We start from the raw sequence: 55,970 nt of genomic DNA, 5'->3' as shown, positions 1-55,970 counted from the left end.
GCGTTCTGGGTACCGAGGAACCAGCCGACCAGGGCGAAGCTGGCCAGCGCCGCCGGCAGCCCGAGCAGGCGGGTCTGGAAGAAGTCGTGGGTCGATTGCTCCAGCGCCGCCGTGGGTTGCATCAACTGCAGGGCCAGGTGGCTGAACGGTAGCGCCAACAAGCCAAGTAGCAGGGCAAGCAGCATCGCCAGCAGCAAGCCTTGCAGCAGCACCTGGCGTAATGCCGCGCCGTCGCCACGGCCCGCAGCCTGGGCGGCGAAACCGGTCGAGCCCATGCGCAGAAAGCCCATGACCCAGGCCAGGAAGGTATACAGGCTGGCGCCCACCGCCACTGCGCCAAGCTGATGAGCATGGGGCAGGTGGCCGATCACGGCGCTGTCGACCAGAGCCACCAGCGGTACGGAAATATTGGAAAGTATCATCGGCGCGGCCAGCGCCCAGACCTTGATATGGGTCGGGCGGTCGCGCCAGTCGGTCAGCAAACGGGACATGGAAGCTCCTGGCGAGCCGGCATTGTAGCCGCTGCGCAGAGCAAATCGTGCGAAGGCGGTCTCACATCCGTTCGCCGCCTCACAGTTGCCGCACGGTTGATATATAGTGCACGCCTAAGATTCCGCTGCCCGAGAGTTACTACTCCCATGCTCAACAAAGGATTGTTGCTGGCCTGCGCGCTGGCTTTGCTCAGTGCCTGCGATTCGTCTGCTCCGGACAAACCGGCTTCGGCGCCGGCCACACCGCCAGCGCAGACGCAGGATCAACCCGCGGCGCCAGCCCCGGCCCCGGCAGCTGCACCCGCAGCGCAGCCGGAAGCGGAAAAAACCGTCCCGGCCAAGGACGATGCCTCAACCCTGGCCAAGCGTTATGCCGGTCGCGAGCTGAGCGTGGTGGATGTCTCGGAAGTGCAGGTCGATGGTGCCAGCGCCCTGGCCTTGACCTTCTCGATACCCCTGGATGACCAGCAGAACTTCGCCGACAAGGTGCACCTGGTCGACACCGTCAAAGGCAAGGTCGACGGTGCCTGGGAGCTCTCCGCCAACAAGATGGAACTGCGCCTGCGTCACCTGGAGCCGCAGCGCAAACTGGTGCTGACCATCGACGCCGGCCTGCTCGCGGTCAACGGCAAGCGCCTGCCTGCCGAGGCGATCAGCCGCCTGGAAACCCGCGACATGCAGTCGACCATCGGCTTCGCCAGTCGTGGCTCGCTGCTGCCGACCCGCCTGGCCGAAGGCCTGCCGGTGATCGCCCTGAACGTCAACAAGGTCGATGTCGAGTTCTTCCGCATCAAGTCGGACAAACTGTCGCCGTTCCTCGCCGCCTGGGGCCGCAACAGCAGCTTGTACTACTACACGTCCAAAGAAACCCTGGACATGGCCGAGCTGGTCTACAGCGGCCGCTTCGACCTCAACCCGGCGAAGAACACCCGTGAAACCGTGCTGCTGCCGATTGCCGGGATCAAGCCGCTGCAAGAGCCAGGCGTGTACCTGGCGGTGATGCGTGCCTCCGGGACCTACGACTATTCGCAACCGGCAACGCTGTTCACCCTGAGTGACATCGGCGTCTCGGCGCACCGTTACCAGAACCGCCTGGACGTCTTCACCCAGGGGCTGGAAGGCGGCAAGGCGCTGAGCGGCGTCGAGCTGGAACTGCTCGACGGCGAAGGCCGCGTGCTGGCCCAGGCCAAGACCGACAGCGACGGCCACGCCCAGTTGCCGACGCCACCCAAGGCCGAAACCCTGCTGGCCCACCAGGGCGTGCACACCACCATGCTGCGCCTGAACAGCGCGGCCCTGGACCTGGCCGAATTCGATATCACCGGCCCTCAGGCCAACCCGCTGCAGTTCTTCGTGTTCGGCCCGCGCGACCTTTATCGCCCGGGTGAGACCGTGCTGCTCAACGGCCTGTTGCGTGACAAGGATGGCCGCCCGCTCAAGCCGCAACCGGTGACCGTGGAAGTACGCCGTCCGGATGAGCAGATCAGCCGCAAGTTTGTCTGGGAAGCCGATGCCAATGGCTTCTATCAGTACCAGTTACAACTGGCCGACGAGGCGCCGACCGGGCGCTGGCAGTTGCTGTTCGACCTCGGTGGCGGCAAGAAGCAGGTGTTCGAGTTCCTTGTCGAAGACTTCCTGCCCGAGCGCCTGGCCCTGGAACTCAAGGGCAGCGACAAGCCGCTGAGCCCCGATCAAACCGCGCAGATCAAGGTCAACGGCCGCTACCTGTACGGTGCCCCGGCCTCGGGCAATCGTCTGAGCGGCCAGGCCTATGTGCGCCCGCTGCGTGAAGCGGTACCGGCACTGCCGGGCTACCAGTTCGGTTCGATCACCGAGGAAGAACTGAGCCAGGACCTGGAGCTGGACGAAGTCACCCTGGACAGCGCCGGCAAAACTACCCTGAACATCGAAAGCAAATGGTCCGAAGCCCGTTCGCCGCTGCAACTGACCGTCCAGGCCAGCCTGCAGGAGTCCGGTGGCCGGCCGATCACCCGCCGCCTGGAACAACCGATCTGGCCGGCCGGGCGTCTGCCTGGCTTGCGCGGCCTGTTCGAAGGTGAAGAGACCGATGGCGAAGGCCCGGTGGAATTCGAAGTGCTGGTGGCCGACCCCCAAGGCAACAAGCTGGCCGTCAACAACCTCAAGGTGCGCCTGGTCCGCGAGCGCCGCGACTACTATTGGAACTATTCGCAGAGCGATGGCTGGAGCTACAACTACAACGAGAAGTACCTGATCCAGAACGAAGAGACAGTCAACGTCAAAGCCGGCTCCACCGCGCGGGTGAACTTCCTGGTTGATTGGGGCCCGTACCGCGTCGAGGTCGAAGACCCGCAAACCGGCTTGGTGTCGAGCGGGCGTTTCTGGGCCGGCTACCGTGCCCAGGATAACGCCGACGGCGGCGCCGTGCGTCCGGACCAGGTCAAACTGGCCCTGGACAAACCGTCGTACGCCGACGGCGCCACAGCCAACATCACCGTTACGCCGCCTGCTGCGGGCACCGGCTACCTGATGGTCGAGTCCAGCGAAGGCCCGCTGTGGTGGGAAGAAATCGACGTACCGGCTGAAGGCAAGAGCTTCGCCGTCAAGCTCGATCCGAAGTGGGCGCGCCACGACCTGTATGTCACGGCCCTGGTGATCCGCCCGGGCGAGCGTAAGGTCAACGCTACGCCGAAACGCGCCGTGGGTGTGCTGCACCTGCCGCTGGATCGCCACGAACGCAAGCTGGCAGTAACCCTCACTGCTCCTGAGAAGATGCGTCCCAAGCAGCCGCTGACCGTCAAGGTACAAGCGCGCAATGCCGACGGCAGTGTGCCTAAAAAGGTGCATGTACTGCTGGCAGCGGTGGACGTGGGAATTCTCAATATCACCGAGTTTGCCACCCCCGACCCGTTCACCGGCATGTTCGGGCGCAAGGCCTATGGCGCCGACCAACTGGACATCTACGGCCAGTTGATCGAAGCCGGACAGGGCCGTTTGGCCAGCCTGGCCTTCGGTGGTGACGCGGCCATGGCCAAGGGCGGCAAGCGCCCGAACACCACGGTGACCATCGTCGCCAAACAAAGCGCCCCGGTGACCCTCAATGACAAGGGCGAAGGTGAAGCGACGGTCGATATTCCCGACTTCAACGGTGAGCTGCGGCTGATGGCCCAGGCCTGGACCGACGAGCGCTACGGCATGGCCGAAGGCAAGACCGTGGTCGCCGCGCCGTTGATTGCCGAGCTATCGGCACCGCGCTTCCTCGCCGGTGGCGACCGCACCACCCTGGCGCTGGATCTCTCCAACCTGTCGGGCAAAGCACAAAACGTTACCGTGCGCCTGAGCACCGAAGGCCAGCTGAACCTGCTCGGCGCCGCCGAACAGACCCTGAACCTCACCGAAGGCAAGCGCGTCACCCTGCTGGTGCCGGTGCAGGCCAGCGGTGGCCTGGGCCAGGGCAAGGTAAAGGTCGACGTGCAGGGCCTGCAGTTGCCAGGCGAATCGGCCACAGCCTTCAGCCGCGACTGGACCCTGGGCGTTCGTCCAGCCTACCCGGCGATGCTGCAGCACTATCGCGTCGCCCTCAAAGACCAACCCTGGACGCTGCCGGATGCCGATCTGGCGCTGTTCGAACCTTCGGGCCTGGAAGCCTCGCTGGCCCTGTCGAGCCGCCCGCCGCTGAACCTGGCCGAGCAGATCCGTGCCCTCGAAGCCTATCCGTACGGCTGCCTGGAGCAGACCACCAGTGGCCTGTATCCATCGCTGTACGCCGATGCCGCAACGCTCAAGCGTCTGGGTATCAAGGGTGAGCCGGCGGACGTACGCAAGCGCAAGATCGAGATGGGCATCGAGCACCTGCTGGGCATGCAGCGCTATAACGGCAGCTTTGGCCTGTGGAGTGCCGATGACCAGGAAGAGTTCTGGCTGACCGCCTACGTCACCGACTTCCTTCTGCGTGCCCGCGAGCAGGGTTATGCGGTACCGCCCGAGGCCCTGAAAAAGGCCAGCGAGCGTCTGCTGCGTTACCTGCAAGAGCGCAACCTGATCGAAGTCAACTACAGCCAGAACTCGGAGCACAGCCGCTTCGCCGTGCAATCGTATGCCGCCCTGGTGCTGGCGCGTACCCAGCAGGCACCGCTGGGCGCCCTGCGCAGCCTGTTCGAGCGGCGCAGCGATTCGCGCTCCGGCCTGCCGCTGGTGCAGTTGGCCATCGCCCTCGACAAGATGGGCGACAAGCCACGCGCGCAGCAGGCGCTGCAGGCCGGCCTGGCCGTCACCCGTAACGAGAACACCTGGCTGGGCGACTACGGTAGCCCGGTGCGTGACCAGGCGCTGATCCTGTCGCTGCTCACCGAGAACAACCTGGCCAGCGACAAGGTCGATGCACGGCTGTTCGAGCTCTCCGATCAGATGGCAGGTAATCGCTGGCTGTCGACTCAGGAGCGTAACGCGCTGTTCCTTGCCGGTCGTGGCCTGCTGGGTAAACCTGAAAGCAACTGGTCGGCACGCCTGGACAGTGCCGGTGAAGTGCGCGAGTTCAACCCCGAGCAATCGGGTATGAAACTCGAGGGCGCTCTGCTGGCATCGCCCCTGACCATCCAGAACCAAGGCAGCGAGACGCTGTTCCAGCAACTGACCCTGTCCGGTTATCCGCGTCAGGCACCGGTTGCCCGTGGCAGCGGCATGACCATTCGCCGTGAATTCCTCGGCATGAATGGCCAGGCGCTGGACATCAAGGCGCTCAAGAGCGGTGATCTGGTGCTGGTGCACCTGGCGGTGACGGCCAACACCCAGGTGCCGGATGCGCTGGTGGTCGACCTGCTGCCGGCAGGCCTGGAGCTGGAAAACCAGAACCTGGCGCAAAGCGCGGCAAGTCTGGAGAACGCCAGCAGTGCGGTGAAGGAATGGCGCGAGTCGATGCAGAACGCCAACGTCGTGCATCAGGAGTTTCGCGATGACCGCTACGTGGCGGCGCTGAACATCGACCAATACTCCACCACCCACCTGCTGTACCTGGCCCGGGCGGTAACCCCGGGGACCTACAAGGTACCGCCACCGCAGGTCGAGTCGATGTACCGGCCGAACTACAACGCGGTGGGCGAGGCGCCTGCCGAGCTGGTAGTCAAAGGCCGCTGACAGAGGGCGTTGTGGGAGCGGATGAATCCGCTCCCACAGGTTCTAATTGCTCAGTGAATGATCCAGCTCAGCACCCACAAACCCAGCACCAGCCAGATGATGCCGAGTATGATCGAAGCGCGCATGAAGGCGCGGATCGCCGAGTACAGCAACATCAGGCCGATGATCAGGGCGAGGATGCTGACCAGCGAAGTGTCCATGCCCAGGGTGCGTGACAGGCCCTCGATGAAATTGCCACCGGCGTTGGCCAGCAGGTTGAACAACCCGCTCAGGCCGTCGACGATAAACCGGATCACCGCCCCCAGCGCCTGGCCGAGCCACTCGAAAAAACCTTCTACATGCATAGTTGCTTCCTGATGATCAATTCGGCGAATGCGCCGTTGCCAAGCCTTTGGCCATGCCGTGGCCAAGTCGGTTCCCTGCGTAGCTGTTACGCCAGGAGAGCCTGATGCACATCTTAGCTCGCCTGCGTGGCGCAATAACAAAGCCCCTGCGCTGGTTGCTCGCCATCCCGTTGCTGTTGATTGCCCTGTTATGGCTCGCCGACCGCATCTGGCCGTTGCCGATGCCGGCCGATGACCTCGCCCGTGTTGTCCTGGCCGAAGACGGCACACCGCTGTGGCGTTTCGCCGATGCCGATGGCGTGTGGCGCTACCCGGTCACGGCCGAGCAGGTTTCGCCTTACTACCTGGAGGCGTTGCTGACCTACGAAGACCGCTGGTTCTACCATCACCCCGGGGTCAACCCGCTGGCCCTGGGCCGCGCGGCCTGGCAGAACCTGCGCGGTGGCCGGGTGTTGTCCGGTGGTAGTACGCTGTCGATGCAGGTGGCGCGCCTGCTCGATCCGCATTCGCGCACGCTGCCCGGCAAGTTGCGCCAGCTGTGGCGTACCGCGCAACTGGAGTGGCACCTGTCGAAGGCGCAGATCCTTGAGATCTACCTCAACCGCGCGCCGTTCGGCGGCACCTTGCAGGGTGTCGCCGCTGCCAGTTGGGCCTATCTGGGCAAGTCGCCGATGCACCTGACGCCCTCGGAAGCGGCCTTGCTTGCCGTGTTGCCCCAGGCACCCAGCCGCCTGCGTCCGGATCGTCACCCGGAGCGGGCCCAGGCTGCGCGCGACAAAGTCCTGCAGCGCCTGGCCGAGTACCAGGTGTGGTCGCAGCAGCGGGTCGCCGAAGCAGCAGAGGAACCGCTGTTGCTGGCACCCCGTCAGGAGCCCGCCCTGGCGCCGCTGCTGGCCCGCCGCCTGAATCGCCCGCACAGCCCGCCATTGATTCGCACCACCCTCGATGCCGCCTTGCAACGACGCCTGGAAGACCTGCTGCTGGGTTGGCGGGCGCGGTTGCCGGAGCGTACCTCGGCGGCGATCCTGGTGGTCGAGACGCAGAACATGGCTGTGCGCGCCTACCTGGGCTCGGTTGATCTGAACGACGAGCGCCGTTTTGGCCATGTCGACATGATCAGCGCCCTGCGTTCACCCGGCTCGACCCTCAAGCCGTTCCTCTTCGGCATGGCCATGGATGAGGGCCTGATCCATTCCGAGTCGTTGCTCCAGGATGTGCCGCGCCGCTACGGTGATTACCGCCCAGGCAACTTCTCCATGGGCTTCAGCGGGCCGGTGGCGGCCAGTTCCGCGCTGGCCTTGTCGTTGAACCTGCCGGCGGTGCAACTGCTGGAAGCCTACGGGCCGAAACGCTTCGCCGCGCAGATGCGCAGTGGCGGCGTGCCGCTGATATTGCCGCCACTGGCCGAGCCGAACCTGTCGCTGATTCTTGGCGGTGCCGGTAGCCGCCTGGAGGATCTGGTTGGCGGTTACGCAGCGTTTTCCCGCAATGGCTTGAGCGCGCCGATCCGCTTGCAACCGGATGATCCCTTGCTTGAACGGCGCCTGCTCTCGCCCGGCAGCGCCTGGATCATCCGGCGGATTCTCAGCGGCCAGGCCCGCCCGGATCGCGACCCGCATGCCGAACTGGTGCAGCGCCCGCAACTGGCCTGGAAGACCGGCACCAGCTATGGCTTTCGTGATGCCTGGTCGATCGGGGTGGGGCCGCGTTACCTGATCGGTATCTGGATCGGTCGCCCGGACGGTACGCCGGTGCCCGGCCAGTTCGGCCTGGCTTCAGCTGCGCCGTTGATGCTGCAGGTGCATGATGTGCTGAGCAACCGCGACAGCCAGCGCGGCATCGCCGTACCGGTGGCGGCGGTGCCCGCCAACGTGGGGGTTGCGGCGATCTGCTGGCCGCTCGGGCAACCCATGGCCCGCCAGGACCCCAACTGCCGGCGCCAGCGTTTTGCCTGGACCCTCGACGGCACCACGCCGCCGACCTTGCTGGCCCAGGACCAACCTTTGAGCGTCGGCTTGCGCGAGACGGTCTGGGTCAACGATCAGGGCTTGCGTGTCGATGCCACCTGCGCCGGTGCCCAGGCCCGGGACATCGCCCTTTGGCCTTCGCCGCTGGAGCCCTGGCTGCCCCGGGTGGAACGCCGCGAGGCGCGCTTGCCCAAGATCGATCCGCAGTGCCCGCCGCAGGTGCCGCCCAGTGCACCGCCGTTGTCGATCGTCGGTGTGCGCCAGGGGGATCAGTTGCGCCGCCCGGCCACCAGCAGCGAGCCATTGCGCTTCAAGGTCTCGGCCCTTGGCGGTAACGGTCGCCACTGGTGGTTCCTCAACGGTGCGCCACTGGGCGAAACCAGCGGCCAGGAAAACCTCACGGCGAGCTTCGAACAGGCCGGGCGTTTCGAGTTGAGCGCCCTGGATGAAAGCGGCGAAACCGCCCGGGTGGAGTTCCAGGTCAATGACTGACGCCGCCGATTAGACGATGCCGGAGCCAGCACCTACGCTTGAATTGACGAGGCCGCCGTTCTGGCGGCTTCGTACTGTTCGGGATCATGGAGTGTCCGATGCGTGCGTTGGCTGTCGCGATTGTTGGGTTGTCCTGGGCGAGCGTTGCCAATAGCGAACCCCTGCCGCGCTTTCTCGACAGCCACGAAATCGAGCGAAACCTGCCGGCCCCCAACTTGCCGGCCGATGCCTATAGGCCGAGCAATCCGGGGGTGCAGGTGCCGATTCCGGTGACCCAGGCCCAGCCGTTGTTGCGCGGCACGCGGATCTTCCTGCGCAAGGTGCGCTTCGAAGGCGGCAGCATCTATCCGTTGAGTGACCTGCGCGACAACTATCAGAGCCTGGTCAACCGCGAAGTCAGCCTGGGCGAGCTGATGGATGCCACCCAGCGCCTGACCCAGCGCTACCAGCAGGACGGCTACCTGCTGTCCCATGCCTATCTGCCTGAGCAGGATTTCGCCGATGGCCGGGTGCGGGTGGTGCTGGTCGAGGGCTACATCGACGATCTGCAATTGCACGGTGAAGTTGGCCCGGCGGCGGCCTATGTGGAAAAGCTGGTGGGCAGGCTCAAGGCCGAGCGGCCACTGACTCGCGCCACCTTCGAGCGTTATGTCGCGCTGATGAGCCGTCTGCCGGGTTTCAGCGTGCAGGCGCGCTTGTCGCCGGCGAACGCCGCCAATGGCGCCAGCCGGCTGATCGTCGAGGCCACGCGTCGGCCTTTCAACGCCACAATGACTGCCACCGACGGCACCCGCGATGACCCCCAGGCATTGCTCACGGTGAACAGCAATGCGCAGACGGCGCTCGCTGAACAGTTCAGTGTCACCGCTTTAGCGCCGCGCGGGGAAGATCACGAAAGCTACTTTCGCCTGGACTACTCCCAGTACCTGGACGATCAGGGCAGCCAGCTGCACCTGTCGGCGTCGCGTTACGAAAGCGACCCCAGTGCCCAGGTGCTGCTCGGCGATGGCACCCAGCTCAAGGCCCATCGCGAGAATGACCGTTTCTCGGCCGGCCTCAGTCAGGTGCTGCTGGCCGCGCCCGGCGAGTCGCTCAACGTTGCCGCGCGCTTCTACATGGTCAATGACGATGTCGTGTATCGCGCGGTCGGTGCACCCCTGCGCCTGAGCAACCGCACTGACGTGCGCGCGTTGGGCTTTGAAGGTGAGTGGCGCAAGGCCGATGCCGAGCAACTGCGGATTGTCAGTGGTGGGGCCTACCAGGGCCTGGATTACCTGGGGGCGAAAACCAACAGCGACTTCGACCTGGATTTTCTGCGCTTGCGCCTGTCCGGGTTGCAGAGCGACCGCCTGTTTGGCAACTGGCAGGGCGTGGCGTCGGCGGCTTTGTACTGGAGTGGCGACAGCCTGCCCGACAGCGAGCGGGTGGTGTTTGGCGGGCAGAGCTTTGCCCGCGGCTATCCCGCCGACCAGGCCCTGGGTGACAAGGGCTGGGGTCTGGCATATGAGGTGAATTACAGTTTCAACGGCGATGGCCGCTGGGTGAAGCTGCTGCAACCCTATGCCGTGCTGGATACTGCGCGCACCTGGTTCAATGAAGTGGACCTGCGCGATGCACACTTGAGTTCAGTGGCGTTGGGGCTGCGTATTGGTGATGGGCGTTTCTATAACCTGGCGCTGGAGCTGGCCAAGCCACTGTCGGATGTCGCCCTCGACAGCTTTGACCGGGAACCGCGGGTGAGTTTGAGTTTCAGTTTGCAGCTGTGAACTTGCGTCGCCTGGATTACGACCCTTTCGGGCTCGATCGCCGGCAACGCCGGCGCCCCACAGGGGCAGCAGCCCCTGCAGGTTCATTGCACCAACTGCATCCGCGGTTTGGGGAACAGGTTGTCCAGGGTTTCCAGCAGGCGAGTGTGGTAGATCGGCTTGCGGAACAGGTCCAGCACCTGCAGGCGCAGCAGGTCGCTGATGTCGTCCATGTCGGCATGCCCGGAGGTGACAATCACCGGCAGGTGCTGGCGTGAGGTGTGCTCGCGCAGGCGCTTGATCAGTGATATGCCGCTTTCCTCCGGCATCCGCAGGTCAGTGATGACCAGGGCCACGTCCGGGTGGCGGGTGAGCTGTTGCAGGGCGAGTTTGACCGAGGTAGCCGTGTGACAGCAAAACCCCTCACCCTCCAGCAATTCGGCAAGTTCCAGCAAGGCGTCCTCTTCGTCATCCACCAGGAGCAACTGTTGACGGGGGGAAGAGGTCGGCATAGGGCAGTCCTGTGATCGGCGGGTTGTTCAGTACATCAGCGTGAATCCATTCGTCAATTGGTACCCGTACCACCGCTCGGCGCTGGCGTGGCTTTTAGCGCGTTTTCAACTTTGGTCATGACGCCAGAGACGTTTGTGGAAATGGGTGTAATGAACGCCGTCAACGCTACCGCGACCATCGCCGCGACAATCGCGTACTCGATGCCTGAGGCACCATCCTTGCGATAGAAGAATTCTTTGCAGCTCTTGAGGATTCGGGAAAGACGCATGGCATTTCTCCTTGCGCGGGGAGGCGCAGATGGCAGGGGTATTTGATGATTCCCCTTTGCCATCACAGCATCGTCAACGGGTCATACTTCGGCAAATGTAAGAAGGCATTAACACTAAAGTTATAACCAGATGCCGACGCCAATAAGTTGTTGTTTTGTGGTGCTGTCGGTTTTGCGACGGAAAAAAATCTGACGGGTAATGGCATTTTGTCCTAGCTGCGCTACCGTCAAATAGCGAAATAGTAGTTTCCGACTGCAGTGCTGTGGGCCATTTCACATAAAGGGCCGCAAGAACGCTGAGGGGAAGGAGGATCGGCATGAGCAGTCGCATTACCATCATCCTCGCAGGCTTCTTTCTGCTCGGTGCGTTACTGGCCGGTTACTGGGGCCTGGTCCTAAGCCGGCCACCCAGTGAACCGCTTGCCGCATCTGTCGCTGCACCTGTACCGATGCCAGTTGAGCAAGTGGCAAAAGATGCCGCTGATGAACTGCGCAAGCCGGTGGTGGTGTTGCGTCGCGACGTTGCCGCGTATGTGCCGCTGACGGCAGACGACCTGGTGGTAGAGCGCTTGCAGGTGGCTGCGCCCGGCAGTTTCCAGACCCTTGAGCAAGTTCTCGGGCGCAGCAGTTGGCGCGCGTTGAGTGCTGGAACCTGGCTGGATCAGGGCAGCTTCGAAGCCGGTGGCCCGCTGGCACGGATGATCCATCCTCATGAGCGAGCGCTGGCGGTAGCGGTGGATGAGGTGGTGGGTGTCGCCGGGCAGTTGAGTCCGGGCGATTATGTCGATGTCTTGCTGTTTCTGCGCGAAGAGACCCGCAACCCGCAAGCATCGGCTCAAGTGGTACTGCCCGCACTACGTCTGCTCAGTGTCGGCGAACAGTTGGGCCTGACCAATGACGGCAAGCCCGCGCAGCCGCCAGTGAATGAAAAGAGTCATCCGCAGCAACCGTCAAATGCTGCGCGCACGGTAGTGCTTGCCGTTCCCGAGGCACTGGCCAGCCGCTTGCTGCTTGCCGCCCAGGCCGGCAGTTTGCGCCTGGCCGTGCGCAGCGCCGAAGAGAAGCGCCTGGCCCGCTACTGGGCGGACCCCAAAGCCAGTGCTAAGGAAGTCGATAGCGCCAATCGCAAACTCTATCGCTTCAGTCAGCTTGCCCAGCTACCCGCCGCCCAGCCGGTGGCCAGCGTCGCGCCGTCGCGCGGCATAGAAATCATCCGCGGAAATCAAGCCAGACAGCCAACTCCCTGACCAAGCAAGGATGCCCTTCAATGAGCAGTCGTTCCGAGCGGGTAATCAAGCAGATGCTCTGTGCCTTGCCGTGCACTGCGCCGCAGTTGCCAACGGCGCTGGCAGCACCCAAGGGTTGCGCCATGACGTCCCGAACCGGGGCTGGTTGTTCCTCGAAAACGGCGACTTCGAACGTCGCAGCGGGTTATCCCAATGAGTGAAAGCCTGAGCCAGACCTTCCTTGCCATCACCCGTAACGATGGCGACTTGCAGTGGTTGCAAGGTGCGCTGGCGCCAATGGGGCAGGTGGTGGGCGCCGGCAGCGGCAGCCTTGACGAGTTGCTGGCGCTGGTCGATGTCACCTTTGCCAGTTTGGTGTTCGTGGGGCTGGATCGTGAGCAGGTGGTCAATCAGTGCGCATTGATCGAGGGGGTGCTGGAAGCCAAGCCGATGCTGGCAATCGTTGCCCTGGGCGATGGCATGGACAACCAGTTGGTGCTCAATGCCATGCGTGCCGGGGCGCGGGACTTCGTCGCCTATGGCTCACGCTCCAGTGAAGTCGCAGGGTTGGTGCGGCGCTTGAGCAAACGCCTGCCGCCAGTAACCAGCAACCCCAGCCTTGGGGGGCTGACGGTACTCTATGGCGCCCAGTGCACCGCTGATGGCGCCTTGCTGACCACCCATATGGCGCGAGTGGTGCAAACCAGCGGCCAGCAAACGTTGCTGCTGGACCTTGGCGTGCCTCGTGGCGACAGCCTGGCGTTGCTCGGCCTGGAAGCCTCGTTTCATTTCGGCGATGCCCTGCGTCACTTGCGCCGGCTCGACAATACCCTGATCGACAGCGCCTTCACGCGTGAAAGCTCGGGCCTGCGCCTGCTGGCCTACGCCGAGACTGACGAGCCGCTGGAGCGCACCAGCGCGGCGGAGCTGTACATGCTGCTCAGCGCCTTGCGCCAGCATTTCCAGCACATCGTCGTGAACCTGGCCGGGCAGGCTGACAGCGAAGCCTTGCGCACCTTCGTCAGCCATTGCGACAAGCTGATCTGGTACACCGACCAGAACGTCCTCGATTGCCGGCGCAACCTGGAGGTACTGACTCAATGGCGCGAGAAGGGCATGAAACTCGAACACGCCAGCCTGCTGGTCGACCGCTACCTGCGCGGCGTCGCACCGGACTCCGAAGCCCTGGGAAAGCGCTATGGCTTGCCGGTTCTACGGGTTTTACCCTACAGCCCAGAGGTGCGCCTGAATGCCAAGAACCAGGGCCTGACCTTGTTCGAACTGGCGCCGCGCGAGCAGCTCACCCAACATTTGAAAGCGCTCGGTGAACGGCTGGCGCGCCGCTCCGAGAGCAACCCTGCGGTCAGCGCCAACTGGCTCAATCGGTTATGGGGGCATAAATGAGCGGTGACGAACTGTTCGGCGGCCCGCGGCACAACCTGGGGGCCGACCCGCAAGGGCTCAAGCGTGCCTTGCATCGTTACATCATCGACGCCATCGAGGATAGCGGGCGCAACCTGCTCGAAGGCTCGCGCCCGGCCTTGGCGCAATTTGTGGTGGAGCAGGTCGGCGACTATATCGCCCGATTGCACCTGGCCCTGTCGCGCTACGAGATGGAACGCCTGGCCGAGGAAATCGTCGACGAACTGACCGGCTTCGGTCCGCTTGAAGTGCTGTTGCGCGATACCAGCGTCACCGAAATCCTGGTCAACGGTCCGCACCGGGTGTTCATCGAACGAGCCGGCGTGCTGCAGCGCACGGATCTGCGCTTTATCGATGCGCACCATGTCGAGCGGGTCATGCAACGGATTCTCGCGCCCTTGGGCAGGCGCCTGGATGAATCGTCACCCATGGTCGATGCGCGTATGCCTGACGGCAGCCGGGTCAACGCGATCATTCCGCCGGTGGCGCTGGACGGCCCGTGCCTGTCGATCCGCAAGTTTCGCAAGGACATGCTCAAGAGCGCCGACCTGCTGGCCACCCGGACCATCGACCAGGGCATTCTCGACTTCATCCAGCTGGCGGTGGCGCGACGCTGCAACATCCTGGTCAGTGGCGGTACCGGCACCGGCAAGACCACCCTGCTGAATATCCTCAGCCAGTTGATCACGCCCCATGAGCGCCTGGTGACCATCGAGGACGTGGCCGAGCTGCAGCTCGATCACCCTCACGTGGTGCGCCTGGAAACCCGTCCGCCGAATGCCGAGGGGCATGGCGAGATCAAGGCCAGCGAGCTGATCCGCAACGCCTTGAGGATGCGCCCCGACCGCATTCTGCTCGGTGAGATCCGTGGCGTCGAAGTGCTCGATGTGCTCACCGCGATGAACACCGGTCACGACGGCTCAATGAGTACCGTACATGCCAACAGCGCCCAGGACGCCTTGCTGCGTCTGGAAACCCTGGTCGGCCTGACCGGCCGCCAGGTGGCCGAGAAAACCCTGCGCCAGATGATCTGTGCGGCACTGGACGTGGTCATTCAATTGACCCGTCTGGCCGATGGCCGCCGCTGTGTCAGCGAGGTGCTGGAGGTAGTCGGGGTGCGCGATGATGTGTACGTCACCAATACCCTGTTCCGTCTCGATCGGCACAACGGCGAGGGTTTCTTGCGGGAGGCGCCGAACCCTGCCGGCGACAAGCTGCGCCGCGACTATTCGGAACTGCAGCCGTGATTGCCGCGGTACTTGGCTTGATCTGCCTGGCGTTGCTGGGGGTATCGGTGCGCTTGTTCTACAGCGGCATGCGCAAGTCGGGTGAGGAGCGGATCCTGCAGCGTCTTGGCCAAGTTCAGGAGACCTCGGCGCTGACGCCCAGTAGCCGCGACTGGCTGGACCGCCTGTTGCTGCGTGCCGGTATCGAGCGGCGCAATGACCGGCTGCTGATATGGCTGGTGATCGGCCTGCTGACAGCGCTGCTGTGTGGCCGGATCCTGGGGTGGGCAGCCGGCGTCGGGCTGGTGCTGCTTGCACCGTTGCTGATCTGGTTGTACCTGGGCTGGCGTTATCGCCGACGGCTGCTGCGGATGATCGAACAGTTGCCGGTGTTGCTCGATCACAGTGTGCGCAGCCTCAAGGCCGGGCGAACCTTGAACGATGCCGTGCTGGGGGCCATCGATGCGTCGCGTGACCCTTTGCATGGCGCTCTACAGCGGGTGCGGCGCAATGTGCAGATGGGCGTCAGCCTGGACGATGCCATGAGCGACCTGGCCGAACTGTATGAGCAGGATGAGCTGCGCCTGTTCGCATTGGGCCTGCGTATCAATCATCGCTACGGCGGCAACGCCAGCGAACTGCTGGAGAACCTGATCAAGCTGATTCGCGAGCGCGAGCAGGGTAGCCGTCAACTGCGCGCCATGACCGGTGAAACCCGCATGACCGCGACTGTCCTGGGCCTGTTGCCGGTGGCTATGGCCGGCTATTTTCTGATCAGTAACCCCAACTACTTGCTGTCAATGTGGCAGGACGGCAACGGTCAGTTACTGCTGCTCGGCGCCTTTATCCTGCAAGTGGTGGGGTGCCTGGTGTTGTGGCGTATGTTACGGAGTATCTGAAATGGCCTGGTTGCTCTGTGCCTTGATGTTCTTCGCCGCATTTGTCTTGCTGGCAGGCCAGTTGCTGCACCAGCGTCGTCGTCAGCACCTGGTCGCTCGGCGTCTGCAGGGCCAGCTTGGCAGTGAGAACCGCTTGGGCAACTGGCTGCAACAGATCGGTAGCAGCCGGCTGGGCCAGCGCTCGATGAATCTGGATAGCGAGACCCGTCTGCTGCTTGACCGCATGGGCTGGCGGCGGAGTCGGCAGCGGGCGCTGTTTGCCGCTTGCCAGGTTGGCGTGCCGTTCCTGGCCCTGGGCTTGGGCGTAGCGCTGCAGGAGACCCTGTGCCGCGATAGCCAGGTACCGTGGCTGGTACTGCCGTTTTGCGCCATGGGCGTGGGTTATCTGCTGCCCAAGCGCCTGCTGGCGAGGGCCGCTGCGCGTCGTCAGCAACAGATTGCCGGCGAAGTTTCGACCTTCATACCCTTGCTGAGGATTCTCTTCGAGTCGGGCCTGGCGGTGGAGCAAACCTTGCGTGTTCTGAGTCGGGAGTCGCGACAACTGTTGCCAGTGTTGAGCGAGGAGTTACGGGTGATTCTGCTGCGGGTCGACTCCGGTTTGGCCTTGGCTGCGGAGCTTGAGAAAACCGCGCAGTTGCTCAGCGTCGAGGAGTTCAGCGACACCTGCGTGATTCTCCAGCAATTGCTGACCCAGGGCGGTGGCGCAATGAAGTCGCTGTTGGCGCTCAAGCAACTGCTCGATGACCGTCGCCTGACACGCATGCAGGAACGGATTTCGAAGATGTCCGGGAAGATGTCGATGGTGATGATGGTGTTTTTGTTTCCGGCCTTGCTGATCGTGTTGGCCGGCCCCGGCCTTAGCGCCTTGGGCAGGGCATTGGGTTCATGAGCGGGAGAAAGGCATGAAGACAATGATGCCCCCTGGCAGTGGCGCTGGGAGAAGGTCAGCCGGGCGGTGCTGCACTCAGTGCGCCGTAACTCGCTGATGCAGGGGCGAGGAGATGGGAGACAGCGCCAGCGCCAGTTGGGTGCGGTTGTGCATGTGGGTCAGGCGCAGCACCTGGGACACGTAGAGCTTCACGGTGTTCTCGGTGATGCCCAGTTCGCAGGCGATCTGGTAATTGGTCTTGCCCTTGCTGACCAGTTTGGCCACGTCCAGCTGACGCGGTGAAAGCTTGTCGAACAGCGCCGGCAGGTTGTCGGTTTCAGCTTCGGGACTGATGTCGGTGGCGCGGCGGTGAGCTCCAAGTCCACGGGCTTTGTCCAGGTCCTGGTAGAGGTCGTCGATCGACTCGGCCAGAAACTGCAGCTTCTGGTTCAGGTCACCCAGGTGCTGGTAGCTCCTGCGCCGCTCCAGCACGGCGACTTCCTGGCGTTGCACGCCTTCAAGCAGCTCGTTGAGGTCGACTGGTTTCTGGTAGTAATCGGCAAAGCCTTCGCGCAGTGCCCTGATCACGTCCTGCTTGTTGGCGCGACCGGTGAGCATGATTGCTTCGAACAGCCGCTGCGACCCGGCAATGGCCTTGAGCGCGCGCATCAGTTCGAGGCCATCGCAGTCGGGCATGTGCAGGTCGCACACCACCAGCGCGATCTCCTGATCGACGCTGAACTGCTCGATGGCCTGGGTACTGGAGTGGCAGGGTACGCAACGGTAGCCGCTGCCCTGGAGAAACTCACACAGCTCTTCAACGATCAGTGGCTGGTCGTCCACAACCAGCACCTTCAACTCACTGACTGGCTTGCTCACATGCAACTCCCTGCGCTATTCGCCTTGGTGTTCCCGAGGCCAGGCCGAGCCTGGATCCATTCCTGGCACACACTAGAAAGTAGACGCACTTTTTGACTATGTACAAGGTTTGTACATCCTTTTGTAGCCAACATTCGCTCAATTGATCCAGACCGCAGCAAGGAGAAAACCGACCAGCAGGAACGGCGCAAAGGGCTGCTTTTTTGACGACTCTTCACTCAACTGCTTCAGACGGTTCTTAACCTTCTGACTTAAAAGGGACCACAGCCAACGACGGCTGAACAGCCAGGCGACAAGCGCGACCCCGGCACCGATGAAGGTGCCCAGCAGGTGCAGGCGATCGGTGGCCAGGGCCAGGGCCCCGAGCAATTTCACATCGCCCGCCCCCAGGCGGCCGAGCATGTAGCCTGGCAGGGTCAGCAGCATGACGATGGCCAGCGCCCAGCCACCTTCGCTGGCATCGGCGCCAATCCAGGTGTGGCCGGTAACGAACAGATAAGCCAGGGCGCAGGCGGCGGCGCCGAGGGTCAGGGTATTGGCGATCTGGCGTTCGCGCAGATCTTGTTCAGAGCACAAGGCAAGCCACAGCAGCAGAACAATGCTTTGCATTGGCGAAAGGCCATCCCTTTGTGGTGAATGATTCTATGCTGTCTTTCAGGTGTCTCTGTCAGGGTAGACGCGATCATGAAAGCAAGCCTGTGCAAGCGGCAAAAAGGTGCGGCAGCCCTCGAGTTTGTCGCGGTATTCGTGATCTTCTTCGCGGTTTTCTATGGGGTGCTCAGCTACGGCCTGCCCATGCTGATGCTGCAGTCGTTCAACCAGGCCAGCAGCGAAGCGGTGCGCCGCTGCGTGGCGCTGGATCCTGGCAGCGCCACCTACAGCGCGGATGTCAATGCTCTGGCCAAACGCGTGCTCGGTGAGCAACTGGCGTGGATGCCGGCGTCGTTGAATTTCCAGGTCAACAGCGATGCCAGCATCAACCTTACGGCGGGCAAGTTGCTGACGGTGAAGATCGACTACGCCAAAGCCAAACTGACCTCGGTGGTGCCGGTACTGACCCTGCCGGGCATCGGTGAGATACCGCGTCTGCCCGCCAGCCTCAAGGCTGAAGCGAGTCTGCAACTGTGAGTGGCGGGCATAGCCTGTTCGAACGTTGGCGCGGGCGCGCGGCGCCGGTCGAAGAACCCTTGCCGCAAGGGCCCGAGGTGCCGGCGGTGGGCCTGCAATTGTGGCTGGATGCCGCGGCCAGGGTGTTGCGCCTGGCCGGCCCGCTGCGCTCGGCGCTGGCGCTGCCGACCCAGGCCGGCGTGCGCCTGCACGACTACGTGCAGCCTTACAGCCTGCTGGTGCTCGAAGGCCAGCCGGCAGACTGGCAGGGCCAGCCGCTGGAGCTGGATTTCAAGGCGGCCGGCGGCCACACCCTGCACACCCGAGGCTGGTTGCTGGCCCAGAGCGATGGCGGCTGGTTGCTGCAACTGTTTGATATCGGCGACCTGTTGCAGCACCGCCAGCAGGCCCTGGCCGCCGAGCGTCAGCAGCACCTAACCACGCACCTGGCCTGCGCATTGCGCGCCTGCAGTATCGAACGCCTGCAAGCGGTGGCCGAAGAACAGCTCAACTGGCTGGTACGCCACTGGCGAGCCCGGTGCGCGGCGGTGCTGGTGCAAACCGGGCAGGGCTGGCAGACCTATGCCTGCAGCGGCGACGCGCTGCACTGGCCGCGTGACGAACAGATCGCGCCGTTGCTCGATCGCCAGTTGCCGGCGGGCATGCTCAGCAGCGCCTGCGAGCCTGGCTTGCAGGCTTTGCTGCCGGGGCTTTCGACTTACCTGTTGGCCTTTGCCCAAGGCCAGGTCAATCAGGCCTGGCTGATCTGTGTCGAGCCGCAAGAGGTGTTGCAAGCCGAGGATGCCCTGCTGGTTGCCGCCGCCTTCGTCGAACCCCTGCTCGGTCGCCTGGCTGCGCACCAACTGCATCAGCAAAGCGAACGCCTGGACAGCCTGCAACTGCAGTTGGGCGCTGGCTGGTGGCAATGGCGCCTGGACGAGCCGCACCTGCACCTGGACCCGGCACTGGCCGAGAGCCTGGGTGTTCCTGCGGCGCTGACGCTCAATCAATGGCTGAGCCGCGTGCACCCGGCGGACCGCGAAGCCACCCAGCTGGCCTTTGGCGACCTGCAGCGCCAGGGCTGTGCCTTGCAACTGAACCTGCGCTTGCTCGACCACAACACCCAGACGCAGCCGCGCGGGTATCGTTTGTGCGGCCAGGTGCACGGTAGCGGCGGCAACCGCCGGGTACAGGGCTTCATGCTCGACATCAGCGACATCAAGGCGCAGCAGCTGCAGGCCAGTGCTGCCCATGCGCGCCTGGAAAACCTGATCGCCAGTTCGCCGGCGGTGATCTATATCCAGCGCTACGCCGAAGGCGCGTTGCTGACCGAGTTCTGCAGTGCCAGCCTGTTGCCGATGCTCGGCTGGCAGCCGCTGACTGGCGAGGCGCTGCAGCCTGCGCAGTGGTTGCACCCCGATGATCAGCCACTGTGGCTGGAACGTACCCGCACGCTGCTGCAACTGGGCCAGAGCCGCAGCCGTTATCGCCTGCGTGATCATCACGGCGGCTATCACTGGGTACTCGATGAAGCCCGTCTGCTGCGCGATGACCTGGGCTTGCCGGTAGAGGTGGTGGGCATCTGGCTGGATATCAGCGAGGCTACGGAAGCTGCGGAAAAAGTGCGTCAGAGCGAGGAGCGCTATCGGGTGCTGGTCGAGGATTCCCCAGCGATGATCTGCCGCTACCGGCCGGACCTGAGCCTGGTATTCGGCAACCAGCCGCTGGCCGATTACCTGGAGTGCGCACCGGCACAACTGGCCGGAGTGAACCTCGGCCAATGGCTGTCCGAGACGCAGCGCGAGGCTTTTGTCGAACGCCTGGCGGGGTTGACCCCGGAGCAGCCGGTCAGCAGCGCCGAGATCTGCCTGCAACTGCCAGGGCGCGAGCATGCCTGGTGGGTGTGGTCCGATCGTGGGCTGTTCGACGAGCATGGCCAGTTGCAGGAAATCCAGGCGGTGGGCCGCGACAACACGCAAGTACGGCGCACCCAGCAGCAACTGCTGCAAAGCGCAAAAATGGCCACCCTCGGTGAAATGGCCACCGGCCTTGCCCATGAGATCAACCAGCCGCTCAACGTGATGCGCATGGCCGTGGTCAACGCCCTCAAGCGCCTGGAAAACGGTAATGCCGAGGTCGACTACCTGCAGGACAAGCTCAGGCGTATCGACGCCCAGGTGCTACGCGCCTCGAAGGTGGTCGATCACCTGCGCGTATTCGGTCGGCGTTCTGAGCATGAGCAGCAACTGTTCGCGCCCTGGCAGGCGGTGGAGGGGGCCCTGTCGTTGCTGGCCGACGGCCTGCGTGGCAAGGGGGTGGAGCTACGGGTGCAGGTGCCTGAGCACGAGCTGCAGGTCCGTGGTCATCAGGATCAGCTGGAGCAGGTGCTGATCAACCTGCTGGTCAACGCCCGCGATGCCCTGCTGGCCCGCCGCGAGCAGCAACGCGACCTGCAGCCGTGGATCGCCCTGAGTCTTGAGCGGGATGCGCAGCAACTGCGCTTGCTGGTCGAGGACAACGGCGGCGGCATCGAGCCGCGTTTGCTCGAGCGCATCTTCGAGCCGTTCTTCACCACCAAGCCGGTGGGCGTCGGCACTGGTCTGGGGCTGTCGGTGAGCTACGGCATCATCGACACCATGGGTGGCTGCCTGAGTGTCGAAAACGGCGAGCACGGTGCGCGGTTCTGCATCGAGTTGCCGCTGGCTCAGATCATCAGTTGAGCGCGACCGCTGTGGCAACTGAGGTTGGCACCGATCTCCACCTGGTTCAAATCGATACCCAGCAGCGTCAGCAGGTTGTTGATGATCGGGTCGAGCAGAGCCCCCAGCAAACCACCGATCAGGCCTGAGACCGTATTGAGCAACAGGCTGACCAGCGGAATCTGCGGGCTCAGCTCCAGGCCCTGCAAGGTGTTGCGTACGCTGGAAACGATGTTTTTCGAGCTGAGCAGGTGGTTGGCCGAGTCCTGTTCAAGCTCGGGTGGCTTGAGGTAGCTGAAGGATTCGCTCTGGCTGAAAACCGGTGAGTTCGCGCCCAGGCCGATATCGATCCCCAGCACGCTGAGCAGGACCAGAGGGCTGGCATCGACCGGATGCGTCGAGGAAAAGAAGTTGTTGCTGTTGATCGTGCCGATCAGCACCTTCACCGCCGCCGCTTCATTGCGTACGGTCAGGCTTTTGCTGGCGGCGCAGGCGCAGTTGTAGCCGGTCACATGACTGCTGGCACTGGCAACCTCCAGGCCCACATCCAGGCTGGGATTGGGCAATACCTTGATGATCCCCAAGTTGATACCGCCGAGCAAGGGGCCGAGGTCGACCTTGATCAGAATGCGGGTCTGGGCCGTACGAACATAGATCTGTTCGGGATCTTTTGCGTTGCTCGTGGCTTTGGCCGGATTGCCCAACGCGGAAAACTGCGGTGGCTCGATGATCTTGACCCGCGTCGAGATATTGGCCAGGCCCAGCAAACTGACCGGCAGGCTGACCTCGGCGCCGTGTGCGCTGTTGGCCAGTTGCACCATGCCCTGAACCAGTTGCAAAGCTTGCAGTTTCGCATCCAGCCCGGCACTCGAGCCGCCATTCTGAATATTGAGCAAATCCCCCAGGACAATGCCCCCCGCGTTCTGGGCCAGCACACTGAGCTGGGCCAGGCCGCTGACATCCACCAGCGGGTTGTTCTGCGCCGCCACCTTGGCCATGACGTCCAGGGCTTCACCGAGCTGGAGGGTCTTGCCCAGCAGTTCGGTGTAGTTGCCTGCAGTGACCTGGGCCTTGATCGCCAGGGCATCGAGGTAATTGAGCAGGTTGACGTTGGCCTGCAACAAGCCCTGCCACTGGGCCAGGCTCAAATTGACCTGGCTGCCCAGCAATGTGCTCATCAATGAGTTGAGCAGCGCCGAACGTGACGAATCGATGTTCAGCAAGGTACTGCGAATGTTCAAACGGGCCAACGGCGGACCGGCCTGGGCGGCGGTCGCATGAGCGCTGAGGCGAGTGCTGGAACTGAAGGGTGCAGAGGACGCCAGCGAGCGAATACCGGCGGCAATGCTGGTGTCCAGGGTATAACTCGCCGTAACGCGTATGGCATCGGCTTTGCTGGCATCGGCCGTGAATACCCGCAGGCTGCCAGCGCCGGTTTGCAGGCTGCCGCACTCGACCTTCAGGCTGGGCTCGGCGCCTGGTTTATGACCGTTGCGAGTCGCTGCCTGGACTGCCAGGGTTTGCGCATTGGGTCCTGGTGGCAGACAGGTGCCTTTGCCATTGACCGCCTCCAGCGCCGCCATGTCGACTACCCGCTGCAATTTGCGCTGCTCCAGGTACAACCGCCCGCTGTCGACCACCAGCAGCACGAACAACAAGGCCATGCCCAGGGTCAGGGCGGCGATCAAGCCGATGGCGCCACGTTGCCGTGCTGGAAAGCGAGAAGACACGAGCACTCCTTTGCCGGCCCATGGCCGCGCGGGGCAGCAGCAGTGCAAAGGAGTGTAGTCAAGATAATGGCCAGTCGCCTGTATGCGACTGGCGGGTGAGGTTCAACGTGGCGGGTAGTTGCCCATCAGTTTGGCGACGGTGTTCTGGATTGCCGTGTTGCGTTCTTCCGGGCTTGGCGGGTAGTTGTTCATGATCTGTTCGGCACTGCCGCGCCACACCAGCTTGCCGTCGCGGGCATCGAACAGGTCGACCTGGATAGTTGCCACCTTGTAGTCGACGCTGCGGGTTTCGTTGTACATCGGCCCACCCCAGTAGCCGCCCCAATAGCCGCCCCAGGCGCCGCCATAGTTGGTGGTGACCTGTTGCTGGCGGTTCTCGACGATCAGGTAGGCCTGCACCTTGAGGTCACCGCGGCTGTTGCCCTGGGCCGGGCGCAGCCCGCGCTGGTCGAGCTGGCCGGCCACCGCCTGGCGAATGCGCTGCTCGGTGAGGTCGCTCTTGATCCGTGGGTCGTCCGGACGGTACTGCAAAGCCGGTTCCTGCCAGGTCCAGCTGCGGTAGGCGGCAAAATCCCGGCTGGCATCGAAGTCCTGGGTGACGTTGCCGCTCTGGCAGGCGCCGAGCAACAGCACTAACGAAAGTAAAGCGAGACGGCGCAACATGATGGTTCTCCGATTGCCTTTAACTGGGAGGATAGCTGGCCAGAGCCTTTTGCACCGATTCGCGCAGGGCGTCGGCGCGCTTGCCCTGGGAGTCCTGGCTGGCGGTTTCGGCGCTGGCGCTCCACACCGGCTGGCCGTCGCGGGCGTCGTACAGATCAACGCGCACCACCATCACTTCGACCTCGTAGGTACGCACCAGCGGCACGCTGCCGTAGACCCCGTAGCCATTACGGTAGCCGCCTAAGCCCGCGTAACCACCGTAGGGATAGGTGTCGTAGGGATAGTAGTCTTCGCGCACCTGGCGCAGGCGCCGTTCCAGGCGCAGGTCGGCGCTGACCAGCAGATCGCCGCTCTGGCCGTTGCGTGCCGGACGCAGGCCGCGCTGGTCGAGGGCATTGCTGACCGCATCGGCGACCTGGGCAGGTTCGGCATAGGTGCTGCCAGCCGGTAGCTGGCCGTTGAGCCATGCCCAGCTGCGGTAGCGCCCGTAGTCGCGCGGCGCGGCAGGGTAGGCGCTGGCATCGAAGGTGTTGGCCGCTTGCGGCGGCGCCGGGGGTATTGGCCGGGAACTGGCGACATAGGGGTTGCTGCCCTGGCAGGCGACCAGGGCCAGGCACAACAGGCCCAGGGTCAAACGGTACGGCATGTCACCCTCCCGGTGGGGCGCTTCAACGCGGTCGACAGATCCAGTGCAGGTAGCGGCCCAGGCCGGCAAACGCCGGGTGACGCCGATGTGCCAGCTCCATTTCCAGCAGGTCGAGCAGCTCGGCCTTGGCCTGGAAGTCGCGCGGCATGTAGTCGTGGAAAACCCGCACACCACTTTCACTTTCGATCTGCCACAAGTCTTCAAGTTGCGCCTTGAGCGTACGTGGATCAAGTGGTTTTTGCGGGGTCAGGCTCTGCTTTTCACCGGCCAGTTCGTTGCTGCGCAACTTGCGGAAATGGCCCTTGAGCAGGTTGCGGTACACCAGCGCGTCACGGTTGTAGAACGCCAGCGACAACCAGCCATCGGCACGGGTCAGTTGATGCAGCACTGGCAGGATGGTCTCAGGCTCGGCCAGCCACTCCAGCACCGCATGGCACAGCACCAGGTCGTAGGGTTCGGTCAGCTGGCCGAGCAGGTCCTGCCACGGCGCCTGGATGAACGTGGCCTGCTGGCCGGCTTCGGCAAAGCGTTCGCGGGCGCCGTCTAGCATCGGCGCGGCGGGCTCGGCCAGGGTTACCTGATGGCCGCGTTGGGCCAGCCACAGGGCCATGTGGCCCAGGCCCGCGCCAATATCCAGTACGCGCAGTGGGCGATCGGGGAGGGCTTGCGCCAGGTCGGCCTGAAGCACCGCCAGGCGGATCGCGCCTTTGGCACCGCCGTAGATTTTCTCGGCAAAACGGGTGGCCAGCTCATCGAAGTGACGGTCGTTCATTTGGCAAAACGCCTTTCGCTGTCGGCCAGTTTGCTTTTGACCACCTGCTCCATGTCCAGGCCCAGCTCGCTGCACAGCAGCAACAGGTAGAGGACGATATCGCCGACTTCCTGGCCGGCGTGCTCAAGCTGCTCGGGCGGCAACTGGCGCGACTGGTCTTCCGTCAGCCACTGGAAGATTTCCACCAGTTCGGCCATCTCGACGCTGGCGGCCATGGCCAGGTTTTTCGGGCTGTGAAAGCCGCGCCAATCATTGGTGTCGCGGATGCGGTGCAGGCGTTCGGTCAGTTCTTGCAGGTTCATCAGGGCTCTCCTCAAGCGGCATAGCTTCAGGCGGGCGCCTTCGCAACGCAAGGGGCGCTCTCAGTTCAATGGCCACCAGGCGCCGCGCATGTGCACCAGCTCGCCATGGCCGTCGAGCTGCAACTGGCCCTCGGCCGCTGCCGGGCTGGCATTGAGGATTACCTCGCTGGGCAGGCGCACCGGTTTAAGGAAGCTCACCTCGATCTCATAACCGCTGACCGGCAGGTGCCCGCGCAGGGCAGCGAGGGTCATGGCCTTGCTCCACATGCCGTGGGCAATGGCGCAAGGGAAGCCGAACAGCCTGGCGCTGATGGCGCTCAGGTGGATCGGGTTGTAGTCGCCGCAGACCTTGGCGTAACGCCGGCCGATATCGCTGTCGGCGTACCAGCGGGTCGCCTCGCTCAAGGGCAGGGTTTCAGGCGCGTCGACCGCGGCCGGCTCGCCGCCCAGTTTCAGGCCCCGGCAGAGCATGCGACTGGTCTCGGACCAGAGCAGGCCGAGGCCGTCTTCAGCTTCGGTGATCAGGTCGAAGGTGCCGCCTTTTTCGTGGGCCTGCAGGTTATCCACATGCACGCTGAAACGCAGGCGACTGATACCGCCCAGGGGGCGTACTACGCGAATGCTGTTGTACAGGTGCACCAGCCCCAGCAGCGGGAAGGGAAAGTCCGCTGCGCTCAGCAACTGCATTTGCAGGGCGAAGGCCATGACATGCGGGAAGGTCGGCGGCAGGCGCCCGTCTTCGCTGAAATGACAGAGTTTGCGGTAGGCCTCCAACTGCTGCGGGTCGACGTTCAGGTGGCAGCGCAAACCACTGGCCGGCAGGCTGTCGCCGCTGATCTTGCGCTTGCGTGCGGCGCGCAGGTACAGCCCGGAAAGCGCCGCGGTACTGCCCAGCTCAAGCCATTTTCGGGTCATGTTCAGGCCCCCATCACGGCTTGGCCGCAAACCCGCAGCACCTGGCCATTGACCGCGCCGCTGCCTGGCTGCGCCAGCCACGCCACCGCTTCGGCGACATCCTGGGGCAGGCCGCCCTGGCCCAGCGAGCTCATGCGCCGCCCGGCCTCGCGCAGGGCGAAGGGAATGGCCGCGGTCATGCGCGTTTCGATAAACCCGGGGGCCACGGCATTGATGCTGGCGCCGCGCTCGGCCAGCTTCGGCGCCCAGGCCTGGGCCAGGCCAATCAACCCGGCCTTGCTCGCGGCATAGTTGGCCTGGCCACGGTTGCCGGCGATGCCGCTGATCGAGGCCAGCAGCACAATACGCGCGTTATCGTGCAGGGCACCGCTGTCGAACAGCGCCTGGGTCAGCAGTTGCGGGGCCTTGAGGTTGACCGCCAGCACCGAGTCCCAGAACTCCGGGGTCATGTTGGCCAGGGTCTTGTCGCGAGTGATGCCGGCGTTGTGCACGACGATGTCGATGCCATCGGGCAGGCCTTCGAGCAACTGCGCCGGGGCGTCGGCCGCGCAGATGTCCAGGGCCAGGCTGCGCCCGCCCAGGCGCGCGGCCAGGGCCTCGAGGTCGGCCTTGGCCGGCGGCACATCAAGCAGGATCACTTCGGCGCCATCGCGCGCGAGGGTTTCGGCAATCGCCGCACCGATGCCCCGCGCAGCGCCAGTGACCAGCGCCTTGCGCCCGGCCAGTGGCCGGCTCCAGTCCTGTACCGCTGTGCCGCAGGCTTCCAGGCGCAGCACCTGGCCGGAAATGAACGCGCTTTTCGGTGAGAGAAAGAAACGCAGCGCCCCTTCGAGCTGGTCTTCAGCGGCTTCGTCGACGTAAAGCAGTTGCAGGGTACCGCCGGCACGCAGCTCCTTGGCCAGCGAGCGGCTGAAACCTTCGAGGGCGCGCTGGGCAACCCGTGCAAGTGGGTCGTCGAGCTGTTCCGGGGCGCGGCCGAGAATGACGATATGCGCGCTGGGCGCCAGGCTGCGCAACAGCGGCTGGAAGAACTCGCGCAGTTGTTTGAGCTGGTCGATATCGTCCAGTTCACTGGCATCGAACACCACCGCCTTGAGCTTGGGACCCAAGCCTGCCACCCACTCGCTGGCTTCAAGTTCGGGGCTGGCGAAGCTGTACAGCTCGTCGGTCAGGCGCTTGGCGAAGCTTTCGACGGTCTTGGCCAATGGCCCGCCGCCGAGCAGCAGGGCGCCTTCGATCGGCCGCAGGCGGCCGGCTTGCCAACGTTCCAGGCGCGCCGGGCTGGGCAGGCCGACGGCACCTACCAGACGGCGGCCAAGGTCGGAGTTGGCGAAGTCGATATAGCGGTCGCTCATGTGCGGTTCTCCCTGAAATAGCTTGAAAGTGTGGACCATGATTGGCCATTGGTCGTTCGACTGGGCAAAAAACACCTACGCTGTAGCGGACCATTGGGGAAAAAGAGGACATTACGCATGCGCTCACTGCGCCGGGTCGCCATCATTGGCGGCAATCGCATTCCTTTCGCCCGTTCCAACGGCCCTTACGCCACTGCCAGCAATCAGGCGATGCTCACTGTCGCGCTTGAGGGCCTGATCGAACGTTACAGCCTGCATGGCCTGCGCCTGGGTGAAGTGGCGGCGGGAGCGGTGCTCAAGCATTCACGCGACATGAACCTGACCCGCGAGAGCGTGCTCGGCTCGCGGCTGTCGCCGCAAACGCCGGCCTACGACCTGCAGCAGGCCTGCGGCACCGGCCTGGAAACCGCCTTGCTGGTGGCCAACAAGATCGCCCTGGGGCAGATCGACTGCGGCATCGCCGGCGGCGTTGATACCACCTCGGATGCGCCGATAGCGGTGAGCGAAGGCTTGCGCCGGATCTTGCTCCAGGCCAACCGTGGCAAAACTACCGCCGACAAGCTCAAAGCCTTCCTCAAGCTGCGCCCCGGCCACCTCAAACCCGAGCTGCCGCGCAACGGCGAGTCGCGCACCGGCCTGTCCATGGGCGAGCATTGCGAGCAGATGGCCAAGACCTGGCAGATCCCGCGCCAGGAGCAGGACGAGCTGGCCCTGCGCAGCCACCAGAACATGGCCGCGGCCTTTAGCGAAGGCTGGCATGACGATCTGCTGACCCCCTTCCTGGGCCTGACCCGCGACAACAACCTGCGCCCGGACCTGACTCTGGAGAAACTCGCCAGCCTCAAGCCGGCGTTCGACCGCAGCGGGCAGGGTACGCTGACCGCAGGCAATTCCACGCCGTTGACCGATGGCGCTTCGGTGGTGCTGCTGAGCAGCGAAGACTGGGCCCGTGAGCGTGGCTTGCCGGTGCTGGCCTATCTGCTCGATGGCGAAACCGCTGCGGTGGATTTCGTCAAAGGTCACGAAGGGCTGTTGATGGCCCCGGCCTATGCCGTGCCACGCTTGTTGGCGCGCAACGGCCTGACTCTGCAGGACTTCGACTACTACGAAATCCACGAAGCTTTCGCCGCGCAAGTGCTGTGCACCCTCAAGGCCTGGGAAGACCCGGACTACTGCAAAACCCGCCTGGGCCTGGACGCGCCGCTGGGGTCAATCGACCGCAGCAAGCTCAACGTCAAGGGCAGCTCATTGGCCGCCGGGCATCCCTTTGCCGCCACCGGTGGGCGCATTCTGGCCAACATGGCCAAATTGCTGGCCACCGCCGGCAAGGGCCGTGGCCTGATCTCGATCTGCGCCGCTGGCGGTCAGGGTGTGACGGCGATCATCGAGCGTTGACCTGGGCCACGGGGCTGACCTGCGGGGCCGGGCGATTGGCATAGTGCTCGGCCATGATCGAACAGACGATCAACTGCAGCGGGTGGTAGATCATGATCGGCAGCAGGATCAGCCCCAGTCCGGGGTGCGCACCGAAGATCAGTGCGGCCATGGGCGCGCCAGCGGCCAGGGATTTTTTGCTGGCACAAAACACCGCCGCAATTTCGTCTGCCGGGCTGAAGTTCAGGGCCCGCGCGGTACGGGTGGTGAGCAGCAGAATCAACCCCAGCAGCAGGGCGCTGCCCACCAGGGCAAAGGCGATCACCGAGCCGCCTTGCTGCTGCCACATCCCCGACACCATCGAGTTGCAGAACGCTGCATACACCAACAGCAGGATCACCAGCTTGTCCATGACATTGGTGTAGCGCTTGTGCCGGGCGAAAAAACGCCCGAACCAGGGCCGTAGCAACTGACCAAGCGCCAGCGGCAACAGCAGCAGGGCGCAAAGGTCGAGCAGGGTCGCGCCCAGGTCAATGCCGTCACTGCCACTGCCGACCACCAGGCTCACCAGCCAGGGAGTGAGGAATATCCCCAGGACGCTGGACAGGCTGGCATTGAGGATCGCCGCTGGCACGTTGCCGCCGGCGCTGCCGGTCAGCGCCACCGACGAAGAAATGGTCGAGGGCAGGGCGCACAGGTAGAAAAAGCCGAGCATCAACAGTGCCGGCAACTGGCTGCCGAGCACCTTGTTGCCCAGCCACCACAGCAACGGGAAGACCAGGAAGGTAAAGCCCTGGACCATCAGGTGCAGGCGCCAGTTATTCAGACCGTGACGGATCTGTTCGCTGGACAGGTTGATACCGTGCAGAAAGAACACCAGGAACACGCCGACATTGATCACCACCTCGGCGTGTAGTGCGCCGCCGCTGCGGCCGAATTGCGGGAACAGCCAGGCGAGGAACGTGGCGAGGAACATGCCGCAGAGGAACCAGTCGGTTACCACGCGTTTGAGGTGTTTGAGTGCTTGCATAGGCGGGCCTGCGAATCATTTTGTATTCATTGAGCCCAGAGGCTACGCTCGGCGGGTGATTACCGTCTTGCGACATAAGGCCAACTGATGCCGAGTAACGGACAAAAACCGTCGGCCCGGGCGATTCCGCACCTGGAGCGCTTGCCCCGGCCACTGTATGCCCGCGCCGAAAGCCTCGGCGCCGGCTCCTGGACGCCGCGCCACCAGCATGACTGGGTGCAGTTTTCGTATGCGATCAGTGGTGTGCTCGGGGTCTATACCGCCGAAGGCAGCTACTTTGCGCCACCGCAGTGGGGCGTGTGGATTCCGGCCGGGGTCGAGCACGAGGTGGTGACCTCGATGCAGGCCGAGATGCGCAGCCTGTATGTGCGCCGCGAAGAAGCCCATTGGGCGCCGGGGCAGTGCCGGGTGCTGGAAGTGACGCCGCTGGCCCGTGAACTGATCAAGCAGTTCTGCCTGTTGCCGGCGGCCTACCCTGAAGGCAACAGCGCCGAAGCGCGGCTGGTTGCGGTATTGCTCGACCAGTTGCAGGCACTGCCGGAAGTGGGGTTTTCGCTGCCTTTGCCGCAACACCCGCGGCTGCTCGAGCTGTGCAACCAATTGCTTGAACACCCCGAGCAGACACAGACCCTCACCCAGTGGGCGCAGCGTCTGAATACCTCGGAAAAGACCCTGATGCGCCTGTTCCAGCGCGAAACCGGCTTGAGCTTTCGCGGTTGGCGCCAGCGCATGCGTCTGCTGTCATCGCTGACTGCACTGGAGGCCGGGCAGAGCGTCACCGAAGCCGCGCTGGGCTGCGGTTACGACTCCACCTCGGCCTATATCGCCGCCTTCAAGGGCTTGTTCGGCTCTACCCCAGGCGAGCTGCGCTTCTAGCCGTCAGGTACGGAAGCGCCGTACCAGTGCATCCAGTTCATTGGACAGACCGGCCAGGCTTTGCGAGTCCTGGCGCGCCGAATTGGCCAGCTCCGCCACCAACTGCGCATCGCCGTGGATCTGGCTGATATGGCGGTTGATGTCTTCGGCTACCTGGTGCTGTTCTTCGGCAGCGGTGGCGATCTGCGTGTTCATGTCGCGGATGATGTCCACCGACTCGCGGATCTGCCCGAAGCTGCTGCGCGCAAGGCCGATGCGGCTGACCGACTGCTGCGACACTTGGAGGCTGGCGTGCATCTGCTGGGCCACTTCACTGGTGCGGTTGGCCAGGTTGCCGAGCAGGTTGTCGATCTCGGCCGTGGAGTCGGCGGTGCGCTTGGCCAGGGCCCGCACCTCGTCGGCGACCACGGCAAAGCCACGGCCTTGCTCTCCGGCGCGGGCGGCCTCGATCGCGGCGTTGAGGGCCAGCAGGTTGGTCTGCTCGGCGATCGAACGGATGGTGCCAAGAATTGACTGAATGGCGTTGCTGTCGCGTTCCAGTTGCTGCATCGACTGCGCCGATTGTTCAATCTCCTGGCTCAGGCGATCGACGCTCTGCACTGCCGCATCGATCTGCTGCTGGCCTTCGCGGGCCTGTTGCTGGCCGCTATCGGCCGAGTCGGCGGCCTGACTGCAGGAGCGGGCGACTTCGTTGGCGGTGGCGACCATTTCGTGGAAGGCGGTCGAGACCATGTCCACCGCTTCACGCTGGCGCCCGGCGGCTTCGGCCATGTCGTGGGAAACCTGGGTCGAGCTGCTGGAGGTGGCGAGGATCTTGTTCGCCGCCTGGCCGATGTTCTGGATCAGGTTGCGAATCGCGCTAAGGAACTGGTTGAACCAGCTGGCCAGTTGCGCGGTTTCGTCGCGCCCGCGCACTTCCAGGCTGCGGGTCAGGTCGCCTTCACCCTGGGCGATGCCTTCCAGGCCGCTGGTAACACTGTGGATCGGGCGCACGATGAGCTTGGCGAAGGTGGCCCCGACCAGGGCAAAGATTGCCGCCAGCACCAGGGCCAGGGCGGCGACCAGCCAGGTCAGCTGGGTGGCGGTCTGCATCACTTCGTCGTGGCGGATCAGGCCAATGAAGTTCCAGCCCAGTTGTTCCGAAGGCCAGACGTTGGCCATGTAGCGTTCGCCATCCAGTTCGACTTCGACCAGGCCCTTGCCGGCCTTGGCCAGTTGCGCATAGCCCTCGCCAAGGCTGCCCAGCTGCTTGAAGTTGTGCGCCGGATCGCGCGGGTCGACCAGCACGCTGCCGTTGTCTTCGAGCAGCATCAGGTAGCCGCTTTCGCCAAGCTTGATCTGCTTGACGATCTCGGTCAGTTGCTTGAGCGAGACGTCGATGTTGACCACGCCACCGGGGTTGCCGAGCTGGTTGGCTATGGCGCGCACGGTACTGACCAGCACGGCGTCATCACCGGCCCAATAGTAGGCGTCGGTGCGCAGGGTCTTGCCTGGGTTGGCCATGGCCGCCTGGTACCAGGGGCGTTGGCGCGGATCGTAGTTGGCCATTTTCGCGTCGCCCGGCCAGAAGGCGTAACCGCCATCGCTCAGGCCGTAGGACACGTAGGAATAGGCGGGATGGCTGGCGGCGAGGCTGGCGAAGAAATCGTAGAGTTTCTTGTCCTGTTCGCCCAGGGCGATTTGCCCAGCATCGGCGCCCAGGTACTTTTTCACCTCGCTGCCGGTAGCGCTGACCAGCGGCTGGGCGGCCAGGTAGTCGACGTTCTGGCTGATGCCTTCGAAGAACAGTTGCATGGCGTTGGCCACCTGGCGGATCTCGCGGCTGCTGCCGTCGACAAAGCCTTCGCGGGCTTCGCTGCGCAGGTTGAGGACCACCAGGGTGGCGACCAGAATCACCGGCAAGCTGGCGATTACGGCGAAGGCCCAGGTCAGTTTTTGTTTTATGTTCATCCGCGCTCCAGAATTTTTCTTGTAAACGTACGAGGCTGCTGCAGACTACATCGGCCGTGTGCACTGGAAATAAAGTGTTACTTGGGGGGAATCCCCCGTATTTATTGGTAGTTGCCGAATTTTGTGACCGTTTGGTCGCCTTCAGGCAGAAAAAGAATGGCAAGTCAGGCAGATAGCCGTTACAACGCAGTGCGGTCTTGCTTCAGCGACAAGCAGGTTCCAGGACCTGAGACCTATAACAATCCCGTGTTTGGCCAGACAGGACCCCCGACAGAAACCGATGAAGACTCCAAAACGCATTGAACCGCTGGTTGAAGATGGACTGGTCGACGAAGTACTGCGACCGCTGATGAGTGGCAAGGAGGCTGCGGTGTATGTGGTCCGCTGCGGTCGGGAGCTACGGTGCGCCAAGGTCTACAAAGAAGCCAACAAGCGCAGTTTCCGCCAGGCCGCCGAGTACCAGGAAGGCCGCAAGGTGCGTAACAGCCGCCAGGCCCGGGCCATGGCCAAGGGCTCCAAGTTCGGCCGCAAGGAGGCTGAAGACGCCTGGCAGAACGCCGAAGTGGCGGCGCTGTTCCGCCTGGCCAATGCCGGTGTGCGGGTGCCCAAGCCTTATGATTTTCTTGATGGCGTGCTGCTCATGGAGCTGGTCGCCGATGAATATGGTGACGCCGCGCCACGCCTGAACGACGTGCACCTGGAGCCTGAGCAGGCCCGGGAATACCACGCCTTCGTGATCCGCCAGATCGTGCTGATGCTCTGCACCGGCCTGGTCCATGGCGACCTCTCGGAGTTCAACGTGCTGCTCGGCCCGGACGGCCCGGTGATCATCGACCTGCCGCAAGCGGTCGACGCCGCCGGCAACAACCACGCGTTCAGCATGCTTGAGCGCGATGTCGGCAACATGGCCGCCTACTTCGGGCGTTTCGCCCCGGAGCTCAAGCAGACGCGCTATGCCCGTGAGATGTGGGCCCTGTACCAGGCCGGCAATCTGCTCCCGGAAAGCCCGTTGACCGGCGTATTCGCCGATGACGAGCACAGTGCTGACGTTGACGGGGTGATGCGCGAGATCGACGCGGCGCGCATTGATGAAGCCCGTCGGCGTGCGGCGAAGGCCGACGCCGAACGGGGCACGGTCAAGGACGAAGAACCGGCGCCGCCCTGGCTCCAGTAAACGCCGTCAGTGACAGCAGCTGCCGCCGGCTGCCAGGTCCTTGAGGATCGGGCAGTCCGGGCGGTCGTCGCCCTGGCAGTGGGCGACCAGCTCGCTCAAGGTGTCACGCAGACTCACCAATTCCTCGATGCGCCGGTTGAGGTCGTCAATGTGCTGGCTGGCCAGGGCCTTGACGTCGGCACTGGCGCGCTGGCGGTCCTGCCACAGGGTCAGCAGGCGGGCGACTTCTTCCAGGGAAAACCCCAGGTCCCGCGAGCGCTTGATGAACGCCAATTGGTGCAGGTCGTCCTGCTGGTACAGGCGATAGCCGCTGTCGCTGCGCAGGGCCGGCTTGAGCAGGCCGATCGACTCGTAGTAGCGGATCATCTTCGCACTCAGCCCTGAGCGGCGGGCGGCTTGGCCGATATTCATTGGGTATCGTCCTCAGGCGGGGTGGCCGGTTTCCAGGTTTTCAACAGCAGCGCGTTGCTGACCACGCTGACGCTCGACAAGGCCATGGCGGCGCCGGCCAGCACCGGGTTGAGCATGCCGAAGGCGGCCAGGGGAATCCCGATCAGGTTGTAGATAAACGCCCAGAACAGGTTCTGGCGGATCTTGGCGTAGGTCTTGCGGCTGATCTCCAGGGCTGCCGGCACCAGGCGCGGGTCGCCGCGCATCAGGGTAATGCCCGCCGCCTGCATGGCCACGTCGGTGCCGCCGCCCATGGCGATGCCGATATCCGCGGCAGCCAGGGCCGGGGCGTCGTTGATGCCGTCGCCGACCATGGCGACCACGCCGGACTGCTTGAGCGTGGCAACGGTGGCGGCCTTGTCGGCGGGCAACACCTCGGCGTACACGTCGGTGATCCCCAAGGCTTGACCCACCACGTTGGCACTGCCGCGGTTGTCGCCGGTCAACAGGTGGCTGCTGATGCCTTGCCCGGCCAGCTGGCGTACTGCTTGCCCGGCACCGGGCTTGAGGCTGTCACCGAAGGCGAACAGACCCAGCACCCGCGGCTGCGGGCTGCGCTCGATCAACCATGACAGGGTACGGCCTTCGGCTTCCCAGGCCTGGGCGCTGCTGGCCAGTTCACCGGGTTGCAGGCCGCTTTCATCCAGCATGCGGCGGTTGCCCAGGGCCAGTTCGCGGCCGTCGAGGACGCCGGCGATACCACGGCCGGTCAGCGACTGGCTGTTGCTGATATCGGCCACCCGCAGGCCTTGCTCTTCGCAGGCATCGAGCACCGCCTTGGCCAACGGGTGCTCGCTGCCGCGCTGCAGGGCGCCGGCCAGTTGCAGCAGATGCGCCTGGTCACCGACCAGCGCATGGCTGTGGACAATGCGCGGGCTGCCGGAGGTCAGGGTACCGGTCTTGTCGAACACCACGCGGTTGACCGCATGGGCGCGCTCCAGGGCTTCGGCGTCCTTGATCAGGATGCCGTGGCGGGCGGCGACACCGGTACCGGCCATGATCGCCGTCGGTGTGGCCAGGCCCAGGGCGCACGGGCAGGCAATCACCAGCACGGCGACGGCGTTGATCAGTGCGGTTTCAATCGGTGCGCCGCTCAGCCACCAGCCCACCAGGGTAATCAGTGCCAGCACCAGCACGGCCGGGACGAATACCTGGCTGACCCGGTCGACCAGTTTCTGGATCGGCGCCTTGGCGGCCTGGGCGTCTTCGACCAGGCGAATGATCCGCGCCAGCACGGTTTCCGTGCCCAGGGCCAGGGTGCGCACCAGCAGACGGCCTTCGCCGTTGATCGCACCGCCGGTGACCTTGTCACCCGGCTGTTTCGGTACCGGCAGGCTTTCGCCGCTGATCAGCGCTTCGTCGGCGTGGCTCTGGCCTTCGACCACCTCACCGTCGACCGGGAAGCGCTCGCCGGGCTTGACCAGCACCAGGTCATGCAGGCGCAGCTCGCTGATGGCGACATCGCGCTCCTGGCCGTCGACCAGCAATAGTGCGCGTTCCGGGCGCAGGGCCTCCAGGGCGCGGATGGCACTGGCGGTCTGGCGCTTGGCCCGGCTTTCGAGGTATTTGCCCAGCAAGATCAGGGCAATCACCACCGCCGAAGCTTCAAAGTACAGGTGCGGCATGACCCCGGCGCTGGCTGTGGCCCATTCGTAAATACTCAGGCCGTAACCGGCACTGGTGCCGATGGCCACCAGCAGGTCCATGTTGCCGGCACCGGCGCGCACGGCTTTCCACGCGGCGACATAGAAGCGCGCACCGAGGATGAACTGCACTGGAGTGGCGAGGACGAACTGCGCCCAGGCCGGCAGCATCCAGTGGATGCCAAAGGGTTGCAGGACCATCGGCAGCACCAGCGGCAGGGCCAGCAGCACCGCCAGGGCCACCGACCAGCGCTCCTTGCGCAGGCGGCGTTCGGCGTCGGCCTGGTTGACCTTGGCGCTCTGCGGCAGGCTGGCGCTATAGCCGGCCTGGCTGACGGCATCGATCAGCACACTGCTGTCGACCTGGCCCAGTAGCTGCAGGTGGGCACGTTCGTTGGCCAGGTTGACGGTCACCTGCTGCACGCCCGCGACCTTGGCCAGGGCGCGCTCGACGCGCCCGACGCAGGAGGCGCAGGTCATGCCGCCGATCTGCAGTTCGAGGCTTTGCGCTGGCACGCTGTAGCCGGCTTGCTCGACGGCTTCGACCAGCGCGGGCAGGCTGTCGGCCGGGGCCTGGATGCGGGCCTGCTCGGTGGCCAGGTTGACACTGACCTGTTCGGCACCAACGACCTTGCGCAGGGCGCGCTCGACCCGGCCAGCACAGCTGGCGCAGGTCATGCCGGCAATCGGCAGATCGAATGTGGTAGATGCGGACATGGGGCACTCCTCCTTGGACAGGCCTCAAGCATCAACCTTGCCATACGGGGAAGGTCAATAGTCCAAGCCGGCCCTGATCAGCTTGAGGCCATTCTGGTCCACGGCGATGCGGTATTTATTGATCTCACCGGCCTTCAAGGTCAGTTGCTGGCTACGCTGGTTCTCCAGGCCGTTCTGGCAGCCCGGCATCTGTGCCGGCAACAGGCGCAGGCGTACCGCGACTTTGCCCGGCGGCAGGTTGAACGAGGTCGACTGCTCCTGGAACAGCCGCGCCGAAAGCTGGTCATCAAGGTATACGCCGATCTCGCACGAGGTCGCCACTTCCAGGCGCTCGCGGGAAATGGTCAGTACGCTGTAGTCGGCGTTGCCTTCGGCGCTGGCCTGGGGAACCAGGCCCATTACTCCCAGCAGGCCGAAAAGGCCCAAAGCTGCCCTGCGCATGAATTCAAACTCCTGCTAATCAATTCTCAGGCTTGCAGCTTGGCGGAGCGGCGCGCTGATTTCCAGCCCGGCAGGCAATCCGGGTACTTGACCTTGCCCCGATGGCAAGCTTGAGACTGCGCTCAAACCCCACAGGAGGCTGTTGCAATGCAAGTATTCACTGTTCAAGGAATGACCTGCGGCCATTGCGCCAAGGCTATCACTCGTGCCGTTCGGGAGCATGATGAGGAGGCTGTGGTCGAGATCGATCTGGCTCGCAAGCTGGTTAAAGTGCAGAGCGAGTTGCCGGCAGACAATATCCTCACGGCAATTCGTGCAGAGGGCTACACGGCCGAACCCGCCTGACAGCCGACGCTTGCGCGGTGGATAAAAGATTCGTCGCGCAAGCGTAACTCTGTCAGCGAAACCCCGGCGGGGCGGTTAGACTAGCGGACTTGCTTAGCCTGCTACGGATTTCCGATGAACCTGCGAACCATCCTGATTCTCGGCGCCTTGAGTGCGTTCGGGCCCCTGGCGATCGACTTCTATCTGCCCGGCTTCCCGGCCATGGCGCTAGCCTTCGGTACCGACGAGAAGCACATCCAGACCACCCTCGCGGCGTACTTCCTCGGCCTGTCGCTAGGCCAGTTGGCCTATGGGCCGGTGGCCGACCGCTTTGGCCGGCGCATTCCGCTGCTGGTCGGGGTGACCCTGTTCACCCTGGCGTCGCTGGCCTGCGCCTTCGCCCCGAGCCTCGATGCGTTGATCGTGGCGCGCTTCGTCCAGGCCCTCGGTGGCTGTGCCGGGATGGTGCTGTCGCGGGCGATCGTCAGCGACAAGTGCGATGCCGTGGGTTCGGCCAAGGTCTTCTCGCAGCTGATGCTGGTCATGGGCCTGGCACCGATCCTGGCACCGATGCTTGGAGGCCTGATGGTCAACCTGTATGGCTGGCAGTCGATCTTCATTGCCCTGACCCTGTTCAGTGCCCTGTGCACCCTGGCCGTGGCCCTGGGCCTGCCGGAAAGCCTGCCGGCCAATCAGCCGCGCCCGCCCTTGTCCGGCTCGCTGCGCCAGTACGGGCGGTTGTTCAAGGACCGCATTTTCCTCGGCCACGCCTTGACCGGCGGCATTGCCATCGCCGGGATGTTTGCCTATATCGCCGGCTCGCCGTTCGTCTTCATCAAGCTCTATGGGGTACCGGCCGAACACTATGGCTGGTTGTTCGGCAGTAACGCGGCGGGGTTCATTCTGGTGGCGCAGATTAATGCGCGACTGCTGGCCAAGCGTGGCCCGGCCTTCTTGCTGGCCCGGGCGGTGTGGGTCTACCTGGCGGCGGGCCTGACCTTGCTGGGCATCAGCGCATTGCACCCGACGGCGCTGTGGCCTTTGCTGATTCCGTTGTTCATCTGCATCGCCAGCCTCGGCTGCATCATCCCCAACGCCTCGGCTTGCGCCATGAGCGGGCAGGGCGCCCGGGCCGGCAGCGCTTCAGCACTGCTGGGATGTTTGCAGTTCAGTGTGGCGGCCGCGGCTGCGGCGCTGGTGGGGGTGCTGCACGACGGCACGGCGGTACCGATGGCCATCGTCATCAGCCTGTGCGGCCTGGCGGTGGTGAGCGTGGCGATGCTGACCCGCAGGCTGAACCTCAGCCGCTGCGTTTGAGCGGGTGCGGCGCCTGGAGCCTGGCTTGCAGGGTGTTGACGAAGGCGCGGGCCTCGGCCTCGCTGCGAAAGCTCACCACATGCTGGTCGAGCTGAACCTGCCATGGGCAGCCGGGCTTTTTTGCTGATGCACTGACCTGGATATTCATATCTGCATACCTGAGGTTGGCGTTGGCTGATGCATTGTAGCGCCGGCCACGGGCAGCGGAATGACCTGAGTCAGTTGTCGGACTGACGGTCGCGCCCACCCCGCAAGCGAGGTGGGCGCGCCTTTTCAGAAGCCTTCCAGAACGATCTTGCCCTTGGCCGCGCCGCTTTCCAGCAGGGCATGGGCGCGGCGCAGGTTGGCGGCATTGATGGTGCCGAAATGCTCGCCCAGGGTAGTCTTCAACGTGCCGTTGTCGATCAGTTCGGCCACCCGGTTGAGCAGGTTGTGCTGCTCGATCATGTCGGCGGTTTCGAACAGCGAGCGGGTGTACATGAACTCCCAGTGCAGCGACAGGCTCTTGCGCTTGAGCTTGGTCACGTCCAGCTGCTTGGGATCATCGATCAGCGCCAGTTTGCCTTGCGGCGCCAGGGCTTCGACCAATTGCTCGAGGTGCTGGTCGGTCTGGGTCAGGCTGGCGACGTGCGTCACCTGCTCGATGCCCTGGGCCTTGAGCGCGGCGGCCAGCGGCTGACTGTGATCGACGACCTGATCGGCGCCCAGTTCACGCACCCAGTCCTGGGTTTGCGGGCGCGAGGCGCTGCCGATCACGGTGAGGCCGGTCAGCTTGCTTGCCAGTTGCGTGAGGATAGAGCCGACGCCGCCAGCGGCACCGACAATCAGCAGACTCTGGCCGAGGTCCTGTTGGCCCTCGGCGATCTGCAGGCGCTCGAACAGCAGTTCCCAGGCGGTGATGGCGGTCAACGGCAGCGCCGCCGCTTCGGCAAAGCCCAGGGTTTTCGGCATGTGCCCGACGATCCGCTCATCCACCACATGCAGCTCGCTGTTGCCGCCAGCACGGGCGATGGAGCCTGCGTAATAAACCTTGTCGCCCGGCTGGAACAGACTGACCTCGCTGCCCACCGCCTTGACCACACCGGCCACGTCCCAGCCCAGTACCTTGGCGCTGCCTTCTGGCTGCACGTTCTGGCGAACCTTGGTATCCACCGGGTTCACCGAAATCGCCCGCACTTCTACCAACAGGTCGTGTGGGCCGGGTTCGGGGGCTGGCAGTTCGATGTCTTGCAGGGCGGCCGCGTCGGTGATGGGCAGCGAGTGATAGTAGGCAACGGCTTTCATGGAAGTTCCTCGGCGAGTGGTCAATGAGGGCCATGATTGGTGCTTTCACTTGCGGTTAAAAGCCGCTAAAACTACAGATACTTTCAATATTATTTTGATAATGGCGGGTGCCCGGGTTGCGTATCGATGATCTGCAGTTGTTCGTTCGTGCTGCCGAACTGGGCAGTCTGTCTGCTGCGGCACGTTTGCTCGATTTGTCACCGGCCGTGGCCAGCGCGTCGCTCAAACGGCTGGAGCAGCAGTTGGGCGTGCGCTTGCTGGCGCGTTCGACCCGCAACCTGCGCCTGACCGCCGAGGGCGAAGGTTACTTGCAGCATGCCCGCTCTGCTCTGTCGAGCCTGGAGGAGGGGCAGCGAATTCTGGCCCATGGGCAGGATCAGGTCAGCGGCACCCTGCAGTTGTCGGCACCCTCGGATTTTGGTCGTAACGTACTGCTGCCGTGGCTCGATGAGTTGCAGGACGAGCACCCGCAGCTCAATGTGCGCTTGCTGCTGGGCGATCGCAATGCCGACCTGTTTCGCCAGGCCGCGGATATTGCACTGCGTTATGGCGCCCCGGAAGACTCAAGCCTGGTGGCCTTGCCGCTGTGCCCGGACAACCGCCGGGTGTTGTGCGCTTCAGCCGCCTACCTGGCCCGGCACGGCGAACCAACGCAAGTTGCGCAACTGGCCCAGCACAATTGCCTGCTGTACCAGCTTGGCAGCCGTGTGCATGACCATTGGCGCTTTGGCGAGGGCGCCAGTGAGGTGGGCGTGAGTGTGCGCGGAGATCGCTTCTGTGACGATGCCGATGTGGTCCGGCGCTGGGCGTTGGCGGGTGTCGGTATCGCGTACAAGTCCTGGCTGGATGTGGCCAATGACGTGCAGGCCGGGCGGTTGAAGTTAGTCTTGCCACACTTGCAGGGTGAAGCTGCACCACTGAACTTGATGTGCACTCATCGGGCACAATTGGGCAAGCCCGTACAGTTGTTGCGAAATATGCTGCGCACACGTTGTCAGGCACTGTTCGAAAAACTGCTGGTTTTCAGCGTCTGAGAACTTTAAAGCGTGATGCTCCTACATTGATTCTATGTATTGTTTGTGGGTTGCAGCAAAATTTATTGTAGGTTTTATCTGGTAATATGAAGTCGGTACTGAGGCGGAAGTTGCGAGCAAGATATGTAACATGGGGGTTGGGGTGTAAGTGTCCAAACGTATCCTGAGCGCCGCGCCGCGCGGCCCCTGCTGAGGTTGTTCATACCATGGGGATTCGGCGGATTATGTTCGCGCAACGCGGCTTATAATGGATCCAGCAGTCATTTCCAGCGAGAGATACTTCCATGTCCAGGTCGGCAAGTGTTGCCTCTCACTCAGACATCGCCTGGCGCTGGCCCGGGCTGACTGCCTGTGAGGTGTTCGACCGCAAGTAGCTTGAATAACTTTTGTATGTTCGTGTTGCAGGAGGATCACGACGACTTGATAACTTTCACTTCCTGCCTTTCTGGCATCGGACACCTCGCAGTAAATGCTGCCGACATGGTTAATCAATCGATATCAGACATGATCTCGCAGGGAGTTGAGATATGAAACCAGTAACAAGTATCAGCCAGATCGCCAGCTTGTTGGCCGACCCGAAACGCAGTGCAATGCTCTGGGCGTTGATCGATGGCATGGCACGTCCTTCCGATGAGCTGGCGAGCCTGGCTGGGCTCACCCCTTCTTCAGCTTGTGCGCACCTGGCCAGGCTGTCGGCCAGTGGCTTGCTGAAGCTGGAACCGCGGGGGCGCAAACGCTATTTCAGGCTGGCTGCGCCAGAGGTTGGCGCGGCGGTCGAAGCGCTGGCAAGCGTTCAGGTCAACACCCCCGCAGACAGTCGCGAGCAAGAGCTGGGCGGAATTCCACTGTCAATGCGCCGGGCACGGCTGTGTGGTGATCACTTGGGCGGTGAGCTGGCGGCGGACCTCTACCAACGGCTGTTTGACGCCGGCTGGCTGGAAGGCAGCGAGCACAATCTCGAAGTGACTCAGCAAGGCCGTATGCAGTTTGCCGCTTACGGTATTTTCATCGATGCCCTGGCCCAGCATCAGCGCCGAAGCTTCAGCAGTTGCCGTTGCTGCAGCGAATGGAGCGACCATCGTCCACACCTGGGCGGCGCGTTGGGCAGCAGCCTGCTCAAGCTGTTCCTGCAATCTGGCTGGATACGTGAAAGTGAAACCTCACGCATGTTGCAGATCAGCGCGACGGGGTTGGCGCATATCAACCGCATCGCTGAACGCCCGGTGCTGAAGACCGCAGGCTGATTGGCACGCAGCGCCTGGAGCGTTTGCCGCTCACTCTAAGGGCGCTTTAAGGAGTGTGTTCCAGGGCGTGGGAGCGGATGCATCCGCTCCCACCAACTCGCTGTCACGCTTTGACCAACCGCGCATCCAGGCTGTTCTGCGCCAGGCGCCGGGCCTGGTCCTGGGTCATGCCCAGGTGTTCATGCAGGGCCTGGAAGTTCTCGGTGACGTAACCACCGAAGTACGCCGGGTCATCGGAGTTGACCGTGACCTTCACGCCACGCTCGAGCATGTCGAGGATGTTGTGCTGACGCATGTGGTCGAACACGCACAGCTTGGTGTTGGACAGCGGGCAGACGGTCAGCGGGATCTGCTCGTCGATGATCCGCTGCATCAGGCGTTCGTCTTCGATGGCGCGCACGCCGTGGTCGATCCGCTGGATCTTGAGCAGGTCGAGGGCTTCCCAGATGTACTCGGGCGGTCCTTCTTCGCCGGCGTGGGCAACGGTCAGGAAGCCTTCGCTGCGGGCGCGGTCGAACACGCGCTGGAACTTGCTCGGCGGATGGCCCATTTCCGAGCTGTCGAGGCCGACGGCGATGAAGGCATCACGAAACGGCAGGGCCTGGTCGAGGGTCTTGTGTGCTTCTTCTTCGCTGAGGTGGCGCAGGAAGCTGAGGATCAGGCCGCTGCTGATGCCCAGTTGTTGCTGGCCATCCTTGAGTGCGCCGCTGATGCCGTTGAGCACCACTTCGAAGGGAATACCGCGATCGGTGTGAGTCTGCGGGTCAAAGAACGGCTCGGTGTGAATCACGTTCTGCGCTTTGCAGCGCAGCAGGTAGGCCCAGGTCAGGTCGTAGAAGTCCTGCTCGGTGCGCAGTACGTCGGCGCCCTGGTAGTAGAGGTCGAGAAATTCCTGCAGGTTGTTGAATGCGTAGGCGCCGCGCAGGGCTTCGACATCGTTCCAGGGCAGGGCGATCTTGTTGCGCTCGGCCAGGGCGAACAGCAACTCGGGCTCCAGCGATCCTTCCAGGTGCAGGTGTAATTCTGCCTTGGGCAGAGCGTTAAGCCAGTCGTACATAGTGGTGGAATCTCATCAGGTGCGGTTGGCGCCATTCTACAGAGGTTGCGCTGTCCACGCGGAGAAAGCTGACCGGGCGGTAACCCCGGGAAACCTTCTACAGTGACTACAGTCACTAGCCAGTACCCACCTGCGCAGGGCCGCCGATGCTCGGACTACTGAATCAGGAAAAGCCCTTGCTGCTCGCGGTGCTGCTGGCCGCGCTGGCCTGGCCGCTACAGGGCCTACTGCTCGGTCATGGCCATGGCGTGGCGCTGCTCGCCGGGGTGGTGCTGGTGGTCGCGATCATCTGCGCCTCGATGCGCGTGGCGCAGCATGCCGAACTGCTCGCGGAAAAAGTTGGCGACCCCTACGGCACCATGATCCTTACCCTGTCGGCGGTAATGGTCGAGGTGCTGATCCTGGCGATCATGATGAGCAACCAGGCTTCGCCGACGCTGGTGCGGGACACCATCTATTCGGCAGTGATGCTCGACATCAATGGCATTCTCGGCCTGGCCGCGCTGATGGGCGGGCTCAAACATGGCGAACAGTCGTACAACGACGATTCGGCGCGCACCTACAGCGTGATGATCATGACCGCCATGGGCGTGTCGATGGTGGTGCCGGAGTTCATTCCGCGTGCCGACTGGAAGCTCTACTCGGGGTTCACCATCGCCGCAATGGTGGTGCTCTATGCCTTGTTCCTGCGCATGCAGGTCGGGCCGCACAGTTACTTCTTCAGTTACAGTTATCCACAGAAAAAGCGCCGCGATCCGCAGGGTGGTGCGGCGGCACCTGTGAATAAAGTACGGTCGATCGCCATTCTGGTCAGCGGCGTGGTGATCATCGGCCTGCTTGCCGAAGTCATGTCGCACACCCTCGATTACGGCCTCGAAGGCAGCGGCGCGCCACCGGTACTGATGGCCATCGTGGTGGCGGCAATTTCCGCCGCCCCGGAGATTCTGACTGCCTTGCGCGCGGCGTTGGCCAATCGCATGCAGTCGGTGGTCAATATCGCCCTGGGCGCGTCGCTGTCCACGGTGATATTGACCGTTCCGCTGATGGAGGCGATGGCGCTCTACACCGGCCAGCCATTTCAGATGGCCATGACCCCGGTGCAGACGGTGATGGTTTTCATCACCCTGATCGTCAGTGCGATCAACCTCAATGATGGCGAAACCAACGCGATCGAGGGCATGACCCACTTCGTGTTGTTCGCCACCTTCATCATGCTGGCATTGCTCGGCCTTTGAGCCTTCAGCCAGCGATCAACTGGGCGGCGGCCTGACGGTGGTCGGCAATCAGTTGCTGAACGTCCAGGCCTTCAATCTGACCATCCGTTACCCGCCACTGGCCACCGACCATGACCCGGTCAGCGCGGTCGGCGCCGCACAGCAACAAGGCCGAAAGCGGATCGTGGCTGCCAGAGAAACGCAGCTCGTCGAGTTTGAACAGGGCCAGGTCGGCCTGCTTGCCCACCGCCAGCTCGCCGATGTCGGTGCGCCCGAGCAACTGCGCCGAACCGCGGGTGGCCCAGCCCAGTACCCGTTCCGGAGTGATCGCTTCGGCGCCATAGCGTAGCCGTTGCAGGTACAGGGCCTGGCGCGCTTCGAGGATCATGTTCGATGCATCGTTGGAGGCCGAACCGTCCACGCCCAGGCCCACTGGCGCACCGGCCTCGGTCAGCTCAAGGGTCGGGCAGATGCCCGAGGCCAGGCGCATGTTCGAGCTCGGGCAATGGCAGATGCCGGTGCCGGCGGCGCCTAGGCGGGCGATCTCGTCCGGGTTGAAATGGATGCCATGGGCCAGCCAGGTACGCGGGCCAAGCCAGCCGACGCTGTCGAGGTAATCAACCGTTCGCAGGCCGAAGCGCTGCAGGCAGAAGTCTTCTTCGTCGAGGGTTTCGGCCAAGTGGGTATGCAGGCGCACGTCCAGCTCCACTGCCAGGTCCGCGCTGGCGCGCATGATCTCTGGGGTAACCGAGAACGGCGAGCAGGGCGCCAGGGCAATCTGGATCTGCGCGCCTTCGCCGCGCTCGTGGTAGCTGTGGATAAGTCGCTGGCTGTCGGCCAGGATCACTTCACCCTGCTGCACTGTCTGCTGCGGCGGCAGGCCGCCGTCGGCTTCGCCCAGGCTCATGGAACCGCGGGTGAGCATGGCGCGCATACCCAGTTTGCGTACCGCTTCGACTTGTACGTCGATGGCGTTTTCCAGGCCATCGGGGAACAAGTAATGGTGGTCGGCGGCGGTGGTGCAGCCCGACAGCAGCAGCTCGGCCAGGGCCACGCGGGTCGCCAGCTCAAGCTTGGCCGGGGTCAGCCGGGCCCAGACCGGGTACAGGGTTTTCAACCAGGGGAACAACGGCTGGTTGACCACCGGCGCCCAGGCGCGGGTCAGGGTCTGGTAGAAGTGGTGGTGGGTGTTGATAAGTCCCGGCAGCACCACGTGTTCGCGGGCATCGAAGACTTGTCCACAGGGGCTGGCCGGGCTTTGGCCAAGGGCGAGAACTTCCTGGATACAGCCGTCTTCGATCACCAGGCCGCCACGGGCGTCGAGGGTGTTGGAAGTGAAGATGGCCAGGGGGTTTTTCAACCAGATGCGGGTCGCAGGCATGGTGCCGGCTCCTCTGAAAGTGGGTTCAGGTTAGCCAGCTCAGTGTTGCCCTGTCTGCTGATCCAGGTCCGCCGCGGTGGGCGAGGCGTCGAGTCTACACCCACCGCGCGGGGTTTCACCAGATCAGGCTTTCGCCTTTGTAATTGATGAACTGCAGGCCGCCTTTGCCGGCGTTGGCCTTGATTTGCTTAAGCATGCCGCGGGTGCTGGTCAGTACATCGATCTCGGCGTTTTCGCCGCCCATGTCGGTTTTCACCCAGCCCGGGTGCATGGCCAGGACGGTTTGCGGCGGTTGTTGCAGGGTGACGAAACTGTTGATCATCGAGTTCAACGCCGCCTTGCTGGCTTTGTACAGGCACATCTCGCTGCCGTCGGGAATGGCGACGCTGCCGAGGATCGAACTCATGAACGCCAGCACGCCGTCTTCGCGCAGTTGTGGGGCCAAGCGCTGGGCGACACGAATGGGCGACACGGCATTGGTCAGGAACAGGTCGCCAACGTCGGCCAATTGCGCGCCTTCGGGGTTCTGATCGCCCGGGCCCATGACCCCGGCATTGACGAACAGCAGGTCAAACACCTGCCCCTTCAAGCGTTGCTGGAGGGCATCGAGTTGGCTGCCACTGTTCATTTCCAGGGTTTCAACCTGTACGCCCGACACTGCTGCCAGGTCGTGCGCTTTGGCCGGGTCGCGCACCGTGGCGACCACATTCCAGCCGTCTTCCACCAGGCGTTGCACCAGACCAAGGCCCAGGCCGCGCGAGGCGCCAATGATCAGGGCGGTTTTGTTCGTGGACATGCAAGACTCCTTTCGAGGGTTCAGGCGCCGACAGCGCGCAGAGGGCAGGATTGTTTCAAGCGTTGCTGCAGCTCCAGGCGCAACTGGCCCAGTTCTTCGATACAGGCTTCGACCAGCGCCAGCTTGTCTTGCAGCAGGCGGGCTACCGCTGTGTCCGGATCGCGGGCCTGCCACAGTTCGGCCACGCTTTGGCCGATTTCCGTGAGGCTGAAGCCCAAGCGCAGGGGTGTCACGGCTGACGCCGCAGGCTTGGGCAAGTTCACCGATACGCACGACGGGCTTCTTGAAGCGCAGGCTTGACCTTGGAGCATACTCCAGGCTTTAGCCTGCTGCCTTCATTCAATGCAAGGAGCAGGAACATGTGGAGCAACGCTGCCTATCGCAAGCTGGTGCGCGCCAGTGGCTGGTATGACCTGATCGTCACTGCGGCCTTTGTCACGCCCTGGAGCTTCGCTTTTGTCTATGGCTTGCTCGGGCAGCTTCATCAGCACTGGGGCCTGGCTGGCGAGGTACCGGACTTTGCGCCCATGCATGTGCTGCTGGCCAACCTGATGGGTTCGATCGTCTGTGTCTGGTCGGTATTGCGCATCCGTGATCCGCAGGTGCAGTTTGGCCGTTACGACGCGCTCGGGCGCCTGCTGTTTGCCACCTGGCAGGGCTATGCCCTGGTCCACGGCGCCACACCCTTGCTGTGGGGGATCCTGGTACTGGAGCTGCTGTGGATGCTGCTGCAACTGTTGCCGGTTCGCCACGGCGCACAAGTGTCTGGTTGAAAAATGATCAATTGCCTTTGCGCTCGGCGGTATAAGCCGTTGGCGCAGGGGTGCACGGCTTATCCACAGCTTGCTCCACAGTATTTGTGTGCAAGCGCGCAGGTTGGGTATAAGCCGGTCAGTGGCAGCTTTCAGCCGTAATAACTGGGGATAACTCGCTGATTTTTCGGCAGTTCAAGCGCTGTCATCAAATCTTGATCAAAATATGATCGTTCTTCTGCAGGCCCCGTGGTTAAAGGCTCGCAGGCGAATGCCCAGAGCTTATCCACAGCCGGGCCCACAGTGAATGTGGGCAAATGTTCAGGCGCGTTCCAGCAGGATCCGCCCGCGGCTGAGGTCGGCCAGCTGGCGCTGCAGCGATTCGATCTGCTCCTCGCCCAAGGCCAGGCGCAGGTCGACGCCATTGGCGGTGAACTGTTCGTCCAGGACCAGGCCGTCGGCCTCGGCAACACGCAATTTGAGCAGCGCCAGTTCGCTGAAGCTGCAACTGCAGGTCAGCTCGCTGCGGCTGACCAGCAAGCGTTTTTCTGCCTGCTGCAGGCACTTGTTGGCGCCACCGCCATAAGCGCGGGCAAGGCCACCGGTACCCAACTGGATGCCGCCGTACCAGCGGATCACCAGCACCACCACCTGATCGCAATCCTGGGCTTCGATGGCCGCCAGGATTGGCCGCCCAGCGGTGCCGCCGGGTTCGCCGTCGTCGCTGCTGCGGTATTGCGCGCCGAGTTTCCAGGCCCAGCAGTTGTGGGTGGCGGCGAGATCGCTATGGCTTTCGATGAAGCTCATGGCTTCGGCCGGGCTGCTGATCGGCGCAGCCAGGGTGATGAAACGGCTCTTGCGAATTTCTTCGCGAAACTCGCAGGTGTCGAGCAGGGTAAAAGGCATAAGGCAGATTCAGTCGCGAGGTGTCAGGCCACAGCCTTTGAGAATGATGTGGATAAGATTGTTGCTGGCATCTTCCATGTCCTGCTTGGTCAGGCGGCTGCGGCCGGTGACCTGGCAGATCTGGGTGGCGAAGTCGGCATAGTGCTGGGTACTGCCCCAGAGCAGGAAGATCAAGTGTACCGGGTCGACCGGGTCCATCTTGCCGGCGTCGATCCAGGCCTGGAACACCGCGGCCCGGCCCTTGAACCAGGCGCGGTAGTCTTCGCTGAAATAGTCGCTCAGGCACTGCCCGCCGCTGATGATCTCCATGGCGAAGATCCGCGAGGCCTGCGGGTTGCGCCGGGAGAACTCCATCTTGGTGCGGATGTAGCTGCTCAACGCCTGGGCCGGGTCATCGTCGACGGTCAGGGCGTTGAAAGTGCTGTCCCACAGTTCGATGATGTTGCTCAGCACCGCTACATACAGGCCAAGCTTGTTGGTGAAGTAATAGTGCAGGTTGGCCTTGGGCAACCCGGCCTTGAGGGCGATGGTGTTCATGCTGGTGCCCTTGAAACCGTGGCGGGCGAATTCGTCCTCGGCGGCCTGGATGATGGCCTGCTCGTTCTTCTGGCGAATGCGGCCGGCGGGCTTGCCCGAGGCTTGGAGGCGATGCGCAGGGACTTCAAAGGTCATGAACGGTTCCAGACAAGGCAGTGGGTATCTCTTATGACTGGCTAACCTACCAGCATTAGCCCTCAGCGAGTAGCCGCCAGGCTTTCGAGGAAGCTTTCCAGCACCAGGTGCGGGCGTCGGCCTTTGCGCGTCACCCAGCACAGGCTCAGGTCATAGAAGCGTTCGACGGGCTTGAGTGCACGCAGGCGGCCTTGTTGCACCCAGAAGGATGCGTAATGGTCGGGCAGGTAGCCGATATAGCGCCCAGTCAGGATCAGGAAGGCCATGCCTTCGCGGTCCGAGGCGCTGGCGGTGCAGTTGAGCGCCTGGTAATGGGCCTGGATATCGGCGGGCAGGCGGAAGGTCGGGGCAATGGCGTCCTGGCTATTGAGGCGCTCGTCATCGAGTTGGCCATCGTCGGCATAAAACAGCGGGTGGCCGACCGCGCAGTAGAGCAGCGAGCGTTCGCTGTACAGCGGTTGGTACTCAAGGCCCGACAGCGGGCTGGTCTGCGGTACCACGCCAACGTGCAGGCTGCCATCGAGCACGCCTTGTTCGACCTGGCTGGGGGCGATCATACGGATCTGGATACGCACGTCCGGGCCACGGTCCTTGAGCTGGGCCAGGGCATGGGTAATGCGCATGTGCGGCAGGGTCACCAGGTTGTCGGTCAGGCCGATGTTCAGTTCGCCGCGCAAATGCTGGTGCAGGCCGTTGACTTCGGTGCGAAAGCTTTCCAGGGCGCTGAGCAACTGCAACGCCGACTGATACACCTCGCGGCCTTCCTCGGTCAGCGAAAAACCGGCGCGCCCGCGCTGGCACAGGCGCAACCCCAGGCGCTGTTCAAGGTCGCTCATCTGCTGGCTGATGGCCGAGCGACCGATGCCCAGGACGTTCTCGGCGGCCGAGAAGCCGCCGCACTCCACCACGCTGCGGTAGATCTTCAACAGGCGGATATCGAAATCGCTGACCTGGGCCAGAGGTTGTGGACGTTTCACGCGATGCCCTTGCGTTCAGGAACATGAAAGGCACACAACATACGCTGATCAGACATTCTCGCGCCAGCGGCGAGCCTGGACGAGCAGGGCTGGGGCAAAGTGCAGTACGACCATCCGCAGCAGGTGATGTGTCAGGATGAATACCACATTCAGCCCGCCGCTGAAGGCGACGATGGCAATGGTCTCGATGGCGCCGGGCATGTAGGCCAGCCACAAGGTGAACGGATCGCTGTCCAGCACCTTGGCGGCCACCCCGGCAAAGGCTGCGGCGACCAGCAGCATCAGGCCCACGGACATCAGCCCGGCGCGGCCATGGCGGAGCAGCTCCTTCAGGCTGATTTCCCTGAACCTGGCGCCAATCAGCACACCGAGGATCAGGGCTGCAGCATCGACGCTCCACTGCGGCATATGGAAAGCATGCAGCAGCCCCAGCTTTACATAGATCCCCGAGGCGATGATCGCTGTCAGCATGAAAGGGGCAGGCACACCGACTTTCAACAGCAGGCGGCCAAGCGCAATGCACAGCACGATCAGCGACAGCAGAGTAAGTACTGTCATGAAGGTCAATGGACTGTCCGCGCTTGTAGGCGCTCCGGCACTTGCCGGTATACACAGACTCACCAGCAATGTGATCGACAGCAGTCGCACCAGGTGGACAACGATCACTTTGCTGGATGCACGTTCAGACTCAAGCAGATCGAACACCGCTGCCAAGGCGCCCGGGTAGACAGCCAGTAGTGAATCCTTGCGGTTCCACACCGAGACTTTCTGCAACCACAGGGCAGCCACGACAATCTGCGTTGTCAGGCACAGGAGCAACAAACCGAGGCTCGGCAGCATGGTCGCCACCGTCTGGTTGTCCCACGCCTCGAACATCAGTCCGGTGGCAATGCCCAAGGCGATTTGCACATAGACCAGGCCAAAGCGCAGCCGCGGCGCCACATTGAACCTGCTGACGACAATTGCCGTCGCCGCTATCGAGCCCAGCAGCAGGCCGTGGGGGACACCTGCGTACTGCAAGGCAGCGCCCGTCACGGCAGCGATCAGCAAACACACGAAGGTTTTCATAGGTTCAGGTGCTCAATGCACGAAGGTTGCGGTAGATGGTTTCAGCCTGCATCTGCAGGACGTCGATATTGCTGACGGCATAGAACACGCCCGTGGTCGGAGCGCCAATGGCAAAGATAGTAGACGGGCCCTGGTGGTTGATGACGCGACAATCGTCATAGCGCACATCGATCCCGCCGTACTGATGCTCAATACAGATACCGCAAGCAGCCAGATTTTTATAGAGCGCACCTTGCATCGCATCGCTAGCGCCCGTGGCATTGACGACATCGGAGAGCCGGCAATTGAAATCACGCCCGCGAGCCAGGAAGCCACCTGCTGCTACGCTGATATCGGCCAATCCGGTTCGACAAGCCAAGCGTCCGCAATGCATGTGCTGGTGAGTCTTGATCCAGTTTTCCTTGGGGATGGGAACCCGCAGTTGCCTCCAGGCACCCCGGAAGCGTCCTACGAATACTTTCCTTTCGCGCGCGGAGAGCAGGTTCCAGATCATCGGCACGATCAGGTTGGTCGAAGAGAACACCGAGTAGATATCCTCGCGGGCCACCGAGGCCTGGGTGTGATCGCGCATGAGGTCATCGAGGGTGGTGTCGATGCCCTGCGCTTGCAGTTCTTCGTCGAACATCGCTCGCACCGTCGACCTGCCAGGTCATGGCAGGTGACAAAGACCGGCTGTCGGGGTGTCCTTCAGTCGGTGTCCGATACCCGGCATGAGTTGGTTGGCGATGCCTGGTGTCGTTGTTCGAAGGGATGCTGGCTTACGCCCAGACGAGGGTATCCCTGACCCAGCTGTCGAGTTGCGTGAGATGGTCGCGGACTTCCTTCTCACTGTTGCCCTCGACAATCGCCGAGACGATTTCGCCGTTGGTCATTTTCATTGCGCAATGGTCCGTGCCCTTTTCGGCCGTGACCGAGCAATAGCGAATGAAGGGCAAGTCGATGGATGCCGGGAAGTCGATCAGCTTGCCGTTACGCGGCGGTACGTTTAGTTGACCCAGCAAGTGGCGCGGTGGCAGCAACGAGGTTAACGACGCTGACTTACCGCCACGTTCGGCATCGATCAGGGCCAGGCGCGGATTCAACCCATAGGCTTCGGTCAACTCCTGATTGACGCTGCAGCCTCCAAGGCGGCAGGCGATTTTGCAGACGATGAGGTCGTCGCCGTCGACAAACACCTCGAGGTGGAACAGCAGGGTGCCGAGGTGTGGTAACGCCTGCTCGATGATGCTTCGGGTCAGTTTCACGCTTTGCTCAGGCGGCAGGCCTGGCATCGTGAAGCTAGGTGTAAAATGTTTAGTAATATTGAAACTAAGGATCGTAAAAGCCAGATTTTCCAAACCTTATGCTCATGCCAATTTAGCGCAACAACACTTGTCGCTGCCCAATTGCCTTGCGAGGACTTGTCCGATGAATCTGCCTGAAAACGCTCCTGTCGGTCTGGCCAGCCAGCTCAAGCTGGACGCCCACTGGATGCCCTATACCGCCAACCGCAATTTTCAGCGCGATCCACGGCTGATCGTCGCCGCCGAAGGCAGCTACCTGACCGACGACAAGGGTCGCAAGATCTATGACGCGTTGTCCGGCCTGTGGACCTGCGGTGCCGGTCACACCCGCAAGCAGATCCAGGAGGCGGTATCGCGCCAGTTGGGCGTGCTCGATTATTCGCCGGCCTTCCAGTTCGGTCACCCGCTGTCGTTCCAGCTGGCCGAGAAGATCACCGACCTGACCCCAGGCAACCTCAATCACGTCTTTTATACCAACTCCGGTTCCGAGTGCGCAGACACCGCGGTGAAGATGGTCCGTGCCTACTGGCGCCTCAAGGGCCAGGCTACCAAGACCAAGCTGATCGGCCGTGCCCGTGGCTATCACGGGGTTAACATCGCCGGCACCAGCCTGGGTGGCGTCAACGGTAACCGCAAGCTGTTCGGCCAGTTGCTCGACGTCGATCACATTCCGCACACCCTGCTGCCTGGCAATGCTTTCACCAAGGGCATGCCGGAAGAGGGCGGTATCGCCCTGGCCGATGAAATGCTCAAGCTGATCGAGCTGCACGATGCCTCGAACATCGCCGCGCTGATCGTCGAGCCGCTGGCCGGTTCCGCCGGCGTGCTGCCGCCACCCAAGGGCTACTTGAAACGCCTGCGGGAAATCTGCGACCAGCACAACATCCTGCTGATCTTCGACGAAGTCATTACCGGCTTCGGCCGCATGGGTTCGATGTTCGGTGCCGATGCCTTCGGCGTGACCCCGGACCTGATGTGCATCGCCAAACAGGTCACCAACGGCGCCATCCCGATGGGCGCGGTGATCGCCAGCAGCGAGATCTACCAGACCTTCATGAACCAGCCGACCCCGGAATACGCGGTGGAATTCCCCCACGGCTACACTTACTCGGCGCACCCGGTTGCCTGCGCCGCCGGTATCGCTGCGCTGGACCTGCTGGAGAAGGAAAACCTGGTGCAGTCGGCTGCCGAACTGTCACCGCACTTCGAGAAGGTGCTGCACGGGGTCAAGGGCGCGAAGAACATCATCGACATCCGTAACTACGGCCTGGCCGGTGCGATCCAGATTGCCGCCCGTGACGGCGATGCAATCGTGCGTCCGTACGAGATCGCCATGAAGCTGTGGAAAGCCGGCTTCTATGTGCGCTTCGGCGGTGACACCCTGCAGTTCGGCCCAACCTTCAACAGCCAGCCGCAGGAACTGGATCGTCTGTTCGATGCGGTCGGCGAGGCCATCAACCAGGTCGATTGATTGTCCCTCTATATATAAGAAGCGGGCGCGAGTGATTTCGCGCCCAGGCATACCCTCTTTCTGGAGTTCTGCATGAGCACTGTTCAACACCTGATCAACGGCGAACTGGTTGCTGCCGACACGCGCACCGCCGATGTCTTCAACCCGTCTACTGGCCAGGCTATCCACAAGGTCGCCCTGGCCAGCAAGCAAACCGTGCAGCAGGCCATCGACTCGGCCAAGGCCGCCTTCCCGGCCTGGCGCAACACGCCACCGGCCAAACGTGCCCAGGTGATGTTCCGCTTCAAGCAACTGCTGGAGCAGAACGAAGCGCGTATCTCGCAACTGATCAGCGAAGAGCACGGCAAGACCGTGGAAGACGCCGCCGGTGAACTCAAGCGCGGTATCGAGAACGTCGAGTTTGCCTGCGCCGCCCCGGAAGTGCTCAAGGGCGAGTACAGCCGCAACGTCGGCCCGAACATCGATGCCTGGTCCGACTTCCAGCCGCTGGGCGTGGTGGCCGGTATCACCCCGTTCAACTTCCCGGCCATGGTGCCACTGTGGATGTATCCACTGGCCATTGCCTGCGGTAACTGCTTCATCCTCAAGCCGTCGGAACGTGACCCGAGCTCGACCCTGCTGATCGCCCAGCTGCTGCACGAAGCCGGCCTGCCTAAAGGCGTGCTCAACGTGGTGCACGGCGACAAGGAAGCGGTTGATGCCCTGATCGAGGCGCCAGAGGTCAAGGCCCTGAGTTTTGTCGGGTCGACGCCGATCGCCGAGTACATCTATGCCGAAGGCACCAAACGCGGCAAACGCGTCCAGGCACTGGGCGGGGCGAAGAACCATGCAGTACTGATGCCTGATGCCGATCTGGACAATGCCGTCAGCGCGCTGATGGGCGCAGCCTATGGTTCCTGCGGCGAGCGTTGCATGGCCATCTCGGTGGCTGTGTGCGTTGGCGACCAGGTGGCCGATGCACTGATCGCCAAGCTCGAACCGCAAATCAAGGCACTGAAGATTGGCGCCGGTACCTCCTGCGGCCTGGACATGGGCCCGCTGGTGACCGCCGCAGCCCGTGACAAGGTGGTTGGCTACATCGACGATGGCGTCGCTGCCGGTGCGCAACTGGTAGTCGACGGTCGTGGCTACCGGGTTGCCGGTAACGAAGACGGCTACTTTGTCGGCGGTACGTTGTTCGACCGCGTGACGACCGAGATGCGCATCTATAAAGAAGAGATCTTCGGGCCGGTACTGTGCGTGGTGCGCGTGGACAGCCTGGAAGAGGCCATGCGCCTGATCAACGAACACGAATACGGCAACGGTACCTGCATCTTCACCCGTGACGGTGAAGCGGCGCGCCTGTTCTGCGACGAGATCGAAGTGGGCATGGTCGGCGTTAACGTCCCGTTGCCGGTACCGGTGGCTTACCACAGCTTCGGTGGCTGGAAGCGCTCGCTGTTCGGCGACCTGCATGCCTATGGCCCGGATGGTGTGCGTTTCTACACTCGCCGCAAAGCGATTACCCAGCGCTGGCCGCAGCGTGCCAGCCATGAAGCGTCGCAGTTTGCCTTCCCGAGCCTTTAAGGGCGGGTAGCTGCAAGCTGCAAGTTGAGCGCGGTGCTAGCGCTTTTACTTGCAGCTTGAAGCTTGTGGCTTATAGCTAAAACGTCACTTCTGAAACAAAGTTGAAATAAGTCCTTGACGCCCCTGCAGATGTGTCTATAATTCGCCCCACTTCCGGCGCAGTCGGAACTAAAAACTCCTTTAGTTTCAAAGAGTTAGCGGTTCCAGGGTCATCCGGAAGGGCTTCGATCGAAAGATCGACAGCGGTGAAAAAGGCAGTTGACAGCGGTTTGAAACGCTGTAGAATTCGCCTCCCGCTGACGAGAGATTGCAGCGAGTCAAGTGGTTG

51 protein-coding genes and 2 pseudogenes (1 of these 53 running past the window's edge) are annotated in these 55,970 nt (G+C 63.2%); 22 read left to right on the top strand and 31 right to left on the bottom strand.

The window, feature by feature from the left end:
- Positions 1-491: the start of an MATE family efflux transporter gene (locus F8N82_RS21910; protein WP_038997363.1), read on the bottom strand. The gene continues 853 nt to the left of window position 1, outside the view; only the first 491 of its 1,344 coding nucleotides appear in the window; it begins with the start codon at positions 489-491; the stop codon falls past the left edge of the window.
- A gap of 147 nt (positions 492-638) precedes the next feature.
- Here F8N82_RS21910 and F8N82_RS21905 point away from each other — a divergent pair, with 147 nt between their 5' ends.
- Positions 639-5,603 (top strand): alpha-2-macroglobulin family protein, encoded by a 4,965-nt coding sequence (locus F8N82_RS21905; protein WP_038997362.1) that lies wholly within the window; start codon positions 639-641, stop codon positions 5,601-5,603.
- A 50-nt stretch (positions 5,604-5,653) separates the two neighbouring features.
- Here F8N82_RS21905 and F8N82_RS21900 read toward each other — a convergent pair whose 3' ends face one another.
- On the bottom strand, positions 5,654-5,947 hold the full coding sequence (locus F8N82_RS21900) for a hypothetical protein (RefSeq protein WP_038997361.1): 294 nt from the start codon (positions 5,945-5,947) through the stop codon (positions 5,654-5,656).
- Between the two features lie 104 nt (positions 5,948-6,051).
- Between F8N82_RS21900 and pbpC the strand changes: the two genes are divergently transcribed.
- Together pbpC and F8N82_RS21890 are read left to right on the top strand one after the other, a co-directional pair.
- On the top strand, positions 6,052-8,406 hold the full coding sequence (pbpC, locus tag F8N82_RS21895; RefSeq protein ID WP_038997360.1) for a peptidoglycan glycosyltransferase PbpC: 2,355 nt from the start codon (positions 6,052-6,054) through the stop codon (positions 8,404-8,406).
- Between the two features lie 98 nt (positions 8,407-8,504).
- The gene (locus tag F8N82_RS21890; RefSeq protein ID WP_038997359.1) at positions 8,505-10,172 is read left to right on the top strand and encodes a ShlB/FhaC/HecB family hemolysin secretion/activation protein; all 1,668 of its coding nucleotides are present in this window, start codon (positions 8,505-8,507) and stop codon (positions 10,170-10,172) included.
- A gap of 83 nt (positions 10,173-10,255) precedes the next feature.
- On the opposite strand, the gene F8N82_RS21885 is transcribed toward F8N82_RS21890, so the two are convergent.
- Complete coding sequence (locus F8N82_RS21885) at positions 10,256-10,663, bottom strand: response regulator (RefSeq protein ID WP_038997358.1); 408 nt, start codon at positions 10,661-10,663, stop codon at positions 10,256-10,258.
- A gap of 53 nt (positions 10,664-10,716) precedes the next feature.
- Positions 10,717-10,932 carry a Flp family type IVb pilin gene (locus tag F8N82_RS21880; RefSeq protein ID WP_052251593.1) on the bottom strand — a complete coding sequence of 72 codons (216 nt, stop codon included), beginning with the start codon at positions 10,930-10,932 and terminating at the stop codon, positions 10,717-10,719.
- 317 nt (positions 10,933-11,249) lie between these two features.
- Between F8N82_RS21880 and cpaB the strand changes: the two genes are divergently transcribed.
- The 6 genes from cpaB to F8N82_RS21850 are packed head-to-tail and all read left to right on the top strand — an operon-like array spanning position 11,250 to position 16,594.
- The gene (gene cpaB / locus F8N82_RS21875; protein WP_038997357.1) at positions 11,250-12,179 is read left to right on the top strand and encodes a Flp pilus assembly protein CpaB; all 930 of its coding nucleotides are present in this window, start codon (positions 11,250-11,252) and stop codon (positions 12,177-12,179) included.
- 20 nt (positions 12,180-12,199) lie between these two features.
- Complete coding sequence (locus tag F8N82_RS21870) at positions 12,200-12,379, top strand: hypothetical protein (RefSeq protein WP_141231044.1); 180 nt, start codon at positions 12,200-12,202, stop codon at positions 12,377-12,379.
- A complete protein-coding gene (locus F8N82_RS21865) occupies positions 12,372-13,562 on the top strand; it encodes a pilus assembly protein (protein WP_038997356.1) in 1,191 nt (396 codons plus the stop codon). The genes F8N82_RS21870 and F8N82_RS21865 overlap by 8 nt, the downstream gene beginning before the upstream one ends.
- Complete coding sequence (locus F8N82_RS21860) at positions 13,559-14,827, top strand: CpaF family protein (protein ID WP_038997355.1); 1,269 nt, start codon at positions 13,559-13,561, stop codon at positions 14,825-14,827. Before F8N82_RS21865 ends, F8N82_RS21860 begins: the two co-directional genes overlap by 4 nt.
- Positions 14,824-15,705 (top strand): type II secretion system F family protein, encoded by an 882-nt coding sequence (locus tag F8N82_RS21855; RefSeq protein ID WP_038997354.1) that lies wholly within the window; start codon positions 14,824-14,826, stop codon positions 15,703-15,705. The genes F8N82_RS21860 and F8N82_RS21855 overlap by 4 nt, the downstream gene beginning before the upstream one ends.
- Before the next feature lies 1 nt (position 15,706).
- Positions 15,707-16,594 carry a type II secretion system F family protein gene (locus F8N82_RS21850; protein ID WP_038997353.1) on the top strand — a complete coding sequence of 296 codons (888 nt, stop codon included), beginning with the start codon at positions 15,707-15,709 and terminating at the stop codon, positions 16,592-16,594.
- 75 nt (positions 16,595-16,669) lie between these two features.
- Here the strand turns inward: F8N82_RS21850 and F8N82_RS21845 are convergent, their stop codons facing one another.
- Together F8N82_RS21845 and F8N82_RS21840 are read right to left on the bottom strand one after the other, a co-directional pair.
- Complete coding sequence (locus tag F8N82_RS21845) at positions 16,670-17,458, bottom strand: response regulator transcription factor (protein ID WP_371857243.1); 789 nt, start codon at positions 17,456-17,458, stop codon at positions 16,670-16,672.
- 132 nt (positions 17,459-17,590) lie between these two features.
- Entirely contained in the window at positions 17,591-18,061 is a 471-nt protein-coding gene (locus tag F8N82_RS21840; protein WP_038997351.1) for an A24 family peptidase, read from the bottom strand.
- 75 nt (positions 18,062-18,136) lie between these two features.
- Between F8N82_RS21840 and F8N82_RS21835 the strand changes: the two genes are divergently transcribed.
- Complete coding sequence (locus tag F8N82_RS21835; protein WP_038997350.1) at positions 18,137-18,580, top strand: TadE/TadG family type IV pilus assembly protein; 444 nt, start codon at positions 18,137-18,139, stop codon at positions 18,578-18,580.
- A complete protein-coding gene (locus tag F8N82_RS21830; protein ID WP_338918871.1) occupies positions 18,577-21,279 on the top strand; it encodes a PAS domain-containing sensor histidine kinase in 2,703 nt (900 codons plus the stop codon). Before F8N82_RS21835 ends, F8N82_RS21830 begins: the two co-directional genes overlap by 4 nt.
- Here the strand turns inward: F8N82_RS21830 and F8N82_RS21825 are convergent.
- The 7 genes from F8N82_RS21825 to F8N82_RS21795 all read right to left on the bottom strand — a co-directional run bounded on the left by F8N82_RS21825 (position 21,264) and on the right by F8N82_RS21795 (position 27,641).
- Positions 21,264-22,988: a pilus assembly protein TadG-related protein gene (locus F8N82_RS21825; protein WP_150777036.1), complete on the bottom strand. Its 1,725-nt coding sequence runs from the start codon at positions 22,986-22,988 to the stop codon at positions 21,264-21,266. The genes F8N82_RS21830 and F8N82_RS21825 overlap by 16 nt on opposite strands.
- Positions 22,989-23,090: 102 nt before the next feature.
- A complete protein-coding gene (locus tag F8N82_RS21820) occupies positions 23,091-23,651 on the bottom strand; it encodes a DUF4136 domain-containing protein (protein WP_038997347.1) in 561 nt (186 codons plus the stop codon).
- A 19-nt stretch (positions 23,652-23,670) separates the two neighbouring features.
- On the bottom strand, positions 23,671-24,297 hold the full coding sequence (locus tag F8N82_RS21815) for a DUF4136 domain-containing protein (RefSeq protein WP_038997346.1): 627 nt from the start codon (positions 24,295-24,297) through the stop codon (positions 23,671-23,673).
- Positions 24,298-24,319: 22 nt separating this feature from the next.
- On the bottom strand, positions 24,320-25,069 hold the full coding sequence (locus F8N82_RS21810) for a methyltransferase domain-containing protein (protein WP_038997345.1): 750 nt from the start codon (positions 25,067-25,069) through the stop codon (positions 24,320-24,322).
- Positions 25,066-25,371, bottom strand: a complete 306-nt coding sequence (locus tag F8N82_RS21805; protein WP_038997344.1) for a MazG-like family protein — start codon at positions 25,369-25,371, stop codon at positions 25,066-25,068. Before F8N82_RS21805 ends, F8N82_RS21810 begins: the two co-directional genes overlap by 4 nt.
- A 60-nt stretch (positions 25,372-25,431) precedes the next feature.
- Complete coding sequence (locus tag F8N82_RS21800) at positions 25,432-26,286, bottom strand: MaoC family dehydratase (protein WP_038997343.1); 855 nt, start codon at positions 26,284-26,286, stop codon at positions 25,432-25,434.
- Positions 26,287-26,288: 2 nt separating this feature from the next.
- The gene (locus F8N82_RS21795) at positions 26,289-27,641 is read right to left on the bottom strand and encodes a 3-oxoacyl-ACP reductase (RefSeq protein WP_038997342.1); all 1,353 of its coding nucleotides are present in this window, start codon (positions 27,639-27,641) and stop codon (positions 26,289-26,291) included.
- A 117-nt stretch (positions 27,642-27,758) separates the two neighbouring features.
- Between F8N82_RS21795 and F8N82_RS21790 the strand changes: the two genes are divergently transcribed.
- A complete protein-coding gene (locus tag F8N82_RS21790) occupies positions 27,759-29,036 on the top strand; it encodes an acetyl-CoA C-acetyltransferase (protein ID WP_038997341.1) in 1,278 nt (425 codons plus the stop codon).
- Here the strand turns inward: F8N82_RS21790 and F8N82_RS21785 are convergent.
- On the bottom strand, positions 29,023-30,045 hold the full coding sequence (locus tag F8N82_RS21785; protein WP_038997340.1) for a bile acid:sodium symporter family protein: 1,023 nt from the start codon (positions 30,043-30,045) through the stop codon (positions 29,023-29,025). The genes F8N82_RS21790 and F8N82_RS21785 overlap by 14 nt on opposite strands.
- Before the next feature lie 87 nt (positions 30,046-30,132).
- On the opposite strand from F8N82_RS21785, the gene F8N82_RS21780 reads away from it, so the two are divergent.
- Positions 30,133-30,921, top strand: a complete 789-nt coding sequence (locus F8N82_RS21780; protein WP_038997339.1) for an AraC family transcriptional regulator — start codon at positions 30,133-30,135, stop codon at positions 30,919-30,921.
- Between the two features lie 3 nt (positions 30,922-30,924).
- On the opposite strand, the gene F8N82_RS27720 is transcribed toward F8N82_RS21780, so the two are convergent.
- Positions 30,925-31,653: a methyl-accepting chemotaxis protein gene (locus tag F8N82_RS27720; RefSeq protein WP_414602501.1), complete on the bottom strand. Its 729-nt coding sequence runs from the start codon at positions 31,651-31,653 to the stop codon at positions 30,925-30,927.
- A 129-nt stretch (positions 31,654-31,782) separates the two neighbouring features.
- Positions 31,783-32,715 (bottom strand): annotated as a pseudogene (locus F8N82_RS27715) (HAMP domain-containing protein); the annotation flags it as partial.
- 436 nt (positions 32,716-33,151) lie between these two features.
- Between F8N82_RS27715 and F8N82_RS21770 the strand changes: the two are divergent.
- Positions 33,152-34,045 (top strand): PA4780 family RIO1-like protein kinase, encoded by an 894-nt coding sequence (locus F8N82_RS21770; RefSeq protein WP_038997337.1) that lies wholly within the window; start codon positions 33,152-33,154, stop codon positions 34,043-34,045.
- Positions 34,046-34,051: 6 nt separating this feature from the next.
- Here F8N82_RS21770 and cueR read toward each other — a convergent pair whose 3' ends face one another.
- The 3 genes from cueR to F8N82_RS21755 are packed head-to-tail and all read right to left on the bottom strand — an operon-like array spanning position 34,052 to position 37,296.
- Positions 34,052-34,456, bottom strand: a complete 405-nt coding sequence (cueR, locus tag F8N82_RS21765; RefSeq protein ID WP_038997336.1) for a Cu(I)-responsive transcriptional regulator — start codon at positions 34,454-34,456, stop codon at positions 34,052-34,054.
- A complete protein-coding gene (locus tag F8N82_RS21760) occupies positions 34,453-36,855 on the bottom strand; it encodes a heavy metal translocating P-type ATPase (RefSeq protein WP_038997335.1) in 2,403 nt (800 codons plus the stop codon). The genes cueR and F8N82_RS21760 overlap by 4 nt, the downstream gene beginning before the upstream one ends.
- Positions 36,856-36,909: 54 nt before the next feature.
- Positions 36,910-37,296, bottom strand: coding sequence for a hypothetical protein (locus F8N82_RS21755; RefSeq protein ID WP_038997334.1), 387 nt, complete (start codon positions 37,294-37,296; stop codon positions 36,910-36,912).
- 147 nt (positions 37,297-37,443) lie between these two features.
- Between F8N82_RS21755 and F8N82_RS21750 the strand changes: the two genes are divergently transcribed.
- Together F8N82_RS21750 and F8N82_RS21745 are read left to right on the top strand one after the other, a co-directional pair.
- The gene (locus F8N82_RS21750; protein ID WP_038997333.1) at positions 37,444-37,641 is read left to right on the top strand and encodes a heavy-metal-associated domain-containing protein; all 198 of its coding nucleotides are present in this window, start codon (positions 37,444-37,446) and stop codon (positions 37,639-37,641) included.
- A gap of 114 nt (positions 37,642-37,755) precedes the next feature.
- Positions 37,756-38,937, top strand: coding sequence for a multidrug effflux MFS transporter (locus F8N82_RS21745; RefSeq protein ID WP_038997332.1), 1,182 nt, complete (start codon positions 37,756-37,758; stop codon positions 38,935-38,937).
- On the opposite strand, the gene F8N82_RS21740 is transcribed toward F8N82_RS21745, so the two are convergent.
- Together F8N82_RS21740 and F8N82_RS21735 are read right to left on the bottom strand one after the other, a co-directional pair.
- Positions 38,921-39,085 carry a hypothetical protein gene (locus tag F8N82_RS21740; RefSeq protein ID WP_010221743.1) on the bottom strand — a complete coding sequence of 55 codons (165 nt, stop codon included), beginning with the start codon at positions 39,083-39,085 and terminating at the stop codon, positions 38,921-38,923. The two genes, F8N82_RS21745 and F8N82_RS21740, sit on opposite strands and share 17 nt — an antisense overlap.
- A gap of 125 nt (positions 39,086-39,210) precedes the next feature.
- Positions 39,211-40,221 carry a zinc-binding alcohol dehydrogenase family protein gene (locus tag F8N82_RS21735; protein WP_038997331.1) on the bottom strand — a complete coding sequence of 337 codons (1,011 nt, stop codon included), beginning with the start codon at positions 40,219-40,221 and terminating at the stop codon, positions 39,211-39,213.
- A 116-nt stretch (positions 40,222-40,337) separates the two neighbouring features.
- Here F8N82_RS21735 and F8N82_RS21730 point away from each other — a divergent pair, with 116 nt between their 5' ends.
- Positions 40,338-41,255, top strand: coding sequence for a LysR family transcriptional regulator (locus F8N82_RS21730; RefSeq protein WP_038997330.1), 918 nt, complete (start codon positions 40,338-40,340; stop codon positions 41,253-41,255).
- A 527-nt stretch (positions 41,256-41,782) separates the two neighbouring features.
- Positions 41,783-42,499 carry an ArsR/SmtB family transcription factor gene (locus tag F8N82_RS21725; RefSeq protein WP_038997328.1) on the top strand — a complete coding sequence of 239 codons (717 nt, stop codon included), beginning with the start codon at positions 41,783-41,785 and terminating at the stop codon, positions 42,497-42,499.
- A 103-nt stretch (positions 42,500-42,602) separates the two neighbouring features.
- Here F8N82_RS21725 and F8N82_RS21720 read toward each other — a convergent pair whose 3' ends face one another.
- Positions 42,603-43,556, bottom strand: a complete 954-nt coding sequence (locus tag F8N82_RS21720; RefSeq protein ID WP_038997327.1) for an adenosine deaminase — start codon at positions 43,554-43,556, stop codon at positions 42,603-42,605.
- 146 nt (positions 43,557-43,702) lie between these two features.
- Here F8N82_RS21720 and F8N82_RS21715 point away from each other — a divergent pair, with 146 nt between their 5' ends.
- Entirely contained in the window at positions 43,703-44,791 is a 1,089-nt protein-coding gene (locus F8N82_RS21715) for a calcium:proton antiporter (RefSeq protein WP_038997326.1), read from the top strand.
- Positions 44,792-44,795: 4 nt separating this feature from the next.
- Here F8N82_RS21715 and F8N82_RS21710 read toward each other — a convergent pair whose 3' ends face one another.
- The 3 genes and pseudogenes from F8N82_RS21710 to F8N82_RS21700 form a co-directional block, all read right to left on the bottom strand.
- Positions 44,796-46,151 (bottom strand): 8-oxoguanine deaminase, encoded by a 1,356-nt coding sequence (locus tag F8N82_RS21710; RefSeq protein ID WP_038997324.1) that lies wholly within the window; start codon positions 46,149-46,151, stop codon positions 44,796-44,798.
- Between the two features lie 115 nt (positions 46,152-46,266).
- Positions 46,267-46,947, bottom strand: coding sequence for an SDR family oxidoreductase (locus F8N82_RS21705; RefSeq protein WP_038997322.1), 681 nt, complete (start codon positions 46,945-46,947; stop codon positions 46,267-46,269).
- 20 nt (positions 46,948-46,967) lie between these two features.
- Positions 46,968-47,177, bottom strand: a pseudogene (locus F8N82_RS21700) (MerR family DNA-binding protein); the annotation flags it as partial.
- Positions 47,178-47,306: 129 nt separating this feature from the next.
- Between F8N82_RS21700 and F8N82_RS21695 the strand changes: the two are divergent.
- Positions 47,307-47,720 carry a hypothetical protein gene (locus F8N82_RS21695; RefSeq protein ID WP_038997321.1) on the top strand — a complete coding sequence of 138 codons (414 nt, stop codon included), beginning with the start codon at positions 47,307-47,309 and terminating at the stop codon, positions 47,718-47,720.
- Positions 47,721-48,020: 300 nt separating this feature from the next.
- Here F8N82_RS21695 and F8N82_RS21690 read toward each other — a convergent pair whose 3' ends face one another.
- The 6 genes from F8N82_RS21690 to F8N82_RS21665 all read right to left on the bottom strand — a co-directional run bounded on the left by F8N82_RS21690 (position 48,021) and on the right by F8N82_RS21665 (position 52,659).
- Positions 48,021-48,605 carry an IMPACT family protein gene (locus F8N82_RS21690; RefSeq protein WP_038997320.1) on the bottom strand — a complete coding sequence of 195 codons (585 nt, stop codon included), beginning with the start codon at positions 48,603-48,605 and terminating at the stop codon, positions 48,021-48,023.
- Between the two features lie 9 nt (positions 48,606-48,614).
- The gene (locus F8N82_RS21685; protein ID WP_038997319.1) at positions 48,615-49,277 is read right to left on the bottom strand and encodes a TetR/AcrR family transcriptional regulator; all 663 of its coding nucleotides are present in this window, start codon (positions 49,275-49,277) and stop codon (positions 48,615-48,617) included.
- Positions 49,278-49,339: 62 nt separating this feature from the next.
- Positions 49,340-50,254 (bottom strand): LysR family transcriptional regulator, encoded by a 915-nt coding sequence (locus tag F8N82_RS21680; RefSeq protein WP_038997318.1) that lies wholly within the window; start codon positions 50,252-50,254, stop codon positions 49,340-49,342.
- A 48-nt stretch (positions 50,255-50,302) separates the two neighbouring features.
- A complete protein-coding gene (locus F8N82_RS21675; RefSeq protein ID WP_038997317.1) occupies positions 50,303-51,322 on the bottom strand; it encodes an AbrB family transcriptional regulator in 1,020 nt (339 codons plus the stop codon).
- Between the two features lie 4 nt (positions 51,323-51,326).
- On the bottom strand, positions 51,327-51,947 hold the full coding sequence (locus tag F8N82_RS21670) for a hypothetical protein (protein WP_038997316.1): 621 nt from the start codon (positions 51,945-51,947) through the stop codon (positions 51,327-51,329).
- Positions 51,948-52,080: 133 nt separating this feature from the next.
- Entirely contained in the window at positions 52,081-52,659 is a 579-nt protein-coding gene (locus F8N82_RS21665; RefSeq protein ID WP_150777035.1) for a hypothetical protein, read from the bottom strand.
- A gap of 70 nt (positions 52,660-52,729) precedes the next feature.
- On the opposite strand from F8N82_RS21665, the gene F8N82_RS21660 reads away from it, so the two are divergent.
- Positions 52,730-54,076, top strand: a complete 1,347-nt coding sequence (locus F8N82_RS21660) for an aspartate aminotransferase family protein (protein ID WP_038997314.1) — start codon at positions 52,730-52,732, stop codon at positions 54,074-54,076.
- Between the two features lie 72 nt (positions 54,077-54,148).
- Positions 54,149-55,642, top strand: a complete 1,494-nt coding sequence (locus F8N82_RS21655) for a CoA-acylating methylmalonate-semialdehyde dehydrogenase (RefSeq protein ID WP_038997312.1) — start codon at positions 54,149-54,151, stop codon at positions 55,640-55,642.
- Positions 55,643-55,970: the final 328 nt, after the last annotated feature.

Origin of the sequence: Pseudomonas fluorescens (genome assembly GCF_902497775.2) — a bacterium.
In the GTDB taxonomy this organism is placed as follows: Bacteria; Pseudomonadota; Gammaproteobacteria; order Pseudomonadales; family Pseudomonadaceae; genus Aquipseudomonas; species Aquipseudomonas putida_F.
Note: the sequence above shows the minus strand (reverse complement) of the source record. Positions and strands in the feature narration are given on the sequence as shown.

Coding starts and splice junctions, on each gene's coding strand:
- F8N82_RS21860 (WP_038997355.1), top strand. CDS start 13,559: ATGAGCGGTGACGAACTGTTCGGCGGCCCGCGGCACAACCTGGGGGCC.
- F8N82_RS21755 (WP_038997334.1), bottom strand. CDS start 37,296: ATGCGCAGGGCAGCTTTGGGCCTTTTCGGCCTGCTGGGAGTAATGGGC.
- F8N82_RS21840 (WP_038997351.1), bottom strand. CDS start 18,061: ATGCAAAGCATTGTTCTGCTGCTGTGGCTTGCCTTGTGCTCTGAACAA.
- F8N82_RS21885 (WP_038997358.1), bottom strand. CDS start 10,663: ATGCCGACCTCTTCCCCCCGTCAACAGTTGCTCCTGGTGGATGACGAA.
- F8N82_RS21745 (WP_038997332.1), top strand. CDS start 37,756: ATGAACCTGCGAACCATCCTGATTCTCGGCGCCTTGAGTGCGTTCGGG.
- F8N82_RS21715 (WP_038997326.1), top strand. CDS start 43,703: ATGCTCGGACTACTGAATCAGGAAAAGCCCTTGCTGCTCGCGGTGCTG.
- F8N82_RS21725 (WP_038997328.1), top strand. CDS start 41,783: ATGAAACCAGTAACAAGTATCAGCCAGATCGCCAGCTTGTTGGCCGAC.
- F8N82_RS21790 (WP_038997341.1), top strand. CDS start 27,759: ATGCGCTCACTGCGCCGGGTCGCCATCATTGGCGGCAATCGCATTCCT.
- F8N82_RS21795 (WP_038997342.1), bottom strand. CDS start 27,641: ATGAGCGACCGCTATATCGACTTCGCCAACTCCGACCTTGGCCGCCGT.
- F8N82_RS21740 (WP_010221743.1), bottom strand. CDS start 39,085: ATGAATATCCAGGTCAGTGCATCAGCAAAAAAGCCCGGCTGCCCATGG.
- F8N82_RS21690 (WP_038997320.1), bottom strand. CDS start 48,605: ATGCCTTTTACCCTGCTCGACACCTGCGAGTTTCGCGAAGAAATTCGC.
- pbpC (WP_038997360.1), top strand. CDS start 6,052: ATGCACATCTTAGCTCGCCTGCGTGGCGCAATAACAAAGCCCCTGCGC.
- F8N82_RS21780 (WP_038997339.1), top strand. CDS start 30,133: ATGCCGAGTAACGGACAAAAACCGTCGGCCCGGGCGATTCCGCACCTG.
- F8N82_RS21695 (WP_038997321.1), top strand. CDS start 47,307: ATGTGGAGCAACGCTGCCTATCGCAAGCTGGTGCGCGCCAGTGGCTGG.
- cueR (WP_038997336.1), bottom strand. CDS start 34,456: ATGAATATCGGCCAAGCCGCCCGCCGCTCAGGGCTGAGTGCGAAGATG.
- F8N82_RS27720 (WP_414602501.1), bottom strand. CDS start 31,653: ATGGTCTCGACCGCCTTCCACGAAATGGTCGCCACCGCCAACGAAGTC.
- F8N82_RS21670 (WP_038997316.1), bottom strand. CDS start 51,947: ATGTTCGACGAAGAACTGCAAGCGCAGGGCATCGACACCACCCTCGAT.
- F8N82_RS21905 (WP_038997362.1), top strand. CDS start 639: ATGCTCAACAAAGGATTGTTGCTGGCCTGCGCGCTGGCTTTGCTCAGT.
- F8N82_RS21710 (WP_038997324.1), bottom strand. CDS start 46,151: ATGCCTGCGACCCGCATCTGGTTGAAAAACCCCCTGGCCATCTTCACT.
- F8N82_RS21870 (WP_141231044.1), top strand. CDS start 12,200: ATGAGCAGTCGTTCCGAGCGGGTAATCAAGCAGATGCTCTGTGCCTTG.
- F8N82_RS21890 (WP_038997359.1), top strand. CDS start 8,505: ATGCGTGCGTTGGCTGTCGCGATTGTTGGGTTGTCCTGGGCGAGCGTT.
- F8N82_RS21820 (WP_038997347.1), bottom strand. CDS start 23,651: ATGTTGCGCCGTCTCGCTTTACTTTCGTTAGTGCTGTTGCTCGGCGCC.
- F8N82_RS21815 (WP_038997346.1), bottom strand. CDS start 24,297: ATGCCGTACCGTTTGACCCTGGGCCTGTTGTGCCTGGCCCTGGTCGCC.
- F8N82_RS21880 (WP_052251593.1), bottom strand. CDS start 10,932: ATGCGTCTTTCCCGAATCCTCAAGAGCTGCAAAGAATTCTTCTATCGC.
- F8N82_RS21735 (WP_038997331.1), bottom strand. CDS start 40,221: ATGAAAGCCGTTGCCTACTATCACTCGCTGCCCATCACCGACGCGGCC.
- F8N82_RS21760 (WP_038997335.1), bottom strand. CDS start 36,855: ATGTCCGCATCTACCACATTCGATCTGCCGATTGCCGGCATGACCTGC.
- F8N82_RS21660 (WP_038997314.1), top strand. CDS start 52,730: ATGAATCTGCCTGAAAACGCTCCTGTCGGTCTGGCCAGCCAGCTCAAG.
- F8N82_RS21720 (WP_038997327.1), bottom strand. CDS start 43,556: ATGTACGACTGGCTTAACGCTCTGCCCAAGGCAGAATTACACCTGCAC.
- F8N82_RS21805 (WP_038997344.1), bottom strand. CDS start 25,371: ATGAACCTGCAAGAACTGACCGAACGCCTGCACCGCATCCGCGACACC.
- F8N82_RS21705 (WP_038997322.1), bottom strand. CDS start 46,947: ATGTCCACGAACAAAACCGCCCTGATCATTGGCGCCTCGCGCGGCCTG.
- F8N82_RS21810 (WP_038997345.1), bottom strand. CDS start 25,069: ATGAACGACCGTCACTTCGATGAGCTGGCCACCCGTTTTGCCGAGAAA.
- F8N82_RS21850 (WP_038997353.1), top strand. CDS start 15,707: ATGGCCTGGTTGCTCTGTGCCTTGATGTTCTTCGCCGCATTTGTCTTG.
- F8N82_RS21835 (WP_038997350.1), top strand. CDS start 18,137: ATGAAAGCAAGCCTGTGCAAGCGGCAAAAAGGTGCGGCAGCCCTCGAG.
- F8N82_RS21655 (WP_038997312.1), top strand. CDS start 54,149: ATGAGCACTGTTCAACACCTGATCAACGGCGAACTGGTTGCTGCCGAC.
- F8N82_RS21865 (WP_038997356.1), top strand. CDS start 12,372: ATGAGTGAAAGCCTGAGCCAGACCTTCCTTGCCATCACCCGTAACGAT.
- F8N82_RS21770 (WP_038997337.1), top strand. CDS start 33,152: ATGAAGACTCCAAAACGCATTGAACCGCTGGTTGAAGATGGACTGGTC.
- F8N82_RS21750 (WP_038997333.1), top strand. CDS start 37,444: ATGCAAGTATTCACTGTTCAAGGAATGACCTGCGGCCATTGCGCCAAG.
- F8N82_RS21800 (WP_038997343.1), bottom strand. CDS start 26,286: ATGACCCGAAAATGGCTTGAGCTGGGCAGTACCGCGGCGCTTTCCGGG.
- F8N82_RS21785 (WP_038997340.1), bottom strand. CDS start 30,045: ATGCAAGCACTCAAACACCTCAAACGCGTGGTAACCGACTGGTTCCTC.
- F8N82_RS21900 (WP_038997361.1), bottom strand. CDS start 5,947: ATGCATGTAGAAGGTTTTTTCGAGTGGCTCGGCCAGGCGCTGGGGGCG.
- F8N82_RS21685 (WP_038997319.1), bottom strand. CDS start 49,277: ATGACCTTTGAAGTCCCTGCGCATCGCCTCCAAGCCTCGGGCAAGCCC.
- F8N82_RS21675 (WP_038997317.1), bottom strand. CDS start 51,322: ATGAAAACCTTCGTGTGTTTGCTGATCGCTGCCGTGACGGGCGCTGCC.
- cpaB (WP_038997357.1), top strand. CDS start 11,250: ATGAGCAGTCGCATTACCATCATCCTCGCAGGCTTCTTTCTGCTCGGT.